The 57,671-nt window shown below is 45.8% G+C and carries 53 protein-coding genes and 1 rRNA gene (1 of these 54 running past the window's edge); 34 read left to right on the forward strand and 20 right to left on the reverse strand.

The window, feature by feature from the left end:
* The 4 genes from CWO08_RS20010 to CWO08_RS20025 all read right to left on the reverse strand — a co-directional run.
* Positions 1–223 (reverse strand): 16S ribosomal RNA (locus tag CWO08_RS20010); the annotation flags it as partial.
* Positions 224–753: 530 nt separating this feature from the next.
* Positions 754–1,281 (reverse strand): menaquinone-dependent protoporphyrinogen IX dehydrogenase, encoded by a 528-nt coding sequence (gene hemG / locus CWO08_RS20015; protein ID WP_048657781.1) that lies wholly within the window; start codon positions 1,279–1,281, stop codon positions 754–756.
* A 10-nt stretch (positions 1,282–1,291) separates the two neighbouring features.
* Entirely contained in the window at positions 1,292–2,749 is a 1,458-nt protein-coding gene (locus CWO08_RS20020; protein WP_048657784.1) for a TrkH family potassium uptake protein, read from the reverse strand.
* A 34-nt stretch (positions 2,750–2,783) separates the two neighbouring features.
* The gene (locus CWO08_RS20025; protein WP_102480821.1) at positions 2,784–3,407 is read right to left on the reverse strand and encodes a YigZ family protein; all 624 of its coding nucleotides are present in this window, start codon (positions 3,405–3,407) and stop codon (positions 2,784–2,786) included.
* A 227-nt stretch (positions 3,408–3,634) separates the two neighbouring features.
* On the opposite strand from CWO08_RS20025, the gene fadB reads away from it, so the two are divergent.
* The 3 genes from fadB to CWO08_RS20040 all read left to right on the forward strand — a co-directional run bounded on the left by fadB (position 3,635) and on the right by CWO08_RS20040 (position 8,217).
* Positions 3,635–5,806 (forward strand): fatty acid oxidation complex subunit alpha FadB, encoded by a 2,172-nt coding sequence (gene fadB, locus CWO08_RS20030; protein ID WP_102480822.1) that lies wholly within the window; start codon positions 3,635–3,637, stop codon positions 5,804–5,806.
* A gap of 26 nt (positions 5,807–5,832) precedes the next feature.
* Positions 5,833–6,996 (forward strand): acetyl-CoA C-acyltransferase FadA, encoded by a 1,164-nt coding sequence (fadA, locus tag CWO08_RS20035; RefSeq protein WP_017058821.1) that lies wholly within the window; start codon positions 5,833–5,835, stop codon positions 6,994–6,996.
* Positions 6,997–7,236: 240 nt separating this feature from the next.
* The gene (locus CWO08_RS20040) at positions 7,237–8,217 is read left to right on the forward strand and encodes an MDR family oxidoreductase (RefSeq protein ID WP_108020972.1); all 981 of its coding nucleotides are present in this window, start codon (positions 7,237–7,239) and stop codon (positions 8,215–8,217) included.
* A 135-nt stretch (positions 8,218–8,352) separates the two neighbouring features.
* On the opposite strand, the gene CWO08_RS20045 is transcribed toward CWO08_RS20040, so the two are convergent.
* Together CWO08_RS20045 and CWO08_RS20050 are read right to left on the reverse strand one after the other, a co-directional pair.
* On the reverse strand, positions 8,353–9,294 hold the full coding sequence (locus CWO08_RS20045) for a LysR family transcriptional regulator (protein ID WP_048657790.1): 942 nt from the start codon (positions 9,292–9,294) through the stop codon (positions 8,353–8,355).
* Positions 9,295–9,450: 156 nt separating this feature from the next.
* Positions 9,451–9,636, reverse strand: a complete 186-nt coding sequence (locus tag CWO08_RS20050) for a hypothetical protein (protein WP_048657791.1) — start codon at positions 9,634–9,636, stop codon at positions 9,451–9,453.
* A gap of 149 nt (positions 9,637–9,785) precedes the next feature.
* Here CWO08_RS20050 and tusA point away from each other — a divergent pair, with 149 nt between their 5' ends.
* Positions 9,786–10,037: a sulfurtransferase TusA gene (tusA, locus tag CWO08_RS20055; RefSeq protein WP_004736675.1), complete on the forward strand. Its 252-nt coding sequence runs from the start codon at positions 9,786–9,788 to the stop codon at positions 10,035–10,037.
* Positions 10,038–10,120: 83 nt separating this feature from the next.
* On the opposite strand, the gene CWO08_RS20060 is transcribed toward tusA, so the two are convergent.
* Both CWO08_RS20060 and CWO08_RS20065 read right to left on the reverse strand, forming a co-directional pair.
* Positions 10,121–10,375 carry a hypothetical protein gene (locus tag CWO08_RS20060; RefSeq protein WP_017058818.1) on the reverse strand — a complete coding sequence of 85 codons (255 nt, stop codon included), beginning with the start codon at positions 10,373–10,375 and terminating at the stop codon, positions 10,121–10,123.
* 151 nt (positions 10,376–10,526) lie between these two features.
* Positions 10,527–11,081 carry a TMEM165/GDT1 family protein gene (locus tag CWO08_RS20065; RefSeq protein ID WP_017058817.1) on the reverse strand — a complete coding sequence of 185 codons (555 nt, stop codon included), beginning with the start codon at positions 11,079–11,081 and terminating at the stop codon, positions 10,527–10,529.
* A gap of 420 nt (positions 11,082–11,501) precedes the next feature.
* Here CWO08_RS20065 and glyQ point away from each other — a divergent pair, with 420 nt between their 5' ends.
* The 4 genes from glyQ to CWO08_RS20085 all read left to right on the forward strand — a co-directional run bounded on the left by glyQ (position 11,502) and on the right by CWO08_RS20085 (position 18,283).
* On the forward strand, positions 11,502–12,416 hold the full coding sequence (glyQ, locus tag CWO08_RS20070; RefSeq protein WP_017632669.1) for a glycine--tRNA ligase subunit alpha: 915 nt from the start codon (positions 11,502–11,504) through the stop codon (positions 12,414–12,416).
* A gap of 2 nt (positions 12,417–12,418) precedes the next feature.
* Complete coding sequence (gene glyS / locus CWO08_RS20075) at positions 12,419–14,485, forward strand: glycine--tRNA ligase subunit beta (protein ID WP_108020973.1); 2,067 nt, start codon at positions 12,419–12,421, stop codon at positions 14,483–14,485.
* A gap of 202 nt (positions 14,486–14,687) precedes the next feature.
* Positions 14,688–16,775 carry an alpha-amylase gene (locus CWO08_RS20080; protein ID WP_108020974.1) on the forward strand — a complete coding sequence of 696 codons (2,088 nt, stop codon included), beginning with the start codon at positions 14,688–14,690 and terminating at the stop codon, positions 16,773–16,775.
* Between the two features lie 254 nt (positions 16,776–17,029).
* Complete coding sequence (locus CWO08_RS20085) at positions 17,030–18,283, forward strand: valine--pyruvate transaminase (protein WP_108020975.1); 1,254 nt, start codon at positions 17,030–17,032, stop codon at positions 18,281–18,283.
* Between the two features lie 128 nt (positions 18,284–18,411).
* Here CWO08_RS20085 and CWO08_RS20090 read toward each other — a convergent pair whose 3' ends face one another.
* Positions 18,412–18,846: an Hsp20 family protein gene (locus CWO08_RS20090; RefSeq protein WP_009848140.1), complete on the reverse strand. Its 435-nt coding sequence runs from the start codon at positions 18,844–18,846 to the stop codon at positions 18,412–18,414.
* Between the two features lie 142 nt (positions 18,847–18,988).
* Between CWO08_RS20090 and CWO08_RS24300 the strand changes: the two genes are divergently transcribed.
* The gene (locus CWO08_RS24300; RefSeq protein WP_258185402.1) at positions 18,989–19,111 is read left to right on the forward strand and encodes a hypothetical protein; all 123 of its coding nucleotides are present in this window, start codon (positions 18,989–18,991) and stop codon (positions 19,109–19,111) included.
* Between the two features lie 239 nt (positions 19,112–19,350).
* On the opposite strand, the gene gyrB is transcribed toward CWO08_RS24300, so the two are convergent.
* The 4 genes from gyrB to dnaA all read right to left on the reverse strand — a co-directional run bounded on the left by gyrB (position 19,351) and on the right by dnaA (position 25,522).
* Positions 19,351–21,768: a DNA topoisomerase (ATP-hydrolyzing) subunit B gene (gyrB, locus tag CWO08_RS20095; protein WP_017058811.1), complete on the reverse strand. Its 2,418-nt coding sequence runs from the start codon at positions 21,766–21,768 to the stop codon at positions 19,351–19,353.
* 17 nt (positions 21,769–21,785) lie between these two features.
* On the reverse strand, positions 21,786–22,865 hold the full coding sequence (gene recF, locus CWO08_RS20100) for a DNA replication/repair protein RecF (RefSeq protein WP_019825571.1): 1,080 nt from the start codon (positions 22,863–22,865) through the stop codon (positions 21,786–21,788).
* 53 nt (positions 22,866–22,918) lie between these two features.
* On the reverse strand, positions 22,919–24,019 hold the full coding sequence (gene dnaN, locus CWO08_RS20105; protein WP_108020976.1) for a DNA polymerase III subunit beta: 1,101 nt from the start codon (positions 24,017–24,019) through the stop codon (positions 22,919–22,921).
* Between the two features lie 81 nt (positions 24,020–24,100).
* The gene (dnaA, locus tag CWO08_RS20110) at positions 24,101–25,522 is read right to left on the reverse strand and encodes a chromosomal replication initiator protein DnaA (RefSeq protein ID WP_019825569.1); all 1,422 of its coding nucleotides are present in this window, start codon (positions 25,520–25,522) and stop codon (positions 24,101–24,103) included.
* Positions 25,523–25,832: 310 nt separating this feature from the next.
* Between dnaA and CWO08_RS20115 the strand changes: the two genes are divergently transcribed.
* From CWO08_RS20115 to glmU, 23 genes are all read left to right on the forward strand, one after another.
* Positions 25,833–26,582, forward strand: coding sequence for an amino acid ABC transporter substrate-binding protein (locus CWO08_RS20115; RefSeq protein ID WP_009848135.1), 750 nt, complete (start codon positions 25,833–25,835; stop codon positions 26,580–26,582).
* Positions 26,583–26,717: 135 nt separating this feature from the next.
* Positions 26,718–27,389, forward strand: coding sequence for an amino acid ABC transporter permease (locus CWO08_RS20120; protein ID WP_009848134.1), 672 nt, complete (start codon positions 26,718–26,720; stop codon positions 27,387–27,389).
* A complete protein-coding gene (locus CWO08_RS20125) occupies positions 27,386–28,123 on the forward strand; it encodes an amino acid ABC transporter ATP-binding protein (protein ID WP_048657813.1) in 738 nt (245 codons plus the stop codon). The genes CWO08_RS20120 and CWO08_RS20125 overlap by 4 nt, the downstream gene beginning before the upstream one ends.
* Positions 28,124–28,330: 207 nt before the next feature.
* Positions 28,331–28,465 carry a 50S ribosomal protein L34 gene (gene rpmH / locus CWO08_RS20130; RefSeq protein ID WP_004735800.1) on the forward strand — a complete coding sequence of 45 codons (135 nt, stop codon included), beginning with the start codon at positions 28,331–28,333 and terminating at the stop codon, positions 28,463–28,465.
* 45 nt (positions 28,466–28,510) lie between these two features.
* Positions 28,511–28,834 (forward strand): ribonuclease P protein component, encoded by a 324-nt coding sequence (rnpA, locus tag CWO08_RS20135; protein WP_017055478.1) that lies wholly within the window; start codon positions 28,511–28,513, stop codon positions 28,832–28,834.
* Positions 28,801–29,058, forward strand: coding sequence for a membrane protein insertion efficiency factor YidD (gene yidD / locus CWO08_RS20140; RefSeq protein ID WP_004735802.1), 258 nt, complete (start codon positions 28,801–28,803; stop codon positions 29,056–29,058). The genes rnpA and yidD overlap by 34 nt, the downstream gene beginning before the upstream one ends.
* A 2-nt stretch (positions 29,059–29,060) precedes the next feature.
* The gene (gene yidC / locus CWO08_RS20145; RefSeq protein ID WP_048657814.1) at positions 29,061–30,683 is read left to right on the forward strand and encodes a membrane protein insertase YidC; all 1,623 of its coding nucleotides are present in this window, start codon (positions 29,061–29,063) and stop codon (positions 30,681–30,683) included.
* Positions 30,684–30,813: 130 nt separating this feature from the next.
* The gene (mnmE, locus tag CWO08_RS20150) at positions 30,814–32,175 is read left to right on the forward strand and encodes a tRNA uridine-5-carboxymethylaminomethyl(34) synthesis GTPase MnmE (protein WP_048657844.1); all 1,362 of its coding nucleotides are present in this window, start codon (positions 30,814–30,816) and stop codon (positions 32,173–32,175) included.
* A gap of 50 nt (positions 32,176–32,225) precedes the next feature.
* Positions 32,226–32,660, forward strand: coding sequence for an FMN-binding protein MioC (mioC, locus tag CWO08_RS20155; protein ID WP_102432941.1), 435 nt, complete (start codon positions 32,226–32,228; stop codon positions 32,658–32,660).
* 482 nt (positions 32,661–33,142) lie between these two features.
* Positions 33,143–35,038: a tRNA uridine-5-carboxymethylaminomethyl(34) synthesis enzyme MnmG gene (gene mnmG, locus CWO08_RS20165; protein ID WP_017058802.1), complete on the forward strand. Its 1,896-nt coding sequence runs from the start codon at positions 33,143–33,145 to the stop codon at positions 35,036–35,038.
* Positions 35,038–35,670, forward strand: a complete 633-nt coding sequence (gene rsmG / locus CWO08_RS20170) for a 16S rRNA (guanine(527)-N(7))-methyltransferase RsmG (protein WP_017107525.1) — start codon at positions 35,038–35,040, stop codon at positions 35,668–35,670. Before mnmG ends, rsmG begins: the two co-directional genes overlap by 1 nt.
* Positions 35,671–35,684: 14 nt before the next feature.
* Positions 35,685–36,458: a ParA family protein gene (locus tag CWO08_RS20175; protein WP_019825554.1), complete on the forward strand. Its 774-nt coding sequence runs from the start codon at positions 35,685–35,687 to the stop codon at positions 36,456–36,458.
* A 23-nt stretch (positions 36,459–36,481) separates the two neighbouring features.
* Positions 36,482–37,363, forward strand: coding sequence for a ParB/RepB/Spo0J family partition protein (locus tag CWO08_RS20180; RefSeq protein ID WP_048662696.1), 882 nt, complete (start codon positions 36,482–36,484; stop codon positions 37,361–37,363).
* Positions 37,364–37,555: 192 nt separating this feature from the next.
* Positions 37,556–37,945 carry a F0F1 ATP synthase subunit I gene (locus tag CWO08_RS20185; RefSeq protein ID WP_017058798.1) on the forward strand — a complete coding sequence of 130 codons (390 nt, stop codon included), beginning with the start codon at positions 37,556–37,558 and terminating at the stop codon, positions 37,943–37,945.
* Positions 37,946–37,953: 8 nt separating this feature from the next.
* Positions 37,954–38,751, forward strand: coding sequence for a F0F1 ATP synthase subunit A (atpB, locus tag CWO08_RS20190; protein WP_017632650.1), 798 nt, complete (start codon positions 37,954–37,956; stop codon positions 38,749–38,751).
* A gap of 50 nt (positions 38,752–38,801) precedes the next feature.
* Entirely contained in the window at positions 38,802–39,059 is a 258-nt protein-coding gene (gene atpE / locus CWO08_RS20195; RefSeq protein WP_004411110.1) for a F0F1 ATP synthase subunit C, read from the forward strand.
* Between the two features lie 58 nt (positions 39,060–39,117).
* The gene (gene atpF, locus CWO08_RS20200; RefSeq protein ID WP_010433231.1) at positions 39,118–39,588 is read left to right on the forward strand and encodes a F0F1 ATP synthase subunit B; all 471 of its coding nucleotides are present in this window, start codon (positions 39,118–39,120) and stop codon (positions 39,586–39,588) included.
* Positions 39,589–39,603: 15 nt separating this feature from the next.
* Complete coding sequence (gene atpH / locus CWO08_RS20205) at positions 39,604–40,137, forward strand: F0F1 ATP synthase subunit delta (protein WP_108020977.1); 534 nt, start codon at positions 39,604–39,606, stop codon at positions 40,135–40,137.
* A gap of 13 nt (positions 40,138–40,150) precedes the next feature.
* A complete protein-coding gene (gene atpA, locus CWO08_RS20210) occupies positions 40,151–41,692 on the forward strand; it encodes a F0F1 ATP synthase subunit alpha (RefSeq protein ID WP_010433235.1) in 1,542 nt (513 codons plus the stop codon).
* A gap of 48 nt (positions 41,693–41,740) precedes the next feature.
* On the forward strand, positions 41,741–42,607 hold the full coding sequence (gene atpG / locus CWO08_RS20215) for a F0F1 ATP synthase subunit gamma (protein ID WP_016794171.1): 867 nt from the start codon (positions 41,741–41,743) through the stop codon (positions 42,605–42,607).
* A gap of 34 nt (positions 42,608–42,641) precedes the next feature.
* On the forward strand, positions 42,642–44,045 hold the full coding sequence (gene atpD / locus CWO08_RS20220; RefSeq protein ID WP_048610850.1) for a F0F1 ATP synthase subunit beta: 1,404 nt from the start codon (positions 42,642–42,644) through the stop codon (positions 44,043–44,045).
* Between the two features lie 18 nt (positions 44,046–44,063).
* Positions 44,064–44,486 carry a F0F1 ATP synthase subunit epsilon gene (locus tag CWO08_RS20225; protein WP_004735742.1) on the forward strand — a complete coding sequence of 141 codons (423 nt, stop codon included), beginning with the start codon at positions 44,064–44,066 and terminating at the stop codon, positions 44,484–44,486.
* Positions 44,487–44,668: 182 nt separating this feature from the next.
* Positions 44,669–46,030 carry a bifunctional UDP-N-acetylglucosamine diphosphorylase/glucosamine-1-phosphate N-acetyltransferase GlmU gene (gene glmU / locus CWO08_RS20230; protein ID WP_048662695.1) on the forward strand — a complete coding sequence of 454 codons (1,362 nt, stop codon included), beginning with the start codon at positions 44,669–44,671 and terminating at the stop codon, positions 46,028–46,030.
* 112 nt (positions 46,031–46,142) lie between these two features.
* Here the strand turns inward: glmU and punC are convergent, their stop codons facing one another.
* On the reverse strand, positions 46,143–47,354 hold the full coding sequence (gene punC / locus CWO08_RS20235) for a purine nucleoside transporter PunC (RefSeq protein ID WP_108020978.1): 1,212 nt from the start codon (positions 47,352–47,354) through the stop codon (positions 46,143–46,145).
* Positions 47,355–47,517: 163 nt separating this feature from the next.
* Here punC and punR point away from each other — a divergent pair, with 163 nt between their 5' ends.
* Entirely contained in the window at positions 47,518–48,432 is a 915-nt protein-coding gene (gene punR, locus CWO08_RS20240) for a DNA-binding transcriptional activator PunR (RefSeq protein ID WP_048657821.1), read from the forward strand.
* A 98-nt stretch (positions 48,433–48,530) separates the two neighbouring features.
* Here punR and ilvA read toward each other — a convergent pair whose 3' ends face one another.
* The 5 genes from ilvA to ilvG are packed head-to-tail and all read right to left on the reverse strand — an operon-like array spanning position 48,531 to position 54,866.
* Entirely contained in the window at positions 48,531–50,075 is a 1,545-nt protein-coding gene (ilvA, locus tag CWO08_RS20245; protein WP_102480827.1) for a threonine ammonia-lyase, biosynthetic, read from the reverse strand.
* A 2-nt stretch (positions 50,076–50,077) separates the two neighbouring features.
* Complete coding sequence (gene ilvD, locus CWO08_RS20250) at positions 50,078–51,919, reverse strand: dihydroxy-acid dehydratase (protein ID WP_048610861.1); 1,842 nt, start codon at positions 51,917–51,919, stop codon at positions 50,078–50,080.
* Positions 51,920–51,952: 33 nt separating this feature from the next.
* A complete protein-coding gene (locus tag CWO08_RS20255) occupies positions 51,953–52,921 on the reverse strand; it encodes a branched-chain amino acid transaminase (RefSeq protein WP_108020979.1) in 969 nt (322 codons plus the stop codon).
* A 12-nt stretch (positions 52,922–52,933) separates the two neighbouring features.
* Complete coding sequence (ilvM, locus tag CWO08_RS20260) at positions 52,934–53,218, reverse strand: acetolactate synthase 2 small subunit (protein WP_017055442.1); 285 nt, start codon at positions 53,216–53,218, stop codon at positions 52,934–52,936.
* A 1-nt stretch (position 53,219) separates the two neighbouring features.
* Complete coding sequence (gene ilvG, locus CWO08_RS20265; protein WP_108020980.1) at positions 53,220–54,866, reverse strand: acetolactate synthase 2 catalytic subunit; 1,647 nt, start codon at positions 54,864–54,866, stop codon at positions 53,220–53,222.
* Between the two features lie 472 nt (positions 54,867–55,338).
* Between ilvG and CWO08_RS20270 the strand changes: the two genes are divergently transcribed.
* Positions 55,339–56,862: a YifB family Mg chelatase-like AAA ATPase gene (locus tag CWO08_RS20270; protein WP_108020981.1), complete on the forward strand. Its 1,524-nt coding sequence runs from the start codon at positions 55,339–55,341 to the stop codon at positions 56,860–56,862.
* A gap of 115 nt (positions 56,863–56,977) precedes the next feature.
* On the opposite strand, the gene CWO08_RS20275 is transcribed toward CWO08_RS20270, so the two are convergent.
* On the reverse strand, positions 56,978–57,671 hold the 3' portion of the coding sequence (locus CWO08_RS20275; RefSeq protein ID WP_108020982.1) for a DUF2860 domain-containing protein. 260 nt of this gene lie beyond the right edge of the window; only the last 694 of its 954 coding nucleotides appear in the window; its start codon lies off the right edge, out of view — the gene reads right to left on this strand; its stop codon occupies positions 56,978–56,980.

The raw sequence follows: 57,671 nt of genomic DNA on the forward strand, positions 1-57,671 counted from the left end.
CCCGAAGGTCCCCCTCTTTGGCCCGTAGGCATTATGCGGTATTAGCCATCGTTTCCAATGGTTATCCCCCACATCAAGGCAATTTCCTAGGCATTACTCACCCGTCCGCCGCTCGACGCCCATTAACGCACCCGAAGGATTGTTAGTGTCGTTTCCGCTCGACTTGCATGTGTTAGGCCTGCCGCCAGCGTTCAATCTGAGCCATGATCAAACTCTTCAATTTAAGATTTTGTGACTCAACGAATACTGACTTCAAAACTAATATTTACCGAAGTAAACATGTAATTCTAAAGCTATTACCATTCCAACAGAATGATAATGAATTGACTGTGCCGAATAACTACAAGTAGTTAAACGTATTGGTCACTCAGTTCATTGAAATCAATTTTGTTACCGAAGTAACTGTTACTACCTAAGTAATAACGTTTTGATATTCATCAACGAGTGCCCACACAGATTGATAGGTTTAAATTGTTAAAGAGCTTTTCCTTTTTGAGCTTCGCTCAAATCGGACGGCCATTTTAGCGATTTAAGTTTTAGTGTCAACCACTATTTTCAAAACTTTTTTCAAGCGCTTAGCTTGGCTAATTTGACCTACTGATTCGTTTTGGTTTCTGTTGAAGCCATCCCGTGTCAGCGAGGTGGCATTATAGAGATTTCGATCACACTGGCAAGCCCTTTTTGAAGTTTTTCTCGTTTTTTTATTCGTTCGATTAAAAAGAACTCAAAACGCCTCAAAAGTAGGCTTTTCTCTTACATCTCTTGCAGTTTCTTAGAGAATAAAGAGACTTTTTCCCAGTTTGTGTACTCAACTTCCTTGGTTGTATCCGTTTCTCCGCCTGTCATATTCATAATGAAGCGAATCATTGTTCTATCGAACCAGTTATAACGTGGGTAATAGAGGGCACCCGCGAATACACCGATCAAAGTTGGCTGCCACGGTGACTTAAGAAGAAACTTCTTAATATAAGCGCTACCTTCAGGGGTATCTTTACCTTGGTCTTCTTTACGAGCCGTTAAGTTAACGCAGAAGAAAGCGACCTTGTTTGATTGTAACTGAGTAAGGTTGGCATCAATGAACTGATATAGCTTCTTATTAAGGTGGCCATAGCGAATAGATGCGCCAATCAATACTCTGTCGTATTGAGCAAAATCGACACTAGTAATAGTGTGCAGATCTTGAAGCTCACATTCGAACTCATTCATTTCTTCTTTTATATAGTTCAAGATTTTCTTGGTCTGCCCTTCACGGCTTGAATACAAAAATAGAGCTTTTGCCACAATGTTGTCCTTAGCTACGCCAAAACGTAGGGGTCAATAAAATTAATAAGGTGAATATCTCTAAACGACCAAACAGCATAGATACGATCAACACCCACTTAGCCTTGTCATTCACATCGCCGAAGTGCATTGCCACTTCACCTAAGCCCGGGCCAAGGTTATTCAATGTTGCGGCTACGGCAGAGAAGGCGCTCAGCTCATCCATACCGGTTGCAATAAGCGCCAACATACAAACCACAAACACCAATGCGTATGCAGAAAAGAATCCCCAAACCGCATCCACGACACGTTGTGGTAATGCAGAACCGCCAACCTTAATGGTATAGACAGCGCGCGGGTGAACAAGACGCTTCATTTCACGAGCACCTTGCAGCGTAAGGAGTAATATTCGGATGACTTTCATACCGCCACCGGTTGAACCTGCACATCCCCCTATAAAAGAAGAGAACAAAAGCAGAACAGGTAAAAATAGCGGCCACTCGGAGAAACCAGTAGTAGTGAAGCCTGCTGTCGTAGATATAGATACAGTTTGGAACAATGCTTGGTCAAAGGCATCGTAATACGAGTCATAAGAGTGATGGTTAAGCAGCAATAAGAAGCATACTAAAAACAGTAGCGCTTGAATAAAGATAAAGGCGCGGAACTCAGGATCTTTCCAATAGTATTTAGGGTGCACACCACCTGAAGCAAAAGCGGCAAAGTGAAGAGAGAAGTTACATGCTGATATAAGCAGGAACACGACGGTAATCATGTTGATCGCCGGGCTATTGAAATAACCCATACTCGCATCGTGAGTCGAGAAACCACCAATCGCAATAGTAGAGAAGCTATGGCTGATCGCATCAAAGAAACTCATCCCTGCTAGCCAGAACGCCACTGCACAAGCAATCGTTAGACTCAAATAGATGTACCACAGTGCTTTTGCCGTTTCAGCAATACGCGGAGTCATCTTACTGTCTTTTACTGGACCTGGAATTTCAGCACGGTACAGCTGCATGCCACCGATGCCCAGTACAGGAAGAATGGCTACTGCCAATACGATGATACCCATACCACCAAACCACTGCAGAAACTGGCGATAAAACAAGATCGCTTTAGGTAAATCATCAAGGCCAACGATCACCGTCGCACCTGTAGTGGTTAATGCAGAGAAAGATTCGAAGAAAGCGTCTGTTACCGAAACGCTCGGGTTATCAGCGATCAAAAACGGTAAAGCACCCGCACTGCCGATTACCGTCCAGAACAAAACAACAATCAAAAAGCCATCACGCGCTTTCAATTCATGCTTATAACGTCGGTTGGGAAACCAGCAAGTTGCTCCACAGAATAAGAGAACGAAGAAAGTCGTCACAAATGGCACACCCGCACCGTCTCGATAGATCAGTGCGACGAGCGCAGGAGCAAGCATTGATACACTAAAAAGTGCTAATAATAATCCGACGATTCGAATAATTGAGCGAAATTGCATGAGCTATTGAACGAAGCGAAATGCTTCACACTTCCTAGTTGTCTTTGACTTTCGTTACCAGTGCCTTAGCACCGCTTTTATTGATCATGGTTTGGGTAAACGAATCTACCTGCAGGAGCTCTATTTCAATAATAAGCTCAACTTGAACACCATAATCCGCTTGGACTTCAACAGCCTGATGCTGAGCCATGATGGATTGTGCTATTGGCACAAAGCCATAGTCTAACTCTAGCCGTAATTTTGTGGTTATTTTTTTCTCGATAGTTTGAAGCAGCTTGAGAGCTTGTTGCACTCCACCACCGTAAGCCTTGACTAAACCACCGGTACCAAGCTTGATTCCACCAGAATAACGAGTGACGACAGCCGTTAACTCTCCAACACCAGACCCAGACAGTTGTGCCAATATGGGCTTACCAGCAGTCCCAGAGGGTTCACCATCGTCACTAAAGCCCCATCGCATTGAATCTTCAGGTCGCCCAGCCACAAAACCCCAACAGTTATGTCGTGCTGAAGAATGCTCTTTTTTTACCTGCTCTACGAACTGTTTAGCAGTTTCTACACTTGGAGTATGAGCAAGATGCGTAATAAAGACGCTCTTTTTTATCTCTTCTTCAAACAGAGCTGACGCTGACGGTATTAAATAGGGCTGTTCATTCATATCGTTAACTTAGTAAATAAGAGCGGAGAAGTGTATCACGCGTGAATAATAAGGGTTAGAGGATCTGTGCCATCGCACAATGTTAAACAATTGTTTAAAAAATGTATTGAAATTAATCTAGCAGAGGTACAGACTAAGATAACTGGTCTTACCAGGTATTCTACAATAATAGAAAGATAACAAGATTCTCTCAAACAATCGTGGATTGTATGTCATGGAGATAGACAATGATTTACCAAGCTAACACCCTACAGGTAAAGGAATTACAAGATGGTATTGCGGAATTAAGCTTCTGTGCTCCAGCCTCTGTAAACAAACTCGACCTTGCTACTTTAGAATCACTAGACAAAGCGTTAGATGCTCTTAATGCTCACGCAGGATTACGTGGTTTAATCTTAACTTCAAACAAAGACGCGTTCATTGTAGGCGCAGACATCACAGAATTCCTTGGCTTATTTGCTAAGCCAGAAGCAGAACTTGATGAATGGTTAAGATTCGCTAATTCAATCTTCAGCAAGCTAGAAGACCTTCCTGTCCCAACTCTTTCAATGATGCGTGGCCATGCCCTTGGCGGCGGCTGTGAATGTGTACTCGCTACCGACTTCCGTATCGGTGACAAGACCACCAGCATAGGTCTACCTGAAACCAAACTTGGCATTATGCCTGGCTTTGGTGGTTGTGTACGCCTGCCTCGTGTTATCGGTGCTGACAGCGCAATGGAAATTATCACTCAAGGCAAAGCATGCCGTGCTGATGAAGCACTAAAAGTTGGCTTGTTAGATGCGATTGTAGAAACAGACCAGCTGTTAGAGTCGGCAATCAACACCGTATCTCTGGCTGCCAATGAAAAACTAGACTGGCAGTTACGCCGTAAACAGAAAACATCAGCATTGTCGCTTAGCAAACTAGAAGCGATGATGAGCTTTACCATGGCTAAGGGCTTAGTCGCTCAAAAAGCCGGACCTCATTATCCAGCGCCAATCACTTCTGTGATTGCAATTGAAGAAGCGGCACGAAGCGATCGTGATGCTGCACTCGATATCGAACGTAAGCACTTCGTCAAGCTAGCGAAATCAGAAGAAGCTAAAGCACTAGTCGGCTTATTCCTAAATGACCAATACATCAAAGGCCTAGCGAAGCAAGCGGGTAAGTCAGCAAACAAAGCAACTGAACGTGCTGCGGTACTTGGCGCAGGCATCATGGGCGGCGGTATTGCTTACCAATCAGCGTTAAAAGGCGTGCCAGTGATGATGAAAGACATCGCACAGGCGTCTCTTGACCTTGGTATGAACGAAGCTTCTAAGCTGTTGAATAAACGCTTATCACGCGGTCGCCTAGATGGATTCAAGATGGCAGACATTCTGTCTTCTATTACTCCAAGTCTGCATTATGCAGGTGTTGAACAATCAGATGTGATTGTGGAAGCGGTTGTAGAAAATCCTAAAGTAAAAGCAGCAGTGCTGAGTGAAGTTGAAGGTCTCGTGGGTGAAGACACCGTTCTTACATCAAACACCTCAACGATTCCGATCAACCTGTTAGCGAAATCTTTGAAGCGCCCAGAAAACTTCTGTGGCATGCACTTCTTTAACCCAGTGCATCGCATGCCTTTGGTTGAGATCATCCGTGGCGAGCATACTTCAGAAGAAACCATTAATCGCGTAGTCGCTTACGCAGCGAAGATGGGCAAATCCCCTATAGTTGTTAACGACTGCCCAGGCTTCTTCGTAAACCGTGTACTTTTCCCTTACTTTGGCGGTTTCAGCATGTTGCTACGTGACGGTGCTGATTTCACTAAGATCGATAAAGTGATGGAGCGTAAGTTCGGTTGGCCAATGGGCCCAGCTTACTTGCTAGACGTTGTGGGTCTAGACACAGCACACCACGCACAAGCTGTAATGGCACAAGGTTTCCCTGAGCGTATGGGTAAAGAAGGTCGTGATGCGATCGACGCACTTTACGTTGCTGAAAAATACGGTCAGAAGAACGGCAGCGGTTTCTACACATACAGCGTAGACAAACGCGGTCGTCCTAAGAAGACCTTCTCTGAAGACATTCTTCCTATCTTGGCTGACGTATGCCAACAGCCGCAAGACTTTGATGACCAAACAATTATCCAGCGCGTGATGATTCCAATGATCAACGAAGTGGTGCTTTGTCTAGAAGAAGGCATTATCGCGACACCGCAAGAAGCGGATATGGCACTGGTTTACGGTTTAGGCTTCCCTCCATTCAGAGGCGGCGTATTCCGCTACTTAGACAGTGTGGGCATTGGTAACTTCGTTGAAATGGCGAAAGGCTACCAAGACTTAGGTGCAATGTACCAAGTTCCTCAGCTATTGCTTGATATGGCAGCGAAGGGCGAAAGCTTTTACGACAGCCAACAAGCCAGTTCTCTGTAACCCACATTTGGAAAAGGAATAGCAAAATGAAAAATGTAGTTGTTGTTGATTGCCTTCGTACCCCAATGGGACGTTCCAAAGGTGGAGCTTTCCGTCACACTCGTGCTGAAGATCTGTCGGCACATTTGATGAAAGGCATTTTAGAGCGCAACCCAGAAGTAAACCCTGTCGAAATTGAAGATATTTACTGGGGTTGTGTACAACAAACGCTAGAGCAAGGCTTCAACGTTGCACGTAACGCTGCCTTGCTTGCTGGTCTACCGATTGAGATTGGTGCGGTGACGGTCAACCGTTTATGTGGTTCATCTATGCAAGCTCTGCATGATGCAACTCGCTCTATCATGGTTGGTGATGCTGAAATCTGCCTGATCGGTGGTGTGGAGCACATGGGCCACGTACCAATGAACCACGGTGTTGATTTTCACCCTGGCATGTCGAAACACGTAGCGAAAGCTGCCGGTATGATGGGCCTAACCGCTGAGATGCTAGGTAAAATGCACGGTATTAGCCGTGAAGACCAAGATGCATTCGCAGCACGCTCACATGCTCGCGCTCAAGCAGCAACAGTTGAAGGTCGTTTCAAAAATGAAATCCTGCCAACCGAAGCTCACGCAGCAGACGGTTCACTGTTCACTCTGGATTACGATGAAGTCATTCGCCCAGAAACTACGGTTGAAGGCTTATCTCAGCTTCGCCCGGTATTTGACCCAGCAAACGGTACAGTAACAGCAGGTACTTCATCAGCACTGTCTGATGGTGCTTCTGCAATGCTTATCATGAGCGAAGAGAAAGCCAACGCACTTGGCCTTAAGATTCGTGCTCGCGTGAAGTCGATGGCTATCGCAGGCTGCGATCCTTCAATCATGGGTTACGGCCCAGTACCAGCAACCCAAAAAGCACTAAAACGTGCGGGCCTAACCATTGAAGATATGGGTGTAATTGAGCTAAACGAAGCGTTTGCCGCTCAATCTCTTCCATGTGCGAAAGACCTAGGTCTACTGGATGTGGTTGATGAGAAAGTAAACCTTAACGGCGGTGCGATTGCTCTTGGTCACCCACTAGGCTGTTCTGGTTCTCGTATCTCGACGACCCTAATCAACCTGATGGAAGCACAAGATGTGAAATACGGCTTAGCGACCATGTGTATTGGTTTAGGCCAAGGTATTGCAACGGTATTTGAACGCCCATAGCGATCACTGACGGTAATACTTGAAGGGTAATCTTTTGTGCAGCTATATTTATATAGCTGCACTTTTTATTACTCGACATCCAATAATACATAGATTCGTTCAGCGAACTTAGCGAAAGAAAATCACTACTTACATCTATGCGCAAAACGCATAGATTCAATGTTGATGTTTCATTATTTTTTCTCGGATGATTCAACTAAAGTTACTTCAGTTTCCTAATATTCCTCCACGGAGCAGATCATGTTTAAAGCACTTGTACTAAACCAAGAAGACAAAAAAACTATCGCGTCAGTTTCTCAAATTGAAGAGTCTCAATTACCAGAAGGTAACGTGAAGATTGATGTTAGCTACTCTTCTTTGAACTACAAAGATGGTTTGGCGATTACAGGTAAAGGGCGCATTGTTCGCAACTTCCCTATGGTTCCGGGTATCGACCTTTCTGGTGTGGTTTCACAATCTGATGACCCACGCTACAAAGCGGGCGACGAAGTTGTTCTAACGGGTTGGGGTGTTGGTGAAGGTCACTGGGGCGGCATGGCTGAGAAAGCAAGCCTAAACGGTGATTGGTTAGTACCAATGCCTGCAGGTCTTGACGCTAAGAAAGTAATGGCGATTGGCACAGCTGGTTTCACTGCGATGCTTTGTGTGCAAGCTATCGTAGATGCAGGCATCAAACCTGAAGACGGTGAAATCCTAGTAACAGGCGCAAGTGGCGGTGTAGGCAGTGTATCTATCACTCTACTAAACCAACTGGGTTACAAAGTCGCAGCAGTTACTGGCCGTGCTTCTGTAAACGGTGAACTACTTAAATCATTAGGCGCGACACGTATTGTAGAGCGTGCTGAACTAGAAGAACCAGCGAAACCACTAGAGAAACAACTGTGGGCTGGCGCTATCGATACCGTAGGCAGCAAAGTGCTTGCGAAGGTATTGGCGCAAATTAATTACAACGGTGCAGTTGCGATGTGTGGTCTAGCAGGCGGTTTTGACTTACCAACAACGGTAATGCCATTCATTCTGCGTAACGTTCGCCTACAAGGTGTGGATTCAGTAATGTGCCCTCGTGAAAAACGTATTAAAGCGTGGGAGCAACTGGCTGAGCTACTACCAGAATCTTTCTACGCTCAAGCAACCAAAGAAGTGCCTTTAGACGGTGCAATTCAAGCCGCAGAAGACATCACTAACGGTCAAATCACTGGTCGCATAGTCATTAAACTATAGATTCTCAATCACAAAGTTATCAAACCTTAAGCGCCAGCGTTAGGCTTGGATAACCCAAAACAACAAAGGGCTGATTTATATCAGCCCTTTTGCGTTTTTGTCATTTGGGTCGAGTGAATCTAAACCAAGTCTTAGCTAACCCAAGCCGACATCGGCAATTCGCTTTTGAATCAACTCACCACATTCCTCTTTGACCACTCTTCTCAACCATTGTTGTGAAGCAGAAGAGTCGCAACGCGAGTGCCAGATCAGTGAGTAATCAAACGGCATAAACTCGAATGGCAGCGGCTTGACGACTAAGTCATAACGCTCAGCGACCAAATAAGCCAAATCAGCAGGTACAGTGATCACCAACGGCATTCTATCAACAATCGCCAATGCGGCTTCAAGGTGATAAGCACGCAACACCATTTTTCGAGGCTGTTGATTAGCTAACGCGTTGTCTAATAAAGCCTTAACACCATCACTGATCGCAATCATCGCATGCGGGAGTGATACATAGTCTTCAAGGCTTAAAGGCTGGTCCGCCAATGGATGGTTTTTAGATAACAGACACGACACACCAACCGGCCCCAAGACCTCTTGATGAAGTGGTGCAATGCTGCCACTCGGACGACAGATCGCCATATCAACGCGTTCGGTGCTGAGTTGCTTAAACAAATGTTCATGCTGCAGCGGTGCAAACTCCAAAGAGATGTTCGGCGCTTGCTCATAAATCTTCGGTAGTGCATAAGGTAGGATGGTTTGCATCGCGTAGTCAGTGGTCGCAATCAGGAAGCGCTCACTGCAGTAGTAGGGGTCAAAATCACTCGGGCTAAGTAATTGGCGGAATGATTCTAAAGGCTGATCAATGCGTTGGCTGATCTCAAGTGCTTTTTTGGTGGGGATAAGGTGCTGACCTTGTCGCGTAAACAAGGGATCGTTGAGTAACTCTCTTAAGCGCCCTAATACTCGGCTGGTTGCCGACTGACTTAAGTTAAGACGAATCGCGGCCTGGCTAACACTACCCTCTTCAATCAATACCTTTAAAGCGACCAATAAATTCAGGTCTCTACGATAGATGTCTTCTAATTCCACACCACTTACCTAGCTGTATACGATTGTCATTGATCACTAAGTTGTTTATAGCATGCTTTAGATAAAAAAAATCCCGCAATTACGCGGGGAAGCCCAAGAAAATCTGGGGATAGTGTCGGAATGTTGTCGTATCGGAATTTGCTTGTTGTATTCGGGTTAGTGCTCTCGCTCTTCGGCTATACCTTGCCAACGGCGCATCTCCACCCAAATACCAATAATCGTTGCTACTATGCCAAAAATAGGCATCAGTGAGGTCTCTGTCGATGAACGTAGTACTAACGCACAAAAAGAAATAAAACAGAGAACCGAATAAATTGTTAATCTATCTAATCCTGTCAACATCGCCACTCCTTAGCTAGTTGCCTTTGTTTCAAGTTGTTATCAACTTGTTAACTAAGTTATAGGAAATGATTCTGTTTGCCAAGCACTTATTGCATATTTTTTCTGCAGACGTATTATTCACTCGTTAGATAGATATAGAGATACAAACCATGACATTCAAACCTGAACTGGCAACCCATACTTTAGAAGCTGAAGGCCTGCGTTGCCCAGAACCAGTAATGATGGTCAGGAAGACAATTAGAAACATGCAGGATGGCGATGTGTTACTGGTAAAGGCTGACGATCCTTCGACAACTCGAGATATTCCGAGCTTTTGTCGATTCATGGATCACCAGTTGGTAGGCCAAGCAACAGAAACGTTGCCTTACCAGTATTTGATCAGAAAGGGATTGGAGGCGTAGCGCCCCACCGACTATCAAGTATCAAAAAAGCCGCTGGTACCTTATGTTCTTAAATAGAACTCAGTGTACCAGCGGCTTTTTGTTTATTCGCTTCTAGACTTGTTTTGCAGATGCTCCAGCTGATGCTGAATTTCTCGGATATCTTTGCGCATCGGAATAATATGCGCAACCCGAATCCAAGCCTCTACCGCAAGCGCAGTCATGATGATGGCACCCGCGACCATTGGTAGCCACATGTCCGTCAACACCATGCCTAATAGTGTAAGTGCAAGACCAAAGGTAAATAGATAACTTTGGCTTTGTGGAGTAATACCCATATAACGCGTCAACATAATCATGCCCTCGTGTTCTTAACTCACAAGATTAAAATATCATGACAAGTATGACAGTTATATGTCCGTTCGCTCGATAAACCCCACAATACTGTAAGAGTATGACCTACAACACATTACTCTACTAATTGAGTATAATTAGCCTCAATACCACCTATTAATAGAAAGCCGCAGCAATAGCCAAACCAACGAACAACAAGGCCGTGATCTTGCGAATCAGGTCAAGCGGCATCTTGTCTGCCGACAATTTACCGATGATCACCACAGGCACATTCGCCAATAACATACCAATGGTAGTACCCAGAATCACCCACGCTAATGCATCCGCATATTGAGCCCCTAGGATAGAGGTCGCAATCTGGGTTTTATCACCGATCTCAGCAATAAAGAAAGCGATAAAACTGGCGACAAACGGGCCTCGGTTTGAGATCTGTTCATCGTCATCTAACTTATCCGGAATCAGAATCCACCCCGCCATCGCAATGAAACTGACCACCAACACCCACTTTAAGACTTCAGGAGATAAGTAATCTGCGACCACAACCCCGAGCCATGCTGCAAGGGCATGATTGGCAATGGTGGCAAAGAAGATAGCCGCGATGATAGGTATCGGCTTGCGATATCGACTGGCTAATAAAAGAGATAACAACTGAGTCTTATCACCGATCTCGGCTAAGGCGACAGTTGTAATTGAAATTGCTAAAACGCTCACGACATGCTCATTTGGGATGGAGATTATTATATTTAACCAAAGACAAACCTCGCGCCCCATCCCGGTTCACGATGCTTGTCTAAGGTCTTGCTAAGCGCCACCAAGGTGGTGGTTGCCTCGAACGCCATGATGATTTTGCATCAATTATGTTGACGGACGAACTCATTCAATAGGATATGAATAAGTAAGCTACTCCCCAAAGACCGCGAGATTTTAATCACCCACGCTTTCAAACACAAGTGTCAAACTTATCAAAATATCCACTTGTGCCGAAAAACAAACATTAAAGGCAAAAAAATCCACTAAACGACATTTTAGACCACTAATTAAACAAGATTACCCCTACTCGCTTTACCAATATCTCGGTATACTCAGAGGTTATTTTTATCATTCATTTAAAAGAATCGCGCGAACCTGACTATGCAAAAATACGATATCAAAACCTTCCAGGGAATGATCCTCGCGCTGCAGGATTACTGGGCTCAAAACGGTTGTACCATTGTTCAACCTCTAGATATGGAAGTAGGTGCAGGCACCTCTCACCCAATGACATGTCTACGAGCACTTGGCCCAGAGCCAATGTCTACAGCTTACGTTCAACCTTCTCGTCGTCCGACCGATGGCCGTTACGGTGAAAACCCTAACCGTCTGCAGCACTACTACCAATTCCAAGTAGCGCTAAAACCATCGCCAGACAATATCCAAGAGTTGTACCTAGGCTCCCTAGAGGTTCTTGGTGTTGACCCACTTGTTCACGACATTCGCTTCGTTGAAGATAACTGGGAAAACCCAACACTAGGCGCATGGGGCCTTGGTTGGGAAGTATGGCTAAACGGCATGGAAGTAACACAGTTTACTTACTTCCAACAGGTTGGCGGCCTTGAGTGTAAACCTGTAACAGGTGAGATCACTTACGGTATCGAGCGTCTAGCAATGTACATCCAGGAAGTAGATTCTGTTTACGACCTAGTATGGAACGTAGCACCAGACGGTTCTAACGTGACTTACGGTGACATCTTCCACCAAAACGAAGTTGAGCAATCAACCTACAACTTCGAGCACGCAGACGTAGATTTCTTATTCACTTTCTTCGATCAGTGCGAGAAAGAGTGTAAAGAGCTACTTGAGCTTGAGAAGCCACTTCCGCTTCCAGCTTACGAGCGCATTCTAAAAGCAGGTCACGCATTCAACATCCTTGATGCGCGCAAAGCTATCTCTGTAACAGAGCGTCAACGTTACATCCTTCGTATCCGCAACCTGACTAAATCAGTTGCTGAGGCGTACTACGCGTCACGTGAAGCGCTTGGCTTCCCAATGTGTAAGAAGGACAAATAATCATGGCGAAGAATTTTCTAATTGAACTGGGTACGGAAGAGCTTCCACCAACAGCACTTCGTTCTCTAGCAGAAGCCTTTGCTTCTAACTTTGAAGCAGGTCTTAAAACGGCTGAGCTTTCTCACGAAGGCATCAAGTGGTACGCAGCACCTCGTCGTCTAGCACTTAAAGTAACAGCACTGGCTGAAGGCCAAGCGGACAAAGTCGTTGAAAAACGTGGTCCTGCTGTTTCTGTAGCATTCGATGCAGAAGGCAACGCGACTAAAGCAGCACAAGGTTGGGCTCGTGGTAACGGTATTACTGTTGAGCAAGCTGACCGTCTGAAAACAGACAAAGGCGAGTGGCTTCTTTTCAAACAAGAAGTAACTGGCAAACCTGTTCAAGAATTGGTGATGGACATCGCTGCGAAAGCACTAGCTGGCCTACCAATCCCTAAAGCAATGCGCTGGGGTAACTCAGACATTCAATTTATCCGTCCAGTGAAAACACTGACAGTACTACTAGGTGATGAGCTTGTTGAAGGCGAAATCCTAGGCGTAGCATCTGCTCGTACTATCCGTGGCCACCGTTTCATGGGCGAACAAGAGTTCACAATCGATTCTGCTGACCAATACCCTGCGATCCTAGAAGAGCGCGGTAAAGTAATGGCGGATTACGAAGCGCGTAAAGCAATCATCCTTGCTGACTCTCAAAAAGCGGCAGCAGCGGTTGGCGGTAAAGCTGACCTAGAAGATGACCTTGTTGAAGAAGTAACGTCTCTGGTTGAATGGCCAGTAGTACTTACAGCGAAGTTTGAAGAAGAGTTCCTAAAAGTACCTTCTGAAGCTTTGGTTTACACCATGAAAGGTGACCAAAAGTACTTCCCTGTTTACGATGAAAACAAGAAGCTACTTCCTAACTTTATCTTCGTATCAAACATCGAGTCTAAAGAGCCTCGTCACGTTATCGAAGGTAACGAGAAAGTTGTACGTCCACGTCTTGCTGATGCTGAATTCTTCTTCAACACAGACCGTAAGCGTCCGCTGATCGACCGTCTTGCTGAGTTAGACCAAGCTATCTTCCAGAAGCAGCTGGGTACTATCAAAGATAAAACAGACCGCATCACAGAACTTGCTGGCTACATCGCTGAGCAAATCGATGCTGACGTTGAGAAGTCTAAGCGCGCAGGCCTACTGGCTAAGTGTGACCTAATGACATCTATGGTATTCGAATTCACGGATACACAAGGTGTAATGGGCATGCACTACGCAACTCACGATGGTGAAGACGAGCAAGTTGCACTAGCACTTTACGAGCAGTACATGCCTCGTTTCGCTGGTGACGACCTACCAAGCACTGGTATCTCTTCTGCAGTTGCAATGGCAGAAAAACTAGACACTATCGTAGGTATCTTCGGTATTGGCCAAGCACCAAAAGGTTCTGACCCATTCGCTCTACGTCGTGCATCACTAGGTGTACTACGTATCATCGTTGAAAACGGCTACAACCTAGACCTAACGGATCTGATCGGTAAAGCGAAAGAGCTACTAGGCGACAAGCTGACTAACGAAAACGTAGAAGCTGACGTTATCGACTTCATGCTAGGTCGTTTCCGCGCATGGTACCAAGATGCTGGTTTCAGCGTTGATATCATCCAAGCGGTACTAGCACGTCGTCCAACTAAGCCAGCTGACTTTGACCAACGTGTTAAAGCGGTTTCTCACTTCCGTGAACTGGAAGCAGCAGAAGCACTAGCAGCAGCGAACAAGCGTGTAGGTAACATCCTTGCGAAATTCGATGGCGAGCTACCAGCTGAAATCGACCTAACGCTTCTTCAAGAAGACGCAGAGAAAGCACTGGCTGAAAACGTTGAAGTAATGACGGAAGCACTAGAACCAGCATTCGCGACAGGCAACTACCAAGAAGCCCTAAGTAAGCTTGCTGATCTACGTGAACCGGTTGATGCATTCTTCGATAACGTAATGGTTATGGCTGATGACGAAGCGCTTCAGAAGAACCGTCTAACGCTACTGAACAACCTACGTAACCTGTTCCTACAGATTGCTGACATCTCTCTACTGCAAAAATAAGCACGAGTGAGACAGTTGCTCTCAGTCATACTCTGAGCAACCAAAGGTAAATACCCAAAGGGAAGCGAAAGCTTCCCTTTTTGTTTTTGTGAACCAAGCATTTGTTTGTAGAGGTGTTATTGATTAACTGAATGAATCAGCACTCAGACTGTAGAGGGCATTGTTTGCTATAACTGACCTGTTTATTCAGGGGAAGGGAACAATGAAAAAAACAGTACTCGCGCTTTCAATACTCGCACTCAGCGCATGCAGCCAAACCAGTGATGACAGCTTATTGCTGACGATTGATAATGACACTGTCGTATTTGAATCAACAGGTAAAGGTACCGTGATTGCAGAACAGGAACTCGCTAAAGGTAGCTATACCTTCTCTATCGGCGATACTCAAAATACCTGTGGTACCAACTTTGCGCTGGCTGAAGAGAGCCGCATCAAATTCAATAAGCCCCTTCGCCTAGACGACTGCGTCGATAAATCTGAAATTAATATTAAGGTCTTTCGCGCTAACACCTATCAATTTACGCTCAACCCACAGACCAATGAACTCACGGTTCAGGTAAAGCCAAAGCAGAAGCAAGTACAAAGCTTTGCCTGTCCAGTACCCAGTGACCAACCAACCACCATAGATGTTACTCAAACCTTTGATGATGGCACCGTGGTAAGAGACGCTCTTTCAGGCAAACAAGTCACAGTGACTAATGGCAGCGTCACCATGCAACCTGCAGAAAACAGCCAAGGTGTTCTGCTGCTGGAGAGAGTAGAACCAGAAACCAAGGCTGACTTTAGTTGGGACAACGCTACGGTCTACTTCGTCATGACCGACCGTTTCCACAACGGCAACCCTGATAACGACAACAGCTATGGTCGCAGCCAAGACGGACAAGACGAAATCGGCACCTTCCACGGTGGTGACTTGGCAGGCTTAACCGAAAAACTCGATTACATAAAATCACTCGGTGCTAATGCTATCTGGATAACGTCTCCGTTAGAGCAAATTCACGGCTGGGTTGGCGGCGGTGATCGCGGTGATTTCAAACATTATGGCTACCATGGTTACTACCACCAAGATTGGACCAAGCTTGATGACAACATGGGTACCGAAGACGAGCTGAAAACCTTCATCGATACCGCGCACAGCAAAGGCATTCGTGTTGTTTGGGACGTGGTAATGAACCACACGGGATACGCGACGCTTGCCGACATGCAAGAGTTCGACTTCGGCAAACTCAACCTTACCGATGAACAAGCTAAACAAACGCTTGGCGAAAACTGGACGGACTGGCAACCAGAAGCTGGCCAGAACTGGCACTACTTCAACAACTACATATCTTACAGCGACAAAGAAGCGTGGGAAAAGTGGTGGGGCAAAGCTTGGTTACGCAGCGACATTGGTGCTTATGACTCTCCGGGTTACAACAACCTCACCATGTCTTTGGCACACCTGCCCGACTTTAAAACAGAATCGACAGAGACAACCGGGCTGCCTAATTTCTATCGCAACAAGTCCACCAGCGCCACGAATGAACTCCAAACCCCTCGTGAACATCTCATCACTTGGTTGTCTGACTGGGTACGTGAATATGGCGTTGATGGTTTTAGGGTCGATACCGCCAAGCACGTTGAGTTAGATGCGTGGGCAGAGCTTAAAGAGAGCACTAACCAAGCGCTTGCCGAGTGGAAGCGAAACAACCCAGACAAGGCCTTGGATGACTTACCTTTCTGGATGACTGGCGAAGTATGGGCACACAGCGTGGTCAAATCAGATTACTTCGCTAACGGATTTGATTCGATCATCAACTTTGAATTCCAGAGTGATATCGCACCTAAGGCACTTAAGTGCCTATCCGATCTCGATGCTGATTACCTCCGCTACGCAGACAAGATCAATAGTGACAGCGAGTTCAACGTGTTGAGTTACCTTTCGTCTCACGACACCTCGCTATTCTGGACACAACACGGCAGTGACTTTGCAAAACAAACCAAAGCTGCAAACGCGTTGATGCTGACTCCCGGTGCAGTGCAGATCTATTACGGTGATGAGATTGCACGAGATTTTGGCCCAACAGGCTCCGACCCAATGCAGGGCACCCGTTCAGACATGCCTTGGGATCAAATCACAGGCGAACGAGCGCAGCTGTTAGAACACTGGCAAACCCTTGGCCAATTCCGCCAACGTCACCCTGCCGTTGCCCAAGGTAAGCACATCATCCGCAACAGCAAGGGCTACTATGCGTTCGAACGACAATACCAAGATGACAAGGTGTTGGTTGTGTATACAGGTTCGAAGTAAACACGCACGGTTATCAAACGACATAAATTAAAAGGGAAGCTTCGGCTTCCCTTTTTTGATCACCAAAAGCGCGTTCAATAAGCAAGCTGTCACTCATTAGCCAAACTTTATAGAAGTTTTTTTCGTGTTAGAGCATTTGGCGCTATGCGTCGCAAAAACATTGCGGTATGTTCAAGGAATACACTGATGGCAGACATAAGGCCTGCCTTAATGACACATAACAAGCAATCACAATGAATTAGGTAAAATAAGTAATGCAGTTCTCTAAGTTTGGCGAAAAGTTTAATCGATACTCTGGAATCACTCGTTTAATGGATGATTTGAATGATGGTCTGCGCACTCCTGGCGCTATCATGCTCGGTGGTGGTAACCCAGCCGCTATCCCAACCATGCTCGATTACTTTAACCAAGCCAGTGCCGACATGCTCGCCAGTGGAGAACTCATCGCCGCCCTCGCCAACTACGATGGCCCGCAGGGTAAAGACAGCTTCATTAAGTCATTAGCTGCAATGCTAAAAGAGACTTATGGCTGGGACATCAGCGAGAAGAACATCAGCCTAACTAACGGCAGTCAAAGCGGCTTCTTTTATCTATTCAACCTACTAGCAGGCCAACAGCCTGACGGCTCACATAAGAAGATCTTGCTGCCGATCGCACCGGAATACATCGGTTACGGTGATGCAGGCATTGATGACGACATCTTTATCTCTTACCACCCAGAGATCGAGCTGCTAGAAAACCGACAGTTCAAATACCACGTCGATTTTGAACAACTCAAGGTAGATGACTCAGTCGCGGCTATCTGTGCGTCTCGCCCCACCAATCCAACCGGTAACGTACTGACAGATGAGGAAGTACGTAAACTGGATAAGCTCGCGCGTGAGAACAACATCCCGCTACTGATCGACAACGCTTATGGCCTACCGTTTCCAAACATCATTTTTGAAGATGTCGAACCGTTCTGGAATGAAAACACGATTCTGTGCATGAGCCTGTCTAAACTTGGTTTGCCGGGTGTGCGTTGCGGTATCGTAATTGCGAGCGAAGAAGTCACCCAAGCGCTAACCAACATGAATGGCATCATCAGCTTAGCGCCAAGCAGTGTTGGGCCTGCAATCGCCAACCACATGATTGAGAACGGTGACCTACTGCGCTTGAGCAGTGAAGTGATTAAGCCTTTCTATAAAGAGAAATCTTTACGTGCAGTAGAACTACTACAAGACGCTATCGATGACCCACGCTTCCGTATCCATAAACCTGAAGGCGCTATCTTCTTATGGTTATGGTTTGATGAGCTACCAATCACCACCATGGAACTGTACGACCGCCTTAAAGCTCGCGGCGTATTGATTGTTCCGGGCGAATACTTCTTTATCGGCCAAGAAGATGAGTGGGATCATGCTCACCAGTGCTTACGCATGAACTACGTACAAGATGATGAAGCGATGCAGAAAGGTATTGCGATCATTGCTGAAGAAGTGAAAAAGGCTTACAGCGAAAGCAAATAGAGATTCCCTACTCGGTCGTTCCTCCCTCTATGGAATGACACTGATAAGACAAACAAAAAGAGCACCTCATGAGGTGCTCTTTCACTTTTACTTCCCGATAATTTTTAGCTCTAAGGAGCTAACAGTAATTAACCTTCTAGTAGGCTATTACCGTTGATAGCAATCTTACGTGGTTGCATCGCTTCTGGGATTTCGCGTTCTAGGTCGATGTGAAGAAGACCATTTTCCATGCTTGCTCCTACTACTTTTACGTAGTCAGCCAGTTGGAATTTGCGCTCGAAATCGCGCTCTGCAATACCTTGATATACGAAGGTTTTCTCTGCTTCTGCTTTACGCTCACCTTTCACAATTAGCATGTTCTCTTTCTGAGTCAAATCTAATTGGTCATCAGCAAAACCAGCAACGGCCATAGTAATACGGTAGTTGTTCTCGTCTTTTTGCTCGATGTTGTATGGAGGGTAACCGCCAGAAGAGTTCTTCGATGTGTTCGCTTCCATCATATTGAATAGACGATCAAAGCCGATTGCGTTGCGGTAAAGTGGAGTGAAATCTACAGTTCTCATAATGCTATCCTTTTAGTAAGCAATAGTCTTAGCTGCGAATTTTACTTAGATCGAACCTGTGTGTGACCCAGTAAACAGCTAAGAGATTCAATTCGCATTCCTCGGGTTTCACCTCTATTGGCAACAACGCTGGGACATGACAATGAATCAATTTTTAAGTTGTGTGCTGCTAAAGTTATCCTCTGTTGAGCGATACTTCGTCAGCGGTAATGAAGGTTCTGTTTCTTCTCTTGTAGAGCAAGACAGTCATCCTCTTCACAACTAGATATGTGGATTGAGCAAATCAGTTTCAAGCATCTATTTTCAATTATTTTTCCAATCCAATATTTTTCAATCACTTAAAAACAAAAAAGACCGTCATTTCTGACAGTCTTTTCAATAAGATATTGAGTTTTTTGAGACGAAGCTATTTCGTTTTAGTTCAAGGAAGAGGCGCGGAGCATACGAATGTATGTGAGCACCTCTGACACAGAAATTAAGCGAAAGAGCGAAGTATCAAAGGTACTAAACGTCTAGGTTTGCTACTTTCAATGCATTCTCTTCGATAAAGTTACGACGCGGTTCTACTTGGTCGCCCATCAACGTTGTAAACAACAGATCAGCACCAACAGCATCTTCAATCGTTACTTGCATCATACGACGAGTTTCAGGATCCATTGTCGTTTCCCAAAGCTGATCCGGGTTCATCTCACCTAGACCTTTGTATCGCTGTAGGCTTAGACCACGACGAGACTCTTTCACTAACCAGTTCAGAGCATCAACGAAGCTAGAAACTTCTTGAGTACGCTCACCACGCTTAATGTAAGCGCCTTCTTCAATCAAGCCATCAAGTGCTTCAGAAAGATCCGCTAGCTTACCAAACTCTTTAGAGTTAATAAGATCGATGCTCAGTAGATGTTCATGAGTCACACCATGAGTACGAACCACAATCTTAGGAACGCTTAAGCCTAGCTCTTCGTGTTTTTCAACTTCAAGGCTGTATTGGCTCGCACCTACTTCTTTCGCGTTTAGCTGCTCAACAAGCTGCTTACCCCAAGCTTCAACTGCCGCATCATCATGACACTGCTCAGCCGTTAGACGAGGAACGTAAATCAGTTCGTGAACCAATGCACGTGGGTAACGGCGGCTCATACGATCAACAAGCTTGATGCCTGCATTGTATTGCTGAACAAGCTTCTCTAAACCTTCACCTGCAAATGCTGGCGCTTCAGGGTTAACGTGCAGTTCTGCATTGTCTAGAGCCAAAGATACTTGATACTGGTTCATTGCATCTTCATCTTTAATATACTGCTCTTGCTTACCCTTCTTCACCTTGTAAAGTGGCGGTTGAGCAATGTAGATGTAGCCACGTTCAATCAGCTCTGGCATTTGACGGTAGAAGAACGTCAGTAGCAGAGTACGGATGTGAGAACCATCGACATCGGCATCGGTCATGATGATGATGTTGTGGTAACGCAGTTTATCTGGGTTGTATTCGTCACGGCCAATACCACAACCAAGAGCTGTGATTAGCGTTGCTACTTCTTGAGAAGACAGCATTTTATCGAAACGTGCTTTCTCTACGTTAAGGATTTTACCTTTCAGCGGTAGGATTGCTTGGTTCTTACGGTTACGACCCTGCTTAGCTGAACCGCCAGCAGAGTCTCCTTCCACAATATATAGTTCAGACAGTGCAGGATCTTTTTCCTGACAGTCAGCAAGCTTACCTGGAAGACCCGCTAAATCTAATGCGCCTTTACGACGAGTCATTTCACGAGCTTTACGCGCTGCATCACGAGCACGTGCTGCATCAATAATTTTAGAACAAACTGTTTTCGCTTCACCTGGGTTCTCAATCAGGAACTCAGACAACTTCTCACCCATTGTAGATTCAACGGCAGACTTCACTTCTGAAGAAACCAGCTTATCTTTAGTTTGGCTTGAGAACTTAGGATCAGGCACTTTAACAGAAACAATCGCTGTCAAACCTTCACGAGCATCATCACCAGAGGTCGCAGTCTTCGCTTTCTTAGAGAAGCCTTCCTTGTCCATGAAGCTGTTCAGAGTACGCGTTAGCGCCGCACGGAAACCAGCTAAGTGAGCACCACCATCGCGTTGAGGGATGTTGTTGGTGAAACAGTAGATATTTTCTTGGTAGCCGTCATTCCACTGCATCGCAACTTCAACGGTAATACCGTCTTCACGCTCAGAGTTGAAGTGGAAGATTTTTTGGATGATTGGCGTTTTGTTGGTATTAAGGTGCTCAACAAACGCTTGGATACCGCCTTCGTATTCGAAGTGATCCATTTTGTCTTCTTCGCGCTCATCAATTAGCTTAATTGATACACCTGAGTTCAAGAATGATAGCTCACGTAGACGCTTAGCTAAAATGTCGTAATGGAACTCGATGTTAGTGAAGGTTTCTTCACTCGGCCAGAAACGAATCTCTGTACCTGTTTTATCCGTGTCACCGATAACCGCTAGTGGCGCTTGAGGCTCACCGTGGCTGTAGGTTTGAGTGTGGATTTTGCCACCACGGTGGATAGTAAGAGTAACTTGCTTAGAAAGTGCGTTAACTACTGAAACACCAACACCGTGCAGACCACCAGATACCTTGTACGAGTTATCATCGAACTTACCACCAGCGTGAAGAACCGTCATGATTACTTCTGCTGCTGATACGTTTTCTTCTGGGTGCAATTCTGTTGGAATACCACGGCCGTCATCGCTTACAGACACAGAACTATCTTCATGGATAGTTACAATGATGTCATTACAGTGACCAGCTAGCGCTTCATCAATAGAGTTATCTACCACCTCAAAAACCATGTGGTGCAGACCGGTACCATCATCCGTGTCGCCAATGTACATTCCAGGACGCTTACGTACCGCATCCAGACCCTTCAGTACTTTAATACTCGATGAATCGTAATTATCTGACATAGTTACTCTCTGACTAATTATCCTTGCTCTATTTTGCCATGTTCCACATGAAACATCCTGCTATTTTCGTCATGCATATCTGCAATCTGATCAGCGGTAATAGAGCTTACAAAAACTTGAGCCTGGGTCGCCTTCAAACACTCAGCAAGACGTGCTCGGCGTTGGCTATCTAATTCGGAAGCGAAGTCATCTATTAAATAGATGCACTGCTTACCTGTCATTTGAGTGAGGTGTTGCCCTTGTGCTACTCGTAGCGCGCACACCATCAACTTCAATTGACCTCGTGACAAGACATCTTCCACTGGAGTGCCGTTCACTTTTATCTTCAGATCCGCTTTGTTGGGTCCACTAAAGGTGTAACCAAGTTGCTGATCCCTTTCAAAATTCTTTTCTAATATCTCGGCGTATGGGGTGTCTTTGTCCCAGCCACGATAATAGTTAATCTTTATCTCAAACTCAGGAAGGAAGGTCGCACAGATCTCTTCGGCGACTTCTTTGAGCTGATCAACGTAGGTGGCACGCCACTGACTGATGCTTTCAGCTAAACGGGCCAGTTCTTGGTCCCAATAGCTCAGCTCTCGATAGTGGGTTGCCGTTTTCAATAAGGCGTTTCGCTGCTTATTGAGGCGCTTTACCCTGCCCCACGCATCATAAAAGCCCGACTCACTGTGGAAGACTCCCCAATCAATGAATGCTCGGCGATGCTTAGGTCCATCTGTCAGTAAATCAAACCCTTCGGGGTGAATCAACTGCAAAGGTAATACTTGAGCTAACTGAGCCAACTTTTGCCCAGTTTGACCGCTTATTTTAACCTCTGTCGTGCCATCGCGCTGCTTATTAATGCCAATTGGCAGCTCAAATTGATCCGAGGTCATAAAACGGCCGTGTACAAACAGCTCACTACACTCGTTTTGTATGATACGACCGGTAAGTGAACTCTTGAATGAGCGACCGTGTCCGAGCAGATACACCGCTTCAAGGACGCTGGTTTTGCCGCTTCCGTTAGCCCCTATAAGAAAGTTAAAGCCTGATGACGGTTGAATGTCACAGGCTTCAATATTTCTAAACTGCTTAACGATTAAGCGCGATAAAGGCATAACGTCTTCATATTAATCTTCAATCACGACTCGGTAGGTCAACATGGGGCAGCTTATAAGCGAATTGGCATAACAACGTACATCGCGCTGTCATCTTGTGCGTTCTCAATAAGAGCACTCGCATTGGCGTCTGACATTGAGATACGAACCTGTTCACAACGCAGTGTGTTCAGAACATCCAATACGTAGCTTACGTTAAAGCCAATCTCTAGAGCATCACCGTCGAAGTTAACATCGAGTACTTCTTCTGCTTCTTCTTGCTCTGGGTTGTTCGCGGTAATACGCATCTCGCTATCCGCAAGATTAACGCGAACACCACGGAATTTTTCATTCGATAGAATCGCAGCACGAGAAAATGCTGAACGTAATTCATCACAGCCAGCTTCAAGTGTCTTGGTGGTATTTTGCGGCATTACGCGGCGATAATCAGGGAAACGACCATCTACTAGCTTAGAAGTGAAGACATAGTTGTTCACTTCCGCACGCACGTTAGAGTTACCGATTTGTAGTGTTACTGGCTGTTCAGGTGCATCCAATAGCTTCACTAGCTCTTGCACACCTTTACGAGGAACAATGATCTGCTTCTGAGCAAAATCCGCCCCCAGTTGTGCTTGAGATACTGCCATACGGTGACCATCGGTCGCCACGCTGCGCAGGATAGAGCCTTCAATCTCAAACAACATACCGTTGAGGTAGTAACGAACATCTTGGTTCGCCATTGAGAATTGCGCTTTCTCGATAAGACCGCGAAGTTCAGCTTGTGTCACTGACACTTCAACTTCACTGCTCCAGTCTTCAATATTAGGAAAATCTGCCGCAGGTAATGTTGCTAATGAGAAGCGGCTACGACCAGAGCGAACCTGAATACGGTCACCATCCAATACCACAGTGATCACTGAGTTATCTGGTAATCCACGGCAGATATCTAGGAATTTACGTGAAGGTACGGTAATGCTGCCCGCTTCGAAATCACCTTCAAGCGTTACACGGCTGATCAGTTCAACTTCTAGATCCGTCGCTGTCATCGACAACACGTTATCTTCTACTTTAATCAGTAGGTTTCCTAGAATTGGAAGCGTTGGCCTGCCACCGAGTGCGCCAGATACTTGTTGTAATGGCTTAATCAGGTGACTACGTTCAATGGTAAATTTCATATCTTGCTCTTACGGTCTAAATGGCACTGCGTAATAGTACGTGGCCAAGATTCTGCTTATTAAGGTTAAGAATACTGTGTATTAAGAAGAAAGGGTACGAATCAGGTTCGAATAATCTTCTTTAATGTCGTGGCTCTCTTCACGCAGCTGAGCAATCTTACGACAAGCATGCAGTACCGTCGTGTGGTCACGACCACCGAATGCATCGCCAATCTCAGGCAAGCTGTGGTTTGTTAGCTCTTTCGCCAGTGCCATCGCCAATTGGCGTGGACGAGCAACAGAACGAGAACGACGCTTAGACAATAGATCAGCGACTTTGATTTTGTAGTACTCGGCTACTGTCTTTTGAATGTTATCAATAGTGACCAGTTTTTCTTGCAGTGCAAGTAGGTCACGCAGTGCTTCACGCACGAAGTCAATCGTGATCGGACGGCCAGTGAAGTTTGCATTGGCAATAACACGGTTCAATGCGCCTTCCAGCTCACGAACGTTAGAGCGCAGGCGCTTGGCAATAAAGAACGCCACTTCATCCGCAAGGTGAATTTGGTGGTCTTCTGCTTTCTTCATCAAGATCGCAACACGCGTCTCAAGCTCTGGTGGCTCAATCGCAACCGTCAAACCCCAGCCGAAGCGAGATTTAAGACGATCCTCTACCCCGTTGATCTCTTTTGGATAACGGTCAGACGTTAGGATGATCTGTTGGTTACCTTCAAGCAGCGCGTTAAAGGTATGGAAGAACTCTTCTTGAGAACGCTCTTTATTGGCAAAGAATTGGATGTCATCTATAAGCAATGCGTCAACACTACGGTAGTAGCGCTTAAATTCTTCGATCGCGTTGTTTTGCAGGGCCTTTACCATATCCTGAACAAAACGTTCTGAGTGCATGTAAACCACTTTCGCATTTGGCTTATTATCAACAATGGCGTTACCCACCGCATGCAACAAGTGCGTTTTACCTAAACCAGTGCCGCCGTATAGGAACAACGGGTTGTAGGCTGTTCCTGGGTTATCAGAAACCTGACGTGCCGCAGCCAAACCCAGTTGGTTCGACTTACCTTCAACAAAGTTATTGAACTTATGTTTTGGGTTCACGTTTGAGCGGTGATTCAAATCAACCGCGACAGGCTCTTCATCACGCCAAATATTATGGACAGGCTTGCGAGCTTGTAATTGCGCAGGTGCTGATGACTCAGCGGCCACATCGGCTGCAGTACGAGTCTGAGTCGGTGCTGGTGTCGCAGGCTTTGGTGCAATCACACGCTTGCTTCCCACTTCAAAATGAAGATGTGGGATATCGTTGCCGCAATATTCTTGCAGCAAACGGTTAATGCTATTTAGATACTTATCACGAACCCAATCGAGTACGAAACGGTTCGGTGCAAATAGAGTTAGAGTATTGTCATTGAGCTCCGCTTGTAACGGACGAACCCACATACTGAATTCTGTAGCTGGTAACTCTTCTTGAAGCTGTTGCAAACACTGCAACCAAAGCGAAGATGACACGGTGCCCCCACTCTATTTAAGTAATATGAAATGACTGCTAATTTTACCTGTTGATAAGTCAGATCACCAGCAATTGATCACAGATCCAGTGAATAAGATCCAAGTTATTCACAATAAATTTGTAATTAATCGGTGGATCCACACATCTTGCCCCTAATTTACTCACACAATGATCCACTTATGCCCGGATCCTTGCTAGTTATCCCCAAATTGGGAATTCAATCTGGTTATGGTTAATAACATCTGGTTATTTATTCTATTGAGCATTTTCCCAGTAACATCCAACCCTATAAATATAAGGAGTTACCAAATGAATAACTGGATTAAGGCTGCAATTGCGGCTATCGCACTCTCTGCTGCTACTGTTCAAGCTGCGACTGAAGTTAAAGTCGGCATGTCTGGTCGCTACTTCCCGTTTACGTTCGTTAAGCAAGACCAGCTACAAGGTTTTGAAGTAGATTTATGGGATGAGATCGGTAAGCGTAACGATTACAAGGTTGAATACGTAACGGCAAACTTCTCTGGTCTGTTTGGTCTTCTTGAAACGGGTCGCATCGATACTATTTCAAACCAAATTACAATGACAGATGCACGTAAAGCGAAATACCTATTCGCAGACCCATACGTAGTAGACGGCGCACAAATTACCGTTCGTAAAGGTAATGACAGCATTAAAGGTATCGAAGACCTAGATGGTAAGACGGTTGCGGTAAACCTAGGCTCAAACTTTGAACAACTGCTTCGCAGCTACGACAAAGATGGCAAGATCAATGTGAAAACCTACGATACAGGTATTGAACATGATGTCGCATTGGGTCGTGCAGATGCATTCGTAATGGATCGCCTATCAGCATTAGAGCTTATCAAGAAGACAGGTCTACCATTACAACTAGCTGGTCAGCCATTCGAAACCATTGAAAACGCTTGGCCTTTCGTGGACAACGATAACGGCAAAAAACTGCAAGCAGAAGTAAATGAAGCATTAGCAGCAATGCGCGCAGATGGTACGCTAGAAAGTATCTCTCAGAAATGGTTTGGTGCGGACATTACTCAGAAGTAATTACTCACTTTCTCCATTCAAGGCCCACTGCTTTATACAGCGGTGGGCTTTTTGCTTTTGTGCACTGATTAAAAAACCTGATAGAACAGTACTTACATATAGAACAACACTTCCAATAAAAATACGAGATAGATTATGGGATTTGACTTTAATTACATGCTAGAGCTGTTGCCGATACTACTAAAGTATTTAGGCACCACGATGGAGATGGCGACTTGGGGCTTGTTCTTTGCTCTGATCCTGTCTCTGATACTGGCGAATATTCGTGTATTCAAAATCCCAGTACTCGACCAACTGAGCCAGCTTTACATTAGCTTCTTCCGAGGCACACCACTGTTGGTGCAGCTGTTTCTCCTTTATTACGGCTTACCACAAGTCTTCCCGTGGATGGTTGGATTGGATGCCTTCAGCGCCGCTGTGATTGGCTTAACCCTGCACTTTGCCGCGTATATGGCAGAAAGTATTCGTGCCGCGATTATCGGTATTGATCGCAGCCAGATGGAAGCCAGCCTTTCGGTCGGTATGACAACCAGCCAAGCGATGCGCCGAGTGATCTTACCGCAAGCAACTCGCGTGGCACTGCCATCATTGATGAACTACTTCATCGACATGATCAAGTCGACTTCACTAGCCTTCACCCTAGGTGTCGCCGAAATCATGGCTAAAGCTCAGATGGAGGCTTCTTCTAGTTTCCGCTTCTTCGAAGCTTTCTTAGCGGTAGCGCTGATTTACTGGGGCGTGGTGGTTATCCTCACTCGTATTCAAATTTGGGCCGAAGTGAAACTGAATAAGGCGTATGTACGATGATCAAATTACAAAATATCCACAAGCAGTTTGGTGACACCGAAGTTTTGAAAGGGATCGACCTAGAAATCAAGCAAGGTGAGATAATTGTCATCATAGGTTCAAGTGGGACTGGTAAATCTACTTTACTGCGTTGTGTGAACTTTCTAGAGCAAGCCGATCAAGGCACTATTTCGATTGATGATATTAATGTCGATGCTCAGAAACACACCAAAGCAGAGGTGCTGGCACTGCGTCGTAAGACCGGTTTTGTGTTCCAAAACTATGCCCTGTTCGCTCACCAAACCGCGAGACAGAATATTGCTGAAGGTTTAATTACCGTTCGTGGTTGGAAAAAGCAGCAAGCCCATGAAAAAGCACAACAAATACTTGATGATATTGGCTTGGGAGACAAAGGTGAGAGCTACCCAGCCGCGCTCTCTGGTGGCCAGCAACAACGGGTGGGTATTGGCCGTGCAATGGCACTACAACCCGAGCTTTTACTGTTTGATGAGCCGACTTCAGCGCTCGATCCTGAGTGGGTTGGCGAAGTTCTTAACCTAATGAAAAAACTGGCAAATCAGCATCAAACCATGCTGGTGGTTACCCATGAAATGCAGTTCGCTAGAGAGGTCGCAGACCGAGTGATCTTCATGGCTGACGGCCATATTGTTGAGCAGGGATCTCCACAGGATATTTTTGGTAATCCACAGGATCCTAAATTAAAAAAATTCTTAAATAAGGTTGGGATCGACTAAGGATCCTTGTGATTTTAGTTATTCTACGTATAATCCCCCGACCGGAATTTTAGTTAACCCAATCATTGACACTTTTTGTGACAGTGATTACAATTCCGCCTCTTTGTTGAGAGGCGTCGGTTTTCCTTTCTTATATAAAGAAGAGAAAAAATGCCCACGCCGGGTTTAACAAAAACCTAAAACTACTGATCAGTAAGGTAATTACAAATGAAACGCACTTTTCAACCTACAGTTCTAAAGCGTAAGCGTACTCACGGTTTCCGTGCTCGCATGGCTACTAAGAACGGTCGCGCAACAATCAATGCACGTCGTGCAAAAGGCCGTAAGCGTCTTTCTAAGTAATCTTTGATTATTTTGAATAAGCTAGCCTTCGGTCGGGAGTTACGCTTGTTAACTCCCGAACATTATCAAAATGTCTTCAAGCAAGCTCATCGAGCTGGCTCCCCTCATTTCACCATCATTGCCCGAAATAACTCTCTTTCAAATCCTCGTCTTGGATTAGCCGTTCCGAAAAAGCAGATTAAAACCGCCGTGGGTCGTAATCGATTCAAGCGTCTTACTCGTGAAAGCTTTCGTAACACTCAACACAAACTTCCTAACAAAGATTTTGTTGTAATCGCTAAGAAGAGCGCGCAAGATTTAAGCAATGAAGAAATGTTCAAGCTACTCGACAAATTATGGCTTCGCCTGTCTCGCCCTTCGCGTGGATAGCGCTAATACCCATCTATTTTTATAGATGGTTTATTAGTCCACTCATCGGCCCACGCTGCCGATTTACTCCAACCTGCTCTTTATATGCGATAGAAGCGTTGAAAGCTCACGGTTTTGTAAAAGGGTGTTGGTTATCAGGCAAACGTCTATTAAAATGCCATCCTTTGAACGAAGGGGGCTTTGACCCCGTTCCACCAGTCCAAAAACAAGACAGAGATAAATAACGATGGATTCTCAACGTAATATCCTGTTAATCGCATTGGCTTTGGTTTCTTTCCTACTGTTCCAACAATGGAACGTAGCTCAGAATCCAGCACCACAAGCGGTTGAGCAGGCACAATCTGGCAGCACCCTACCAGCGCCATCTTATGCAGATGATCTAGACCCGGCTCCTGGTCAAGTTTCTTCTTCTGCTAAAACTATCACAGTAACAACTGATGTACTGACTCTGTCAATTGATACGGTTGGTGGTGATGTCGTTAAAGCAAACCTAAACGATTACTCTGCTGAGTTCGATTCTGAAGACACTTTTGTTCTTCTTAAAAACGAACCTGGTCACCAATTTATCGCTCAAAGCGGTCTAGTGGGTCCTCAAGGTATCGATTTAAGCAGCACAAACCGCCCAAGCTACACAGTTTCAGCAGACAGCTTCACGCTTGCTGATGGTCAGGATGAACTACGCATCCCAATGACTTACCAAGCGAACGGCCTTGATTACACAAAAACATTCGTACTTAAACGCGGAAGCTACGCGATTGACGTTGAATACGATGTAATCAACAACTCTGGCAATAACGCAACATTCGGCATGTACGCTCACCTACGTCAAAACGTTATGGATGACGGTGGTAGCCTAACAATGCCAACTTACCGTGGTGGTGCTTACTCTACGGAAGATACGCGTTACAAAAAATACAGCTTCGACGATATGCAAGATCGCAACCTGTCTCTTAACCTAGCAAACGGTCAAGGTTGGGCAGCGATGATTCAGCACTACTTTGCAAGTGCTTGGATTCCACGCGACGAAGCAGGCAGCAACCTTTACACTCGTGTCATTGGTAACCTTGGCGACATCGGTGTTCGCATGCCGAACAAAACCATTGCTACTGGCGACGAAGCAAGCTTCAAAGCAACGCTTTGGGTTGGTCCTAAACTTCAAGACCAAATGGCTGCTGTTGCACCAAACCTAGACCTAGTAGTTGACTACGGTTGGTTATGGTTCATTGCTAAACCACTTCATACTCTGCTTTCATTCATTCAAGGCATCGTTGTGAACTGGGGTCTGGCAATCATCTGTCTAACTTTCATCGTTCGTGGTGCTATGTACCCACTAACGAAAGCTCAGTACACGTCTATGGCGAAAATGCGTATGCTTCAGCCTAAGCTGACTGCAATGCGTGAGCGTATTGGCGACGACCGCCAACGCATGAGCCAAGAAATGATGGAGCTTTACAAGAAAGAGAAAGTAAACCCACTAGGTGGCTGTTTACCTATCCTTCTGCAAATGCCTATCTTCATTTCGCTATACTGGGCACTAATGGAGTCTGTTGAACTGCGTCACTCACCGTTCTTCGGTTGGATTACTGACCTTTCTGCACAAGACCCATACTACATCTTGCCACTTCTGATGGGTGCTTCAATGTTCCTAATCCAGAAGATGAGCCCGACAACTGTAACGGATCCAATGCAGCAGAAGATCATGACCTTTATGCCGGTTATGTTCACATTCTTCTTCCTGTTCTTCCCTTCAGGTCTAGTTCTATACTGGCTAGTATCGAACATTGTAACTCTGATTCAGCAAACGCTTATCTACCGCGCGCTGGAAAAGAAAGGCTTACATTCTAAGTAAGTTCGATAATAGAAAGAGATAAAGAAAGGCGACCAAAAGGTCGCCTTTTTGTTTTTAGCTGATTACAATTCAGCTAATTGATTAATCGTGAGCGCCCCTTTTTGGCTTTCACATGCTAGCAGGCACAACTATGACTACAGATACGATTGTTGCTCAAGCGACTGCACCCGGCCGTGGCGGCGTCGGTATTATTCGCGTTTCAGGCCCACAAGCAGCCCAAGTTGCGCTTGAAGTTACCGGCAAAGTACTGAAACCACGTTACGCTGAGTACACCCCTTTTAAATCTCACGATGGTTTAGAGCTAGACCAAGGTATCGCGCTTTACTTTCCTAACCCGCACTCGTTTACTGGCGAAGACGTATTAGAGCTACAAGGCCACGGTGGTCCTGTGGTAATGGATATGCTCATCAAACGCATCCTTGCGATTCCAGGGCTACGCGCAGCACGCCCAGGTGAGTTCTCGGAGCGTGCCTTCTTGAACGATAAGATGGATCTAACCCAAGCAGAAGCGATTGCCGACCTCATTGATGCCAGTTCAGAAGAAGCGGCGAAATCAGCCCTGCAATCGCTGCAAGGTGAGTTCTCAAAACGCATTAATACGCTTGTGGACTCTCTGATTCACTTACGCATCTATGTTGAAGCCGCTATCGACTTCCCAGAAGAAGAGATTGATTTCCTTGCTGACGGTAAAGTAAGTGCTGACTTACAAGCTATCATCGACAATCTTGAAGCGGTTCGCCAAGAAGCCAATCAAGGTGCAATTATGCGTGAAGGCATGAAGGTGGTGATTGCAGGTCGTCCTAATGCCGGTAAGTCGAGCTTACTGAATGCATTATCGGGTAAAGACTCCGCGATTGTGACTGATATTGCTGGTACCACCCGTGATGTACTGCGTGAACATATCCATATTGATGGTATGCCACTGCACATTATTGATACCGCAGGCCTGCGTGAAGCCTCGGATGAAGTCGAAAAAATCGGTATTGAACGCGCTTGGGAAGAAATTACTCAAGCCGATCGCGTTTTATTTATGGTCGATGGCACCACTACCGATGCAACCGACCCGAAAGATATCTGGCCCGATTTCGTTGATCGTCTGCCGAATAATATCGGAATGACCGTGATTCGTAACAAAGCCGATCAAACAGGTGAAGATCTCGGAATTTGCCATGTTAATGATCCAACTCTGATTCGACTATCAGCAAAGACTGGGCAAGGCGTTGATGCACTGCGTAATCATTTAAAAGATTGCATGGGCTTTGCGGGTGGCAATGAAGGTGGCTTCATGGCACGTCGTCGCCACTTAGATGCCCTAGAACGCGCATCTGAGCACCTAGATATTGGTCAGCAACAGTTAGAAGGCTATATGGCAGGTGAAATCTTGGCAGAGGAGCTGCGTATAACGCAGCAACACCTTAATGAGATTACGGGTGAGTTCAGCTCCGATGACCTACTCGGCCGTATCTTCACCTCTTTCTGTATTGGTAAATAACCCTTAAAGGCCGGCTCATGCTGGCCTTTTTCTTTAGTAAGGACAGCTTAATGATCCACATTATTACAGGTAGCACCTTAGGTGGTGCTGAGTACGTTGGCGATCACCTTAATGATCTTCTTGAAGAACAAGGTCATGAGATAACCCTTCATAATCAGCCTGAATACGATGATATCCCCCAACAAGGCTTTTGGTTGCTGGTGACTTCAACTCATGGTGCGGGTGAATTTCCAGATAATATTAAGCCGTTTATTGACGCATTGACCCAGCAATCTCCAGATTTAAGCCAGATTCGCTTTGCTGTCGTGGCGCTGGGTGATTCGAGTTACGATACCTTCTGTTTGGCGGGAAAATCAGTCCACAGCCAGATGAAAGAGCTCGGTGCTCAGCCTATTTCTGACTGTTTTACTATCGATGTATTGGAAACTCCGGTACCAGAAGACGCAGCAGAAGCCTGGTTTAACGATCATAGCGACCAGTTTTAACCTCTCTCTTTTCTCAAAAAGCGGCTTATGCCGCTTTTTTTGTCTCTGAACATCGCGATTGTGAATAACTTTTTTTCAAAAACATCGAAAATTAGCGATCTATTTTCAATTTCTGCTGTGGATAAGATCATACATATACGGTGATTAACCTATAGTTATCCAAATAACAAGTTTTAGGCTAATTTCCTCCTGTGAATAAGTAGCCATTTTGATCCCAGCTAATCCTCATCCTGATCAAAGTTAGATCACATCGTTTGATCCAAAAAAGATCCATGATCTCGTTGATCATTTTCGACTTATCCACAGATACCCTCGATCCTAATAATAGATCTAATAAAAGATCTCCTTAAAGATCTTATCTATATTAATTAAAAACAGCTTTTTCGAAAAATCCCAAAAACGTTTTCTCAGGCTATGAAAACAGGTAGAATATCGCTCCTTTTTATCAATCTAGAAAACGTTTGAATACCTGAGGTCGGTTCATGCTTTATCACGAAAAATTTGACGTCATCGTTGTTGGTGGTGGCCATGCAGGAACGGAAGCCGCACTCGCATCTGCACGTACTGGTCAAAGTACGTTATTACTTACTCATAATATCGATACACTAGGACAAATGTCTTGTAACCCAGCCATTGGCGGGATCGGTAAGGGCCACTTGGTAAAAGAGGTCGATGCAATGGGTGGATTAATGGCGCAAGCTATTGATCATGCAGGTATTCAGTTCAGAACATTGAATGCATCAAAAGGCCCTGCGGTTCGTGCTACTCGTGCACAAGCTGACCGCGCACTTTACAAAGCCTTTGTTCGCAACGTTCTTGAAAACACGCCAAACCTGACTTTGTTCCAACAGTCGGTTGATGACTTGATCGTTGAACAGGATCAAGTGGTAGGTGTGGTTACACAAATGGGTCTTAAGTTCCGCGCAAGCGCTGTGGTTCTGACTGTGGGCACATTCCTAGGCGGCAAGATCCATATTGGTATGGAAAGTTCTTCGGGCGGCCGTGCTGGCGATCCACCATCGATCGCACTGGCTGACCGTCTTCGTGATCTTCCATTCCGAGTTGATCGCCTGAAAACAGGTACACCTCCTCGTATCGATGCGCGTAGCGTTGATTTTTCTGAGCTTGAGGTTCAGCACGGTGATAACCCGACACCTGTTTTCTCGTTCATGGGTAGCCGAGCTCAACAACCTCGTCAAATTCCATGTTACATCACGCATACCAATGAAAATACGCATGACGTGATTCGCGCCAACCTTGATCGCAGCCCGATGTACGCAGGTGTGATTGAAGGAATTGGTCCTCGTTACTGTCCTTCGATTGAAGACAAAGTAATGCGTTTTGCTGACAAGAACAGTCACCAAATTTTTATTGAGCCCGAAGGTCTAACGACTCATGAGCTATACCCGAATGGTATCTCTACCAGTCTGCCGTTTGATGTACAGGTTCAAATTGTTCGTTCGATGAAGGGTTTTGAAAATGCTCATATCGTTCGCCCTGGCTATGCGATTGAGTACGATTTCTTTGATCCTCGCGACCTTAAGCTGACTTACGAAACTAAGTTTATCAAAGGTCTATTCTTCGCGGGTCAAATCAACGGTACCACTGGCTACGAAGAAGCAGCAGCACAAGGCCTGATGGCGGGTCTGAACGCAAGTTTGTTTACTCAAGGCAAAGAAGGCTGGAGTCCGCGTCGTGACCAAGCTTACATGGGCGTGCTTATTGACGACTTATCTACCATGGGTACCAAAGAACCTTATCGCATGTTTACGTCTCGTGCGGAATACCGTTTGCTGCTTCGTGAAGACAATGCCGATATCCGCTTGACTGAAAAGTCGCGTGAACTTGGCCTAGTCGACGATGCTCGTTGGGCTCGTTTCAACGAGAAGATGGAAAACATGGAGAAAGAGCGTCAACGTCTGAAAGAGACTTGGATTAACCCAAAATCTGAAGATATTGATCAACTGAACCAAATTCTTAAAACACCAATGTCTCGTGAAGCGAGCGGTGAAGATCTTCTTCGTCGTCCTGAAATGACTTATTCACAGTTAACTGCATTGGATCGTTTTGGTCCTGCACTGGAAGATCAACAAGCATCTGAGCAAGTTGAGATCCAAGTGAAGTACGATGGTTACATTCAGCGCCAACAAGACGAAATTGAAAAATCACTGCGTCATGAAAACACCAAACTGCCTGCTGATATCGATTACAGCAAGGTAAAAGGACTTTCTAACGAAGTGGTTCTTAAATTAACGACAGCTAAGCCTGACTCAATTGGTATTGCTTCGCGAATTTCAGGTATCACACCTGCAGCAATCTCAATTCTATTGGTTTACTTGAAAAAACACGGCCTGTTGAAAAAAGGTGAGGAAGCATAATGAGCGTATTACGCGAAAAACTGGATCACCTGATTGGCCAGACTGAACTTGAAGTATCTGAAAAGCAACGTGGCCAGTTGGTTGGCTACGTTGAGTTACTGAATAAGTGGAACAAAGCTTATAACCTAACGTCAGTTCGTGACCCGCAAGAAATGATGGTGAAACATATCTTAGATAGCATCATTGTTAGCACTCACTTACAAGGTAAGCGCTTTATCGATGTTGGCACGGGGCCTGGTCTTCCTGGGATTCCGCTCTCAATCATGAATCCAGACTGCGAGTTTTACTTGCTAGACAGCTTAGGTAAGCGTATTCGTTTTATCAAACAGGTGATTCATGAGCTGGGTATCGACAACGTGGTACCGGTTCAAAGTCGCGTTGAAGAATTTCAACCAGAAGAAAAGTTTGATGCAGTGCTCAGTCGTGCATTTGCGTCAATGACAGACATGGTAGAGTGGTGTCACCATTTACCTAAAGAGCAATCCGGTGTATTTTTGGCTCTTAAGGGACAACATCCTAGAGACGAAATCGACCTGTTACCTGAATGGTGTTCAGTGACAGACATTAAAGCTTTGCAAGTGCCAGAGCTTGATGGAGAGCGTCATCTAGTTACTTTATCGCGTCAGGGATAATCAGCGAGGCCATAGTGGGTAGAATCGTAGCAATTGCCAACCAAAAGGGCGGCGTAGGAAAAACAACAACTTGCATTAATTTAGCAGCATCAATGGCGGCAACAAAACGCAAGATATTGGTTGTTGACCTCGATCCTCAAGGTAATGCCACTATGGCGAGCGGTGTCGACAAGTATCAAGTTGAAGCAACTGCTTACGATTTGTTGGTTGAAGACACCCCATTTGATGAGGTAGTTTGCCGGAGTACATCTGGCAATTATGACCTCATCGCCGCTAACGGTGATGTTACTGCGGCAGAAATCAAGCTGATGGAAGTGTTTGCTCGTGAAGTTCGTTTAAAAAATGCACTCGAATCCATTCGCAATAACTATGATTTCATCTTTATTGATTGCCCACCCTCATTAAACCTTCTTACAATCAACGCGATGGCTGCGGCCGACTCCGTATTGGTTCCTATGCAATGTGAATACTTTGCTTTGGAAGGTTTGACTGCATTGATGGATACCATCAGTAAGCTAGCGGCTGTTGTAAACGAGAACCTGAAGATCGAAGGTCTTCTGCGTACTATGTACGATCCTCGCAACCGCTTATCGAACGAAGTATCTGATCAACTCAAAAAACACTTTGGTAGCAAAGTCTACCGAACTGTGATCCCTAGAAATGTGCGTCTGGCAGAAGCCCCGAGTCACGGCAAGCCAGCAATGTACTACGACAAATATTCCGCAGGAGCTAAGGCTTACCTTGCTCTTGCTGGCGAAATGTTGCGTCGTGAAGAAGTCCCAGTATAGGTCCAACCAAAGGAATTCGCTCAATGTCTAAGCGTGGTTTAGGAAAAGGGCTAGATGCATTGCTTGCAACTAGCTCATTGGCTCGTGAAAAACAGCAAGTTGCTTCTCATAGTCAGGCGTTGTCGGCTGATGGTGAGCTTATTGAACTGGCTGTTGGTTGCTTGAAGCCTGGTGTATATCAACCGCGTAAGGATATTGCGCCTGAAGCGCTAGAAGAGCTGGCAGCATCAATTCAATCTCAAGGCATTATCCAACCGATCGTAGTTCGCCCATTGGCGCACGACCAGTTCGAGATTATTGCTGGTGAACGTCGTTGGAGAGCGGCTCGTCAAGCTGGCCTTAAACAAGTGCCATGTTTGGTCAAGAGAGTCGAAGACAAAGCCGCTATCGCGATGGCGTTGATTGAGAATATTCAGCGTGAAGATCTGAATGTTATCGAAGAAGCACAAGCGCTAGAGCGCCTACAGAACGAATTTGAGCTGACACACCAACAAGTCGCTGATGTGATCGGTAAATCGAGAGCAACGGTGAGTAACTTATTACGTCTAAATCAGCTCGAAAATGAAGTGAAAGGTTTAGTTTCCAATAAACAACTGGAAATGGGGCATGCTCGAGCACTGCTTGCGCTTGAAGGTGATACCCAGGTTGAAGCTGCAAATACTGCGGCAACCAAAAAAATGACCGTGCGTCAAACTGAGCAACTTGTCAAAAAGTGTTTAAAACCAGACGTTGAAGCTGAATCGAAGCCTGAAGACACAGAAGCTATCGAACTTTCACGAAGACTCACGGAAAAATTGCAAGCAAACGTTTCAGTTACTCGTTCTGTTAGTGGTAAGTCAAAAGTGACGATTACTCTTGATGAGCCTCACAAATTAGAGCAACTTATTGCTAAACTAGAGTACTAAATGAGATAATTGATTTAGGTCAATTATGTAATAAACAAGTAATTTCGTACAAAAGTTGTCGGTTTGTATGCAAAAATGTAAATGATTGCTGCGTTGTTATTGCAATCAATTTGGCTGAACGTATAATTTTCGCCAATTTCTCAGCACGCTTTTAAGCGAGTAGTAAAGAAGGCTTAAAAGAGGAACGAATACATGGTAGCGGCGTTAGCAAGACCAGGACGAGTGCTTGCAAAGCAAATGTTATTGATCGAGCTTAGCGCGGTTATATTAGTGGCGATAGGGTTGGGTTTAGCTGTTAATCCTGATTGGGGTTTTGCTGCATTAATCGGTGGCGGTATTTTTGTCATCGCAAATGCAGTTTTTTGTGTGTGTGCTTTCCTATTTAGTGGAGCTCGTGCAACTAAGTTAGTTGCGGCGTCGTTCTATGCAGGCGAAGCGCTAAAAATCCTTATCACAGTTTTACTATTCTCTATTGTCTACATGTATATGCAGGTGGAATTAGTTCCCCTCAAACTGACCTATTTACTGGTTCTAGGTATTAATATCTTTGCGCCAGTGCTTTTCATTAACAATAAAAAATAGGATGAGTTATGGCTGCGCCAACAGCATCCGGATACATTGAACACCACTTACAAAACCTTTCTTTAGCTAAGTTTGGTCTTGTAGAGGAGACAAGTTTCTGGAACGTACATATAGACAGTCTGTTTTTTTCGGTGTTGACAGGGATGTTATTCCTTTGGGTTTTTCGCTCAGTCGCTAAGAAAGCAACAGTAGGTGTACCTGGTAAGCTTCAGTGTTTTGTTGAAATGGTAGTGGAATTCGTTGGTGACAACGTTAAAGAAACTTTCCATGGCCGCAACCCTCTGATTGCCCCACTAGCACTGACTATATTCTGCTGGATTATCTTAATGAACTTGATGGACTTAGTGCCTATCGATTTCTTACCATATCCTGCAGAGCATTGGCTAGGTATCCCTTACTTGAAAGTGGTTCCTACAGCTGATGTAAATATAACAATGGCAATGGCTTTAGGTGTTTTTGCTCTGATGATCTACTACAGCATCAAAGTGAAAGGTCTAGGCGGATTTGCTAAAGAATTGGCACTGCATCCATTTAATCACCCAATCATGATTCCATTTAACTTGGTACTTGAGGTAATTTCGTTATTAGCGAAGCCACTATCTCTAGGTATGCGTTTATTTGGTAATATGTTTGCGGGTGAGGTGGTGTTTATTCTTATCGCGGCAATGCTACCGTGGTACTTACAATGGGTAGGTGCACTACCTTGGGCTATCTTCCATATCTTGGTTATTTTGATTCAAGCGTTTGTTTTCATGATGTTGACAATCGTTTACTTATCAATGGCTCATGAAGATAGTGATCACTAAAAAAATTTTTAAGCTTTATTCTAACTATTAATGTTAATCGGAGAACGTAAATGGAAACTGTACTAAGTTTTTCAGCAATCGCTGTTGCTATTATTGTTGGTCTTTGTGCCGTAGGTACTGCAATTGGTTTTGCTATTCTTGGTGGTAAATTCCTAGAAGGCGCTGCGCGTCAACCTGAAATGGCTCCAATGCTACAAGTTAAGATGTTCATCATCGCTGGTCTACTGGATGCTGTTCCAATGATCGGTATCGTAATCGCACTACTATTCACGTTTGCTAACCCATTTGTTGGTCAACTAGCAGGCTAATTAACTCTCAATAGTTAATTAAATTTTTGTAGTTGATTCTTAACGAGGGGTAGCTGTTGTGAATATGAACGCAACTCTGTTAGGTCAAGCAATTGCTTTTTCATTGTTTGTTTGGTTCTGCATGAAATATGTATGGCCACCAATCATGCAAGCAATTGAAGAACGTCAGAAAAAAATTGCTGACGGTCTAGTAGCCGCTGAACGCGCTGCTAAAGACTTGAACCTGGCACAAGCCAACGCTTCTGAGCAAATGAAAGAAGCAAAGCGCACTGCAACTGAGGTTATTGATCAGGCAAACAAACGTAAAGCTCAAATTATTGATGAAGCACGCGAAGAAGCTCAGGCAGAACGCCAGAAAATCTTAGCGCAAGCTGAAGCAGAAATTGAAGCAGAGCGTACACGTGCCCGTGATGACCTGCGCAAACAAGTCGCAACTCTGGCTATAGCTGGTGCTGAGAAAATCCTTGAACGTACAATCGATAAAGATGTACACGATGATCTTCTTAACAACATTACTGCAAAACTTTAAAGCAAGGGGCTGTATATGTCTGATTTGACTACAATCGCACGCCCCTATGCTAAAGCAGCGTTTGACTTTGCGGTAGGTAAAGGTGAGCTAGACCAATGGGGTCAGATGCTTACTTTTGCTGCCGAAGTGGCACAAAATGATGATGTTCATAATTTATTAAGCGGTTCTATGACTGCTGAAAAATTAGCTGAAGTATTCATTGTAATTTGTGGCGAACAATTTGATGAATTCGGTCAGAACTTAATTAAAGTGATGGCAGAGAATGGCCGCTTAATGGCTTTTCCTGATGTTTGTAAAGAGTTCTTTATACTCAAAAAAGAGTATGAGAAAGAGATCGACGTTGAAGTTACTTCAGCGGTAGAACTTTCTGAAGAACAATGCGCAGAGATCAGCAGCAAATTGGAACAGCGCTTAGCGCGCAAAGTTCAGCTGAATTGCAGTATAGATGAGACTCTACTTAGTGGAGTTATTATTCGAGCCGGAGACCTAGTCATCGATAACTCAGCGCGCAGTCGTTTAGACCGCCTGAGCGATGCATTGCAGTCTTAATGGGGATTGGAGCATGCAACTTAATTCCACTGAAATTAGCGATCTAATTAAACAACGTATTGAATCTTTCGACGTTGTTAGTGAAGCTCGCAATGAAGGTACTATCGTTTCTGTAAGCGATGGCATCCTTAGCATCCACGGCCTAGCGGACGTGATGCAAGGTGAAATGATCGAACTACCGGGTGGCCGTTACGCTCTAGCACTAAACTTGAACCGTGATTCGGTTGGTGCTGTTGTAATGGGCCCGTATGCTGACCTACAGGAAGGCATGAAAGTTACAGGTACTGGTCGTATTCTAGAAGTACCAGTAGGTCCTGAAATGCTTGGTCGTGTTGTAAACACGCTAGGTGAGCCAATTGATGGTAAAGGTCCAATCGAAGCTAAATTGACTTCGCCTGTAGAAATTATCGCACCAGGTGTAATCGACCGTAAATCGGTAGATCAACCTGTTCAAACTGGTTACAAGTCTGTTGACTCAATGATCCCTATCGGTCGTGGTCAACGTGAACTAGTCATCGGTGACCGTCAGACTGGTAAAACAGCAATGGCGATCGATGCGATTATTAACCAAAAAGATTCTGGTATTTTCTCTATCTACGTAGCTATCGGCCAAAAAGCGTCGACTATTGCTAACGTAGTTCGCAAACTAGAAGAGCACGGCGCACTAGCAAACACTGTTGTTGTTGTTGCATCTGCTTCTGAATCTGCAGCGCTGCAATACCTTGCACCGTATGCTGGTTGTGCGATGGGCGAATACTTCCGTGATCGCGGTGAAGATGCACTGATTGTTTATGATGATCTATCTAAGCAAGCTGTAGCTTACCGTCAAATCTCGCTACTACTTAAGCGTCCACCAGGTCGTGAAGCGTTCCCAGGTGATGTTTTCTACCTTCACTCTCGTCTACTAGAGCGTGCTGCTCGTGTAAGCGAAGCATACGTAGAAAAATTCACTAACGGCGAAGTGACAGGCAAGACTGGTTCTTTAACTGCTCTTCCTATCATCGAAACGCAAGCTGGTGACGTATCTGCATTCGTACCAACGAACGTAATCTCGATTACTGATGGTCAGATCTTCCTACAAACTGAGCTATTCAACGCGGGCGTACGTCCAGCTGTTGACCCAGGTATTTCAGTTTCTCGTGTAGGTGGTTCGGCGCAGACTAAAATCATCAAGAAGCTATCTGGCGGTATCCGTACTGCTCTAGCTCAATACCGTGAACTTGCAGCATTTGCTCAGTTCTCTTCGGATCTTGATGAAGCGACTAAGAAGCAGCTAGACCACGGTCAAAAAGTTACAGAACTGATGAAGCAGAAGCAATACGCTCCTATGTCTGTATTTGACCAAGCTCTAGTAATCTTCGCTGCAGAGCGTGGATACCTTCAAGACGTTGAACTTTCTAAAGTTCTAGACTTTGAAGCTGCTTTACTGTCGTTTGCTCGTGGTCAATATGCCGATCTAGCAACCCAGATCGACACAACGGGTGCTTTCAATAAAGAAATCGAAGCTGAGCTGAAGAAGCTTGTTGACGATTTCAAGGCAACCCAGACCTGGTAATTGGTAGGTGGTCTTAGGGCCACCTCATACCATTAACGGAGAGTAACGATGGCCGGCGCAAAAGAGATACGTAATAAAATCGGTAGTGTTAAAAGCACACAGAAGATTACGAAAGCAATGGAAATGGTAGCAGCTTCAAAAATGCGTCGTTCTCAAGACGCAATGGAAGCTACTCGTCCATATGCAGAAACAATGCGTAAAGTGATCGGTCATTTGGCTAATGGTAGCCTCGAGTATAAGCATCCTTATCTTGAGGAACGTGAAGCCAAACGTGTTGGTTACATCATCGTTTCTACAGACCGTGGTCTTTGTGGTGGTTTGAACATTAACTTGTTCAAGAAAGCCATGAACGACATGAAAGATTGGTCTGAGAAAGGTGCTGACGTTGAACTTGCAATTGTAGGTTCAAAAGCGACAGCATTTTTCAACAACAGCGGCGCGAAAGTAGCAGCTCAAGTTTCTGGTCTGGGCGATCGTCCAAGCCTTGAAGACCTGATTGGCTCTGTAAGCGTTATGCTGAAGAAATATGATGAAGGCGAATTAGATCGCCTGTTCGTAGTGTTCAACAAGTTTGAAAACACTATGGTTCAAGAACCAACGATCGATCAATTACTTCCTTTGCCTAAATCAGACAGCGAAGAAATGAAACGCAGTCATTCTTGGGACTACATTTATGAGCCCGAGCCAAAACCACTACTAGATGCACTATTGGTTCGCTATGTCGAATCTCAAGTGTACCAAGGTGTGGTTGAGAACCTTGCTTGTGAGCAAGCGGCTCGAATGATTGCAATGAAATCAGCAACAGATAACGCTGGTGACATTATTGATGACTTAGAACTTGTGTATAACAAAGCGCGTCAAGCGGCGATTACACAAGAACTTTCTGAAATCGTTTCAGGCGCAGCTGCGGTTTAAGCTTAGGTAAAACTAAATAGTTAGAGGATTAACGATGGCTACAGGTAAGATCGTACAGATCATCGGTGCGGTAGTCGACGTAGAGTTCCCACAGGGTGAAGTACCTCGTGTATACGACGCTCTGAATGTTAATGAAGTACAAGAACGTCTAGTTCTTGAAGTTCAGCAACAACTTGGCGGTGGCGTAGTTCGCGCAATCGTAATGGGTAGCTCTGATGGTTTACGTCGTGGTTTGACAGTTGAAAATACTGGCGCTCCAATCTCAGTACCAGTAGGTACTAAGACATTGGGTCGTATCATGAACGTCCTAGGTGACGCGATTGATGAGTGTGGTGAAATCGGTGCTGAAGAGCATTACGCAATTCACCGTGAAGCTCCAAGCTACGAAGAGCAGTCTAACGAGACAGCTCTTCTAGAAACTGGTGTTAAAGTAATCGACTTGATTTGTCCATTCGCTAAGGGTGGTAAAATCGGTCTATTCGGTGGTGCTGGTGTAGGTAAGACCGTTAACATGATGGAACTTATCAACAACATCGCACTTCAACACTCAGGCCTATCTGTATTTGCAGGTGTAGGTGAGCGTACTCGTGAAGGTAACGATTTCTACTTTGAGATGCAGGAAGCAGGTGTTGTAAACATCGAAAAACCTGAAGAATCAAAAGTAGCGATGGTTTACGGTCAGATGAACGAGCCACCAGGTAACCGTCTACGTGTTGCACTGACTGGTCTAACAATGGCAGAGCGCTTCCGTGACGAAGGTCGTGACGTTCTACTGTTCGTTGATAACATCTACCGTTACACACTAGCAGGTACTGAAGTATCAGCACTTCTAGGTCGTATGCCTTCTGCGGTAGGTTACCAACCTACACTAGCTGAAGAAATGGGTGTTCTACAAGAGCGTATCACGTCAACTAAATCTGGTTCTATCACGTCTGTACAGGCGGTATACGTACCAGCGGATGACTTGACTGACCCGTCTCCAGCAACAACGTTCGCTCACTTGGATGCAACGGTTGTACTTAACCGTAACATCGCATCTATGGGTCTATACCCAGCGATCGACCCGCTAGATTCTACTTCACGTCAACTGGATCCATTGGTAGTTGGACAAGAGCACTACGACATCGCTCGTGGCGTTCAGTCTACTCTTCAGCGCTATAAAGAGCTGAAAGATATCATTGCTATCCTAGGTATGGACGAGCTATCTGAAGAAGATAAGCAAGTTGTATCTCGTGCTCGTAAGATTGAGAAGTTCCTAACTCAGCCTTACCACGTAGCGGAAGTATTTACAGGTGACCCAGGCGTTTACGTACCTCTTAAAGAGACTCTACGTGGCTTCCAAGGTCTTCTATCTGGTGAATACGATGACATTCCAGAGCAAGCGTTCATGTACTGTGGTGCAATTGACGAAGCTATCGAGAATGCTAAGAAGCTATAAGGCTAACTAGGAGGCGATATGGCAGCAATAACCTTTCACCTAGACGTTGTAAGTGCAGAGAAACAAATTTTCTCAGGCCTTGTTGAGACGTTTCAGGTGACCGGTAGTGAGGGTGAGCTTGGTATTTTCCATGGTCATACTCCACTGCTGACCGCTATCAAGCCTGGTATGGTGCGTATTGTTAAGCAGCACGGCCACGAAGAAATTATTTATGTTTCTGGTGGTATGGTAGAAGTTCAGCCTGGTACAGCGACTGTACTGGCTGATACAGCTATCCGTGGTGAAGAGCTAGACGCAGCAAAGGCGGAAGAAGCTAAACGCAAGGCTGTGGAGAATATCCAAAATCAGCATGGCGACATAGACTTCGCACAAGCGGCCGGTGAACTGGCTAAAGCCATTGCTCAGTTACGAGTTATCGAACTGACAAAACAGCGTCGTTAATCTTTTTAAGATTATAGACTCTGAGATAAAGGCGACCTAAGGGTCGCCTTTTTGCATTTTTAGATTCTCAAAAATGCTTCTTTTACGTATCACTACTGGTTAAATGGTTATTGCGATTTAATTTTTTAACTAAAAACGGTTACAATATCAGCTTAATAAAAATAACGTTGGATAGGTTTACAATGAAGTTTAGCGCGGTCATTCTCGCGGCGGGCAAAGGCACTCGCATGTATTCAAACACACCAAAGGTTCTGCACACACTTGCAGGTAAGCCAATGGTGAAGCATGTTATCGATACCTGTAATGGTTTAGGCGCTCAAAATATCAACCTGGTTTACGGCCACGGTGGTGATCAGATGAAGGCTACTCTAGCTGAAGAATCTGTAAATTGGGCACTGCAAGCTGAGCAGCTAGGTACAGGCCACGCGGTGGATCAAGCATCTGCACATTTCGCTGATGATGAAAAAGTATTGGTGCTCTACGGTGATGTTCCACTGATCTCACCTGAAACCATTGAAAACCTATTAGACGCCCAACCAAACGGTGGCATCGCGCTACTTACGGTCGTGTTAGACAACCCAATGGGCTACGGACGTATTATTCGTCGTAATGGCCCTGTTGTGGCTATCGTTGAGCAGAAAGATGCAACCGATGAGCAGAAGCTTATCAAAGAGATCAACACCGGCGTTATGGTTGCTACTGGTGGTGACCTGAAGCGTTGGTTGTCTGGCCTAAGTAACGACAACGCACAAGGCGAATACTACCTGACTGACGTTATTGCTGCGGCTCACGATGAAGGTCGTGCAGTTGAAGCTGTACACCCAGTAAGCCCAATTGAAGTGGAAGGCGTGAACGACCGCTCTCAACTTGCTCGTCTAGAGCGCGCTTACCAAGCTGAGCAAGCAGATAAGCTATTGAAGCAAGGCGTAATGCTTCGTGACCCAAGCCGTTTTGATCTGCGTGGTGAACTGCAGTGCGGTATGGATGTTGAGATTGATACTAATGTTATCATCGAAGGCAGCGTAAGCATTGGCGACAACGTGGTTATCGGCACCGGTTGTGTCTTGAAAGACTGTGAGATCGATGACAACACCATCGTGCGTCCATACAGCGTAATTGAAGGTGCAACGGTCGGTGAAGACTGTACGGTTGGTCCTTTTACTCGTCTACGTCCTGGCGCTGACATGCGTAATAACTCGCACGTCGGTAACTTCGTAGAAGTGAAAAATACTTGTCTTGGTGAGGGTTCGAAAGCGAACCACTTAACGTATCTAGGCGATGCTGAAATTGGCCAGCGTGTAAACGTGGGTGCGGGTGCAATTACTTGTAACTACGATGGCGCGAATAAGTTTAAGACCATCATTGGCGACGACGTATTCGTTGGTTCAGATAGCCAATTAATAGCGCCTGTTACGATTGGTAATGGTGCTACCGTTGGTGCTGGCTCTACAGTAACGCGCGATGTTTCTGAAAATGAGTTAGTTATCAGCCGTGCTAAAGAACGTAAGATTGCTGATTGGAAACGTCCAACTAAGAAAAAGTAGTCCCGTAATAAACAAGATGATTTAGTTAGAGCTACTGGTTTCTTTCTAAATAGCCATCGATATAAAAAAAGAGCGAGTAATCTCGCTCTTTTTGTTTTCGTTAACTTAGGAACTAGTCTTGTTTCTCGTCAGCGACCACTCGAGAGTTGTCTGGTGTCGCGAAGTGTTCAGAAAGCTCTTTGTTCGAAACAATATAGCCAACCCACAATGCACCTAAACAAATCACAACTGCAATACCCGTTGCGCTTAGTGCTTGGCTAGCCATTGCCGCGACCAATGCACTTGATAGGCCACTGATACTGATTTGCAGACTATTTTGTAGACCAGCAGCTGTTGCTGGGCTTTGCTTGGCACTTGATAGGGCACGGTTTACTACGATTGGGTAAAGTGCGCCATTTGCTACTGCAATCAAACAGAAAGGTGCAAGTAGAGGCCAGATTGACGTTAGTTCCCACTGTGATGCGATGAAGATAAGCATTGCAGCAACACTGAACAAACCAATCAGATTTCTTAGTACCACGCCATCTCCATACTTCTTCACCGCTTGCTTACCGAAGTAACCACCCGCCATGAATGCGATCGTTTGTGGGATGAAGCTCAAACCGATGTCTTTTGCTTCGTAGCCTAATTGAGCCATGATCTCTGGCATGCCCGTTAGGTAAGCGAAGAACGCTGCAGATGCCGAAGCAAACATTAAAACATTACCCATGTAAGGCTTTGATTTAAGAAGCATCTTGATGTCTGTCTTAATCGATGTCTGTTTTACTTCAGGTGCTTCTTTTGGTTGAGCCATTGTGGTTGCAACTAGCAGTGCACCCATCAAGGTCAATGTGATGAAGATACTGTGCCAGCCAAAGCTATCCGCCAGTAACACACCTAACTGAGGTGCTAGTGCAGGAGATAACGCAACCAAAGGCATGATGGTTGCAAAAATTTGCTGGCTGCTACTTTGCGAGTAACGCTTGATAACCATGGCTTGCCAGATTACCGCCGGAGCACATACACCGATTGCTTGAATGAATCGTAGTGTCAGTAGGTGCCATACCTCGGTGCTGAATGCTAAGCCGAATGAAGCTGCCGTAAAGATAACAAGACCAACCGCCAGCGTATTGCGGTGACCATACTTGTCACTTGCCAGACCCCAAAGAAGCTGACCCATTGCCATACCGCCAAGGAATACGGTTAGAGATAGAGCAATCTGCTCCGGGCCGGTTGCGAAATCGATCTCCATTGCCTTAAATGCAGGAAGGTACATATCGGTCGCAATAAAGCCAAGCATTGAAAGAACAGCAAGGTAGACCAATTGAAATTTAGAAATATTCATAAGATGCCATTAAGCTAAAGGTAGTGATGTTTTTATCATCAAAAAAATTGTTTGATATACAGAGATGAAAGCCCCTATTTATTTATGCTGACATTCTATTTTTCAGACCTGATAAAATAAAACGCTAAAATATGTGGTTATCAATCAAAAAATTTGAAGGCTTATGTTCTCTAAATCCTCTTTAGAAATGCTCGACACAGTGGCGCGCTTGGGTAGTTTTACCGCAGCTGCTGAACAGTTGCACAAAGTACCATCGGCGATCAGCTACGGTGTTAGACAGGTTGAGCAAGAACTGGATGTGCTACTTTTCAGGCGTTTACCGAGAAAGGTAGAGCTGACACCTGCAGGTGAGTTGTTCATTGAAGAGGCTCGTGCATTGCTCAGACAGATGGAAGAGGTCAGTGCCCAGACTCGACGAGCAGCGCGTGGTTGGAAGAAAACCTTGCGCCTAACGCTCGATAACGTGGTTAAGCTCGATAAGATGAAGCCGATGATTGAAGAGTTCTACCAAACCTTTGAGTTTGCAGAGCTCCAGATCAACATGGAGGTGTTCAACGGCTCTTGGGAAGCCATTGCACAGGGCAGAGCGGATATTGTTATTGGTGCTACTTCTGCGATTCCAGTTGGTGGTGACTTTGAGGTGAAAGATATGGGGCGCTTGGACTGGGCGTTTGTGATGTCGCCAAGTCACCCATGTGTGCGAGAGCAAAACCTCAATGAAGAATTCGTGAGTCAGTTCCCTGCAATCTGTTTGGATGACACCTCTAGCGTACTGCCTAAACGCCACACCGGCCATTATGGTAACCAAAGGCGCTTGTTGTTACCTAACTGGTATAGTGCGATTGAGTGCCTTAAGAATGGTGTTGGAGTGGGCTACATGCCAAGACATATCGCTGCTCCTATTATTGAGCAGGGTTTGCTGGTGGAGAAAATCTTGCCTGAACCAAGCCCGCAGAGCCATTGTTGTTTGGTGTGGCGAAAAGACGATAACCATAAATTGATCGAATGGATGGTGAAGTACCTAGGATCGAGTGAGCAACTTCACCAAGATTGGTTGGATCATCGTAAGGCGATCTAATGATCGATTTGAAAGTGATCTTTTGGGTGCTTGGCCTGAATTGTCGCCAATAAAAAGAGCGAGTAAAAACTCGCTCTTTTTGATTCGGCCGTTAACTCTTAAGACAAGAAGAACTTGTAAGAAGGGTTATCGGTTTCGTCTTTACACTGATAGCCAAGCTCTCGTAGGTGTGTCGAGAACTGAGCCAAATCATCATCACCAAGTTCGAAGCCACACAATACGCGACCGTAATCGGCGCCGTGGTTACGATAATTGAACAGGCTGATATTCCAGTGAGTACCTAAGGTATCAAGGAATTTAATCAATGCACCTGGATATTCTGGAAACTCGAAGCTGTACAGACGTTCTTGCAGTGGCTTCGATGGTTTGCCGCCAATCATGTAGCGAATGTGCAGTTTTGCCATCTCATCATCAGACAGATCGACAACTGGGTAGCCGCCTTCACGTAGGTCATTAATGATGTGATCGAGCTCTTCTTGACCACCTTGCAGACGTACACCAACGAAGATATTCGCTAGGCTTTCGTCGTTGTGGCGGTAGTTAAACTCCGTCACCGCTCGGCCGCCAATAATATTACAGAACTCTAGGAATGCACCTTGTCGCTCTGGAATAGTCACCGCAAGTAGACCTTCTCGTTTTTCGCCCAACTCACAACGTTCAGACACATAGCGCAAACCGTGGAAGTTGGTGTTAGCACCAGACAGTACCGTTGCCAGTTGCTTGCCTTGCAGTTGGTTCTGCTCAGCAAACTTTTTGAGACCAGCCAGAGCCAGCGCTCCCGAAGGTTCAGCAATCGCACGAGTGTCTTCAAAGATGTCTTTCACCGCCGAGCAGATCTCATCGCTAGACACGGCAATGTGACCATCGATGTACTGCTGGCATAGGCGGAAGGTCTCTTCGCCAATGCGCTTAACCGCAACGCCATCTGCAAACATGCTGACCTGATCCAGTACCACTGGCTCACCGGCATCGAGAGCTGCTTTCAAGCAAGATGAGTCTTCTGGTTCAACCGCGATGACTTTAATTTCTGGCATCAGCTGTTTAACCAGCACAGCAACACCAGCAGCTAAGCCACCGCCACCAACAGGCACAAAGATGTAATCCATGTGACCATTCTGCTGCAGCATCTCCATGCCCATAGTGCCTTGTCCAGCGATCACCAATGGGTGATCAAATGGAGGCACAAAGGTGTAGCCGTGTTCAGCAGAAAGGCGTTCAGCCTCTGCCTTCGCTTCATCAAAGTTGCTGCCGTGCAGAACCACGTTACCGCCAAAGCCACGTACCGCATCAACCTTGATATCAGGAGTGGTTTTTGGCATCACAATCGTGGTTTGAATACCAAGTTTAGAACCGGACAACGCCATACCTTGAGCGTGGTTACCCGCCGATGCAGCAATCACACCAGCAGCTTTCTGTTGCTCTGAAAGGCTTGATACCATGTTGTAGGCACCACGTAGCTTGAACGAGTGGACCGGCTGACGGTCTTCTCGCTTTAGCTGAACCTGATTACCAATGCGCGCGCTTAAGCGAGGCATCTCTTGCAGAGGTGTCACGATTGCCGCTTCGTAAACCGGCGCTCTCAGGATCTGACGCAGGTAATCTGCGCCAGTTTGTTTTACGGGACTGACCGTGTCATCACTCATAGTTAGCCCTCAAGCTTAGACTTATCACGCACGGCGCCTTTGTCGGCACTGGTTGCCATGCTTGCGTAAGCTTTCAGTGCGAATGAAACTTCACGCTGACGGTTTTCTGGTTTCCAGCCTAGTGCGTCTTGCTTAACACGACGCGCTTCTAGCTCAGCTTCAGGCACATCAAGTGTGATTGAGCGGCTAGGGATGTCGATAGTGATGATGTCGCCAGTATTCACTAGACCAATAACACCGCCACTTGCAGCTTCTGGAGAAGCGTGACCGATAGATAGACCCGAAGTACCACCAGAGAAACGTCCGTCCGTTAGAAGCGCACAAGACTTACCTAGACCCATAGATTTTAGGTAAGTAGTTGGGTAGAGCATTTCTTGCATGCCCGGACCACCTTTAGGACCTTCGTAACGAATAACAACCACTTCGCCGGCTTTTACTTTACCCGCTAAGATACCGTCTACTGCCGTGTCTTGGCTTTCAAATACGATTGCGGGACCTTGGAATTTCAGGTTCTCCTCATCAACACCCGCGGTCTTGACGATACAACCATCAACGGCGATGTTACCTGAAAGTACCGCTAGGCCACCTTCTTGGCTGAATGCGTTCTCTTTAGTACGAATACAACCATCGACACGGTCATCATCAAGGCGATCCCAACGACAATCTTGTGAGAAAGCTTTGGTGGTACGGATACCAGCAGGGCCTGCACGGAAGAACTTAAGCACGGCTTCGTCTTCTGTTTGCATGATGTCGTATTGAGCTAGCTGCTCTTGCATGCTTAGGCCAAGTACAGTGCGTGTTTGGTTGTTTAACAGGCCAGCACGGTCTAGTTCACCTAGGATAGCCATTACGCCACCAGCACGGTGAACGTCTTCCATGTGGTATTTAGGTGTTGAAGGAGCAACCTTACATAGGTGTGGAACACGGCGAGACATCTCGTCGATATCACCCATATCAAAGTCAATCTCACCTTCTTGAGCTGCCGCTAAAAGGTGAAGTACCGTGTTACTTGAACCGCCCATCGCGATATCTAGTGCCATTGCATTATCAAAGGCTGCGCGGTTAGCGATGTTACGTGGCAGTGCTGATTCGTCATCTTGCTCGTAGTAACGCTTAGTTAGGTCAACGATGCGCTTACCTGCATTGATGAATAGCTCTTCACGGTCAGCGTGAGTTGCTAGCATAGAGCCGTTACCTGGTTGAGATAGGCCAAGCGCTTCAGTTAGACAGTTCATTGAGTTAGCCGTGAACATACCTGAACATGAACCACATGTTGGACATGCAGAGCGCTCTACTTGCTCACTTTGCTCATCAGAAATGGTTGGATCGGCACCCTGAATCATCGCGTCAACAAGGTCTAGCTTGATGATTTGATCGGAAAGCTTGGTTTTACCTGCTTCCATAGGGCCGCCAGATACAAAGATCACTGGGATGTTTAGGCGCATTGCAGCCATCATCATTCCCGGAGTGATTTTGTCACAGTTAGAGATACACACCATTGCATCCGCACAGTGTGCATTGACCATGTACTCTACTGAATCCGCGATAAGCTCACGTGATGGCAGTGAGTACAGCATGCCGCCGTGGCCCATTGCGATACCATCATCCACTGCGATGGTGTTGAATTCTTTAGCGATACCACCCGCTTTCTCGATTTCACCCGCAACCAATTGACCCATGTCTTTAAGGTGAACGTGGCCTGGAACGAATTGAGTGAACGAGTTTACAACTGCGATGATTGGCTTACCGAAGTCATCATCTTTAACGCCAGTTGCACGCCATAAAGCGCGCGCACCAGCCATGTTGCGTCCGTGGGTAGTCGTTGCTGAACGATAGATTGGCATTGCTTAAATCCTTATAAAATATTTGGCTGTTGCTTACTTAGTTGTTTGCGTTTGGTTTTCTGAAGCTTGGTTTGCTGGGTACACATAGTCTAACCAGCCCCACTTATCTTCAGTGGTTCCATTGAAGAGACCAAAGTAAGCCGCTTGAACTTTTTCAGTGATAGGACCGCGTTTGCCTTCACCTACTGTAATTTTGTCTACACTGCGAACCGGAACGATTTCCGCTGCTGTGCCTGTCATGAAGACTTCGTCAGCAAGGTATAGTGCTTCACGAGCAATGTTCTCTTCACGGATCTCATAACCCATGTCTTTTGCTAGTGTCATGATCGAATCACGAGTGATACCCGGTAGAATTGCGCTGGTCGCTGGTGGCGTTGATAGCACGCCATTACGTACTACAAAAATGTTTTCGCCAGCACCTTCAGAAAGGTAGCCATCAACACTCAGAGCGATACCTTCATCGTAACCATGACGACGGGCTTCGCCACCAACCAGTAGTGAAGATAGGTAGTTACCACCGGCTTTTGCTGCGGTTGGGATCGTGTTTGGAGCTGCACGGTTCCAGCTAGAAATCATCGCATCAACGCCATTTTCTAGCGCTTCTTCGCCTAGGTACGAACCCCAAGGGAAAGCAGCGATGATCAATTCCATCTCGGTATTTTCTGGCGGGCAGACACCTAAACCAACGTTACCTACGAAACCTAGAGGGCGGATGTACGCTGACTCTAGCTTATTTTGGCGTAGCGTTTCGCGAGTTGCTTCCATAATTTCTTCCTCAGTGTAAGGAATAGGGAAGCGGTAGATTTTTGCTGAGTCTTTTAGGCGCTTAGCATGCTCAGGGTGACGGAAGATAACCGGCCCCTTTGGTGTGTTGTAGCAACGAACACCTTCAAACACAGAAGTACCGTAGTGCATTGCGTGAGTCAGGACGTGAACGTTCGCCTCTGCCCAAGGAACCATCTCACCGTTAAACCAAATATAGTCTGCTGTTTTAGCTGTCATGTTTGCGGTTCCCTATGCGTTTATCTTTTGTTGTAAGTTGTTGTTTGGCAGTTCATTACGGCTGATAGAGATAACGTCAACGGTACGCACATCCCACAGCTTCTCGATTTGATTGACCAAGAAAGAGATCGGACGGTCACTGTCTACGATGATCTCAACACTCGCCACTTTGCTTTCGTGGTTTTGAGTGCCCGCAACTTGCTTAACAATGAAGCCACGGTGGCGGATAACACGAAGAACACGCTCTAGTAGTACAGGCTTATCATCGGCTTTGATGTCTAATAGGTATCTTTTCATGTTATGTGTTCTCCAACATCTCACTGTTTGAAGCACCTGGCGGTACTAGTGGCCATACGTTTTCTTCTTCATCGATAAGAACATGAAGTAGGTAAGCGGTTTTGCTCTCTAGCACTTCTTTCAATGCTGGTTCTACTTCTTCTTTACGAGTGATGGTTTTACCCGGGATGTCGAACGCTTTCGCGAGCATCACGAAATCAGGGTTGTCATCCAAGATAGTTTCACTGTGGCGGCCATCAAAGAACAGCGATTGCCATTGGCGAACCATGCCCAAGCGAGAGTTATTAAGCAGTACCATCTTCACTGGGATTTGACGACGCTTCAAGGTGCCAAGCTCTTGAATGTTCATCATGAACGAACCGTCACCAGAGATAAGTATAGATTGGTCATCAGGACGTCCAACCGATGCACCCATCGCAGCTGGTAAGCCAAAGCCCATGGTGCCTAAACCGGCAGAGGTTATGAAGTTTTGTGGATCGCGAGGTTGAATGTGCTGGGCTGCCCACATTTGGTGTTGGCCAACATCCGTCGAAACCATAGAGCTTGCTGGCATCATGTCAGATAATTGTTTTAACAGCAGTGGAGCAAAGATCAGATCGCCAGGGTGGTCGTAACGCCATTTGAATGAGCTACGAAGCCCTTCAGAGTGGTGAACCCAAGAGGAGATGTCTTGGCTTAGCTCTAGTTGAGGCATGATCTTGTTGATGTCACCGCGAATTGGCGCGTTGGCCAGACGCAGTTTGCTGAACTCTGCTGCATCGATATCGATATGGATAACCTTCGCGTGTGGCGCAAAAGTATCGAGTTTGCCTGTTACTCGGTCATCAAAACGGGCACCGACAACAATCAGTAGGTCACTCTCTTGAACTACAAGGTTAGCGGCTTTAGTGCCGTGCATACCCAGCATGCCAAGGTAGTGTGGGTCATCACGTTCGATAGTTCCCAAGCCTTTTAGTGTGCTTACGGCTGGCATTGGGTTAAGGCGTAAAAACTCACGAACCGCATCGGTTGCTTTAGCAAGTTGAACACCACCACCTACGTATAAAACAGGACGGGTTGCTTGAGATAAGAAGTACTGCGCCTGTTCAATGGCATCAGTTGTTGAAACAGGAATTGCGGGTGGAGTAAATTCAGGAAGAGAGTTAACTGGAGCTTCAGCCAGTTGAACATCTTTAGCGATATCGACGATAACCGGGCCAGGACGACCAGACTTCGCAACCACAAACGCTTCAGCGAGGGTTGGAGCAAGATCTTCAATATCAGTCACTAGGTAGCTGTGTTTAGTACATGACAGAGACATACCAATCACATCCATCTCTTGGAATGCATCGGTACCAATGTGGGAACTTGCAACCTGACCTGTGATTGCAACCATTGGGATAGAGTCCATAAAGGCATCAGCAAGGCCAGTGACTAGGTTGGTTGCACCTGGGCCAGACGTTGCCATACAAACAGCGACATCTTGTGTTGCTCGAGCCATGCCGATCGCGGCCATAGCAGCGCCTTGTTCATGGCGACATAGGATATGTTCAACCCCGCCGTCATAGAGTGCATCGTAGATTGGCATGATGGCACCACCAGGGTAACCAAATACGGTCTCAATTCCTTGTTGCTTGAGTGCGGATACGACTAGTTCTGCGCCTTTCATCGGAATTCTCCCGTATTACCTTTATTTTGGTAACTGTTTCCTTTGTCTCTGCACATCTTGTGCTCCCATTCTTCCTGTAAATCGGCAAAGCCGAAAATGCTCAAAAATATAAAAATCGAATGTTTAAATTAGAAAAAACCCCCGGACTTGTCAGTGCGGGGGTTTTTTCTAATTCGTGGTTACTTTCTTCCCACTCGCCCCCGCGCAGTCTTAATAATAACTACGATAATCAGGTTAATCAGTGCGTAAATGCGAGCGTTAAAAATCATAATATTCGAGTTTTCTCGTTTATTGTCTTCAGTAAATGTCTACATCTCTAGTGTTATCACACAAATCTGCCGCATGACAAGAAAAATGTCATTCTTTTTTCACATTAAAACACCATTCCACCAAGCTATATAACAACCTTATAGCTTTGGTGAGCAACGAATATCCAGAGCGAATACTTTTAAATCAAAGACAAAGGAAAGTTATGGGACTCGCGATAATTCATAGTCGAGCTAGTGTGGGTGTAGAGGCGCCAGAAGTGACCGTTGAGGTGCATATAAGCAACGGAATGCCTGGTTTTACGCTGGTAGGTCTACCTGAAACAACGGTCAAGGAATCTAAAGATCGAGTGAGAAGCGCGATCATCAATTCCCGCTTTGAGTTTCCATCCAAAAGAATCACGGTCAACCTCGCCCCTGCCGATTTACCCAAGGAAGGAGGTCGTTTCGACCTGCCAATCGCGCTTGGGATTTTAGTGGCATCGGATCAGCTACCGACATCAAAAATAGCTCAGCATGAATTCATCGGTGAGTTGGCGTTGTCAGGAGAGTTGCGTTCAGTAAAGGGCGTGTTGCCAGCGACGTTAGCCGCCGATAGCGTCGAACGATGCTTAGTTGTCCCACATCATAACGGTGATCAGGCTGCGTTGGTGGGCAAGGGAGCCCATAAATCAGCGCAAACCTTGTTGGAGGTTTGCGCGGACATGTGTGGACAGGCTCAGCTTGGCCTATATAGAACGGAACATCGTCAGGCTGATGTTTCAGTGCTTCGCGACCTACAAGATATTATCGGCCAACAACAAGGTAAGCGAGCTCTGGAGATCGCAGCCGCTGGCAACCACAATTTACTGTTCCTTGGCCCTCCGGGAACCGGAAAAACCATGCTCGCTTCTCGGTTACGCGATTTGTTACCGGATATGAGTGATGACGAGGCGATGGAAACCGCATCGGTGGCCTCGTTAACGCAACAAGAAATCAATCAATACAACTGGAAGCAACGACCTTTTCGCTCTCCTCACCATTCCAGTTCGATGGCGGCCTTAGTGGGTGGAGGTTCGGTACCTCGACCTGGAGAGATCTCTCTGGCCCACAATGGCTTATTGTTTCTAGATGAAATGCCCGAATTTGAGCGTAAAGTGCTTGATTCACTGCGAGAGCCACTAGAGTCGGGCGAGATAATCATTTCGCGCGCGGCGGGGAAGACGCGTTTCCCTGCGCGCTTTCAGTTGGTCGGTGCACTCAACCCAAGCCCAACAGGTTACTATGAAGGTAATCAAGCGCGGGCTAACCCACAGATCATCCTGCGTTATCTTAATCGCTTATCTGGACCATTGTTGGATAGATTCGATATGTCGTTAGAGATCCCATTACTTCCCAAAGGCATGCTCGCTGAAGGCGGTGATCGAGGTGAAACCACCCAAGTCGTAAAACAAAGGGTCAAACAGGCTCGTCAAACCATGCTATCTAGAAACCATAAATCGAATGCACTGCTCGGTAGTCGAGAAATAGAGAGGTATTGCCCATTGCGACGTGAAGACGCGGAGTTTCTCGAGACTGCACTGCATCGATTGGGTCTGTCGATTCGCGCTTATCATCGAATCATTAAGGTAGCACGAACCATTGCCGACCTTGACGGTAACGAGCAGATCGAAAAGAAACACCTATCAGAAGCGCTTGGTTATCGAGCGATGGATAGATTATTGAAGCAACTCACGGCACAAGCTGTGTAGTCATGCCAATGGTAGTAAACAACTGGCCATTTATTTACTGTGATTGGTATACAAACAAAAAAGCCTGCTTCAGTGAGCAGGCTTTGGTTTGATAATTTATTGGCGCTGGCTGGAGTTAGAATTTGTAGTTCAAGCCAACTGAAACGATGTATTGAGACTCGTCGTAGAAGGTGATATTGGAATCGCTAGTGCCGTAACCCGCAAGAGATACGAACGACCAGTTTTCCCAATCCATGAATTGATCATATTCATAGGCGGCGAATAGATTGATGTTGTCGTCGCTGCGTTTCTTTTGGAAAGTGATGCTGCTTGCATCATAAGAGCGTTGGTTGTAACCCGCCGTTAGTGCGTATTGGTGACGTCCCATACCACCAAATAAGCTGACCTCACCACCGAACTGCTCGAACGATGCTGCATCGCCGTCCGCATCACTTGATTGATAAATCAAAGACGGTACCAGCATCATAGTACGGCTAATCGGCTGGCGATATTGACCTTTCAGGTAGAAGGTATCGGCGTCGCGTTTTAGTGCTTCTTCAACGCGATCTTCTTCCACATCTTTGGTGGCGTAGGCCATGTCTAGCGAGAAAGCTGCCCCCACAATGTTGCTTAGCTTCAAACGAAACGCATTGCCAGTTTCATCGGTCTTCGTGCGAGCTGATGTGGTGTTGTACGGATCAGCCCAAGTTTCACCCGACATAATGGTTGGCAGCAGTGAAGCGTCGATCACCATGCCAGACTCAAGCTGGTATTTGTAACCAACCTCTAGCACTACAGTACCTGTCGCTACGTCATCACGAGCGGTACCT

It is taken from the genome of Vibrio sp. 10N.286.48.B8, from assembly GCF_003050085.1.
Taxonomy (GTDB): Bacteria; Pseudomonadota; Gammaproteobacteria; order Enterobacterales; family Vibrionaceae; genus Vibrio; species Vibrio crassostreae.

Excerpts from the sequence above, each read along its gene's own strand:
- atpD (WP_048610850.1), top strand. The coding sequence starts at position 42,642 with ATGGCTACAGGTAAGATCGTACAGATCATCGGTGCGGTAGTCGACGTA.
- mnmG (WP_017058802.1), top strand. The coding sequence starts at position 33,143 with ATGCTTTATCACGAAAAATTTGACGTCATCGTTGTTGGTGGTGGCCAT.
- CWO08_RS20025 (WP_102480821.1), bottom strand. The coding sequence starts at position 3,407 with ATGAATGAACAGCCCTATTTAATACCGTCAGCGTCAGCTCTGTTTGAA.
- punC (WP_108020978.1), bottom strand. The coding sequence starts at position 47,354 with ATGAATATTTCTAAATTTCAATTGGTCTACCTTGCTGTTCTTTCAATG.
- CWO08_RS20115 (WP_009848135.1), top strand. The coding sequence starts at position 25,833 with ATGAATAACTGGATTAAGGCTGCAATTGCGGCTATCGCACTCTCTGCT.
- CWO08_RS20225 (WP_004735742.1), top strand. The coding sequence starts at position 44,064 with ATGGCAGCAATAACCTTTCACCTAGACGTTGTAAGTGCAGAGAAACAA.
- atpG (WP_016794171.1), top strand. The coding sequence starts at position 41,741 with ATGGCCGGCGCAAAAGAGATACGTAATAAAATCGGTAGTGTTAAAAGC.
- ilvG (WP_108020980.1), bottom strand. The coding sequence starts at position 54,866 with ATGAAAGGCGCAGAACTAGTCGTATCCGCACTCAAGCAACAAGGAATT.
- atpB (WP_017632650.1), top strand. The coding sequence starts at position 37,954 with ATGGCTGCGCCAACAGCATCCGGATACATTGAACACCACTTACAAAAC.
- rsmG (WP_017107525.1), top strand. The coding sequence starts at position 35,038 with ATGAGCGTATTACGCGAAAAACTGGATCACCTGATTGGCCAGACTGAA.
- atpH (WP_108020977.1), top strand. The coding sequence starts at position 39,604 with ATGTCTGATTTGACTACAATCGCACGCCCCTATGCTAAAGCAGCGTTT.
- CWO08_RS20255 (WP_108020979.1), bottom strand. The coding sequence starts at position 52,921 with ATGACAGCTAAAACAGCAGACTATATTTGGTTTAACGGTGAGATGGTT.
- dnaN (WP_108020976.1), bottom strand. The coding sequence starts at position 24,019 with ATGAAATTTACCATTGAACGTAGTCACCTGATTAAGCCATTACAACAA.
- CWO08_RS20020 (WP_048657784.1), bottom strand. The coding sequence starts at position 2,749 with ATGCAATTTCGCTCAATTATTCGAATCGTCGGATTATTATTAGCACTT.
- gyrB (WP_017058811.1), bottom strand. The coding sequence starts at position 21,768 with ATGTCAGATAATTACGATTCATCGAGTATTAAAGTACTGAAGGGTCTG.
- ilvA (WP_102480827.1), bottom strand. The coding sequence starts at position 50,075 with ATGAGTGATGACACGGTCAGTCCCGTAAAACAAACTGGCGCAGATTAC.
- CWO08_RS20180 (WP_048662696.1), top strand. The coding sequence starts at position 36,482 with ATGTCTAAGCGTGGTTTAGGAAAAGGGCTAGATGCATTGCTTGCAACT.
- fadA (WP_017058821.1), top strand. The coding sequence starts at position 5,833 with ATGAAAAATGTAGTTGTTGTTGATTGCCTTCGTACCCCAATGGGACGT.
- CWO08_RS24300 (WP_258185402.1), top strand. The coding sequence starts at position 18,989 with ATGAATCAATTTTTAAGTTGTGTGCTGCTAAAGTTATCCTCTGTTGAG.
- CWO08_RS20050 (WP_048657791.1), bottom strand. The coding sequence starts at position 9,636 with ATGTTGACAGGATTAGATAGATTAACAATTTATTCGGTTCTCTGTTTT.
- CWO08_RS20080 (WP_108020974.1), top strand. The coding sequence starts at position 14,688 with ATGAAAAAAACAGTACTCGCGCTTTCAATACTCGCACTCAGCGCATGC.
- CWO08_RS20270 (WP_108020981.1), top strand. The coding sequence starts at position 55,339 with ATGGGACTCGCGATAATTCATAGTCGAGCTAGTGTGGGTGTAGAGGCG.
- yidC (WP_048657814.1), top strand. The coding sequence starts at position 29,061 with ATGGATTCTCAACGTAATATCCTGTTAATCGCATTGGCTTTGGTTTCT.
- glyQ (WP_017632669.1), top strand. The coding sequence starts at position 11,502 with ATGCAAAAATACGATATCAAAACCTTCCAGGGAATGATCCTCGCGCTG.
- rpmH (WP_004735800.1), top strand. The coding sequence starts at position 28,331 with ATGAAACGCACTTTTCAACCTACAGTTCTAAAGCGTAAGCGTACTCAC.
- recF (WP_019825571.1), bottom strand. The coding sequence starts at position 22,865 with ATGCCTTTATCGCGCTTAATCGTTAAGCAGTTTAGAAATATTGAAGCC.
- tusA (WP_004736675.1), top strand. The coding sequence starts at position 9,786 with ATGACATTCAAACCTGAACTGGCAACCCATACTTTAGAAGCTGAAGGC.
- CWO08_RS20125 (WP_048657813.1), top strand. The coding sequence starts at position 27,386 with ATGATCAAATTACAAAATATCCACAAGCAGTTTGGTGACACCGAAGTT.
- ilvD (WP_048610861.1), bottom strand. The coding sequence starts at position 51,919 with ATGCCAATCTATCGTTCAGCAACGACTACCCACGGACGCAACATGGCT.
- CWO08_RS20090 (WP_009848140.1), bottom strand. The coding sequence starts at position 18,846 with ATGAGAACTGTAGATTTCACTCCACTTTACCGCAACGCAATCGGCTTT.
- ilvM (WP_017055442.1), bottom strand. The coding sequence starts at position 53,218 with ATGAAAAGATACCTATTAGACATCAAAGCCGATGATAAGCCTGTACTA.
- yidD (WP_004735802.1), top strand. The coding sequence starts at position 28,801 with ATGGCTTCGCCTGTCTCGCCCTTCGCGTGGATAGCGCTAATACCCATC.
- glyS (WP_108020973.1), top strand. The coding sequence starts at position 12,419 with ATGGCGAAGAATTTTCTAATTGAACTGGGTACGGAAGAGCTTCCACCA.
- mnmE (WP_048657844.1), top strand. The coding sequence starts at position 30,814 with ATGACTACAGATACGATTGTTGCTCAAGCGACTGCACCCGGCCGTGGC.
- mioC (WP_102432941.1), top strand. The coding sequence starts at position 32,226 with ATGATCCACATTATTACAGGTAGCACCTTAGGTGGTGCTGAGTACGTT.
- atpA (WP_010433235.1), top strand. The coding sequence starts at position 40,151 with ATGCAACTTAATTCCACTGAAATTAGCGATCTAATTAAACAACGTATT.
- fadB (WP_102480822.1), top strand. The coding sequence starts at position 3,635 with ATGATTTACCAAGCTAACACCCTACAGGTAAAGGAATTACAAGATGGT.
- punR (WP_048657821.1), top strand. The coding sequence starts at position 47,518 with ATGTTCTCTAAATCCTCTTTAGAAATGCTCGACACAGTGGCGCGCTTG.
- CWO08_RS20085 (WP_108020975.1), top strand. The coding sequence starts at position 17,030 with ATGCAGTTCTCTAAGTTTGGCGAAAAGTTTAATCGATACTCTGGAATC.
- CWO08_RS20040 (WP_108020972.1), top strand. The coding sequence starts at position 7,237 with ATGTTTAAAGCACTTGTACTAAACCAAGAAGACAAAAAAACTATCGCG.
- CWO08_RS20120 (WP_009848134.1), top strand. The coding sequence starts at position 26,718 with ATGGGATTTGACTTTAATTACATGCTAGAGCTGTTGCCGATACTACTA.
- glmU (WP_048662695.1), top strand. The coding sequence starts at position 44,669 with ATGAAGTTTAGCGCGGTCATTCTCGCGGCGGGCAAAGGCACTCGCATG.
- CWO08_RS20185 (WP_017058798.1), top strand. The coding sequence starts at position 37,556 with ATGGTAGCGGCGTTAGCAAGACCAGGACGAGTGCTTGCAAAGCAAATG.
- atpE (WP_004411110.1), top strand. The coding sequence starts at position 38,802 with ATGGAAACTGTACTAAGTTTTTCAGCAATCGCTGTTGCTATTATTGTT.
- CWO08_RS20060 (WP_017058818.1), bottom strand. The coding sequence starts at position 10,375 with ATGATTATGTTGACGCGTTATATGGGTATTACTCCACAAAGCCAAAGT.